Consider the following 56993-nt stretch of genomic DNA (forward strand, 5'->3'; position numbering starts at 1 on the left):
GCGGTGCTATAGGCGTGACACCGGATGGCCCCAAAGGCCCTCGAATGCGTGCGAAAACCGGTGCGATAAAAGCAGCACAAATGACTGGGCGCCCCATACTTCCTGTTACAGGTGGCGTTTCTAACCGCAAAGTTTTTAACTCCTGGGATCGTTTTTTTCTACCGCTGCCTTTTTCTCGCGGAATAATTCTTTGGGGTACGCCGATCATCGTCGAACGTGATGCCTCTAAAGAAGAGCTAGAACTTTATCGGGAGCAACTTGAAAATCAGCTTAACGAATTGACCGCCGAAGCTGATCTCACTTTTGGGCATCCCGTTATTTATCCAGAAAAAACAGAAAAGCCGGCCAATGCGAGCGCCTGATTTTTGGAACAATCGCGGTCTTATCAGTACGCTCTTACTCCCGGCGTCCCTTTTTTATAAGGCAGGTGGGTTCCTCAGACAAAAGCTAACAAAACCCGTGAAGGTCAAAGTTCCTGTTATCTGTATTGGCAACCTCAGTGCTGGTGGTACCGGGAAAACACCAATTACCCGTTCCATAGCAGATATCCTCACAAACAAAGGTTATACTCCTCATATCGTCACACGGGGGTACGGTGGTACCGAACGGGGCCCAATACAAGTCCAGTATGAAAAACATAAGCCTACGGAAGTTGGCGATGAACCTCTTATGTTATCAAGCTCCCTTCCTACTTGGGTCAGTCGTGACAGAGTATTAGGAGCGGAAGCAGCCATAGCTGCAGGAGCAGATATTTTACTGTTAGACGATGGCTTTCAAAATCCAAAACTTTTCAAAGATCTCTCCTTCATAATCGTTGATGCTAATCTTGGATTTGCAAATGGCCGGGTCATTCCTGCAGGACCACTAAGAGAGACGATTCCCAGTGGTGCCAATCGTGCTGATGCAGTTGTTTTAATGAACTCCAATAGCCATCTGTCCAACCAGGAAATTTCCTCCCATTTAGCTGAGATACCTGTCCTTCACGCACAAGTGGAACCAGTAGACGCCTCGATAGCAATAAAGGGGAAGTCAGTATTTGCTTTTGCTGCCATCGGCTATCCGCAAAAATTCTATTCCACTCTTGAGCAACAAAGAGCGGTTCTTTCCGGCACTAAGGATTTTCCCGATCACCATCAATACACCCGATCTGAGCTTCATGAAATTATAAAAACGGCTGAAAATCTTGGTGCAGAACTGATATTAACAACCGAAAAAGATTATACCAAAATCCCCGAAGATTTCAGAAACCAGATCCACTGCTTGCCCATCCGGGCGGTTTGGGATAATCCCAATAACCTAATGGATGTTATCAACAAGCTGCCCGGAATAAAATGACCCCTACACCAACCCTTCGCCATAAAATTGAAGCTCTGGGATTTCGCTTCTTGATCGGTCTGGTTGGATTATTTCCAGTTAAATCCTGTTCAAATTTTGGTGGCTTTTTAGGCCGAACGATAGGGCCACGTCTTGGAATAACCAGAAAAGCCGATTTAAATTTGAGATTAGCCTTACCAGAGCTTTCTTCCCAAGAACGAAAAAACATTATTCGAGATATGTGGGATAATCTTGGGCGTGTTATTTTTGAATACCCTCACCTGAAGGAAATTGTGCAACTCGACAAAGGGTACATAACCGTAGAAGGCATTGAGAAATTTGAAGCACCCGACGTAAAAGACAAGGCTAAAATATTTGTTGGTGCTCACATTGGAAACTGGGAAGTAATGCCAATGACAGCAGCACTGCGTGGTTACCCACAAACCATCATTGTCCGCCAGCCCAATAATCCCTTAGTCGCACAAGAAATTGACGACATAAGAACCTCAACTGGAAACATATCTGCGTCGAAAGGCGTGGAAGGGGCTCGCGCGTCCCTAAAGGCGATTAGAAATGGGTCTGCTGTTGGGATTTTGGCTGACCAAAAAATGAACGATGGTATCGAAGCGCCCTTTTTTGATATTCCTGCAATGACTCCTGCAGCTCCTGCCCTATTAGGGGCCAAGAAAAATGCCGTTGTTTTTCCCATTCAATGTCGACGAACGGGACCAGCATCATTTCATTTAATCTGTCATTCTGCAGTAGATTTTCCTAATACCTTAAATCGGGAACAAGCGGGCCTAGAGGGCATGACCGAGTTGAATAAGATTATTGAGGGATGGATCAGAGAAAAACCAGGGGATTGGTTGTGGCTCCACCGCCGTTGGCCAAAAGAAGCCTATAACAAGCTCAAAGAAACGGCACTTCTCCGCTTTGTTGAGTAGATTTAGGATTTCAAATAGAGCATAGATTGATTATCTGGAATGGATGATTGTCTAATTTTGAGTTTGAAGTATTCGGTATCCTTGATGCCTCTGGCTCGCTTACGGATCATTCCTATACTGACATTACCAGCCTCTATCCTGGCGCTTGTGAGCTTGTGTTTGGCGTAGTTGCAGATGCCCACACAATGTTTCCGTAGGGATTTCGCGAACTTTTTTAGATAGAGCATCTGTGACTGATCTGCTATCAGGCACCAACGTTCCAGTTGCTCCGCCATCGCCTCAAATGAAGCGGCACTCCACAGCAGCTGAAGCTGTTCTTTCAAGACGTAAAGTGCATTCAGGTTGCTATTGCTCTCCAGCAACCTTTGCAGCTTGTCACTTTGTTTTTCACTCAACTTATCCGCATTTTTGAGCAACAGATAATGTGTCCCTTTCATCAACTCTTTACCACTTGGATCGGCCTTTCTGAACTCAAGTCGACGCTGATTATGGATAGCTTTGCTGTAGTTTTTCATGACGTGGAAACGGTCAAATACTATGTCGGCCAACGGCAAGGACTCTCTGACAGCCTTTTGGTAGGCAGGCCCCATATCCATCGCTACGGCCTTTATTTTGCAGGCTGTATCTGGTTGCAGTTGTTTCAAAAACCTTGAAAAAACCTCGGCAGTTCGGCCTGCTTCAACCCAGATCAGATGACCGCCAACCATATCGTAGACCACCGTCATGTAGTCATGACCTTTCGCCCGGGCAACTTCATCTACACCAATATATTCCAAGCCAGTTAGCTCTGCAGGATCAAGCGTAGGGAGAGTTTCAATAAGGTATGCCCTGTCGATATTCTTGACCGTTTCCCATCGTATATCCAAATGTCTGGAAACCGCTTGAATAGACATATGCCGACATAATCCACTGATCAGTCGGCAAAATCGGTGAGTGAAACGGCACCCTTTATCAACAAAATCACACCCCTCAATGCGGCGTTCGCCCTTGTTAATATAAACCTGCGCCAGCTCAATCTCGACCACACAAGGATACCCAAAAAGGGGGATGTCGTTTACTTGTCGGCGGACATGCTGGTTGATGCTTCCCTTCTGGCCTGTAGCAGGGTCTATAGCCCTCCTACGCGCGTCTCGGCTGCAGTGAATGACAATCTTAACACCGCCGTCATCCAGTTTAATTTCATTTACACGTTGCCCTTTGAGGCCTAAAATATGCTGCGAGATGTTGATTGTCATATACCTGCTCTATGTAAAGTTATCAGAAACCATACATATCAACAGGTTACTTGGCGGTCGGCATCTTTTTCTACTCAACAAAGCGGAGAAGAGCCGAATTTATCAAAGGATTATGAACCGGCCCCTCGCCTTGAAGCCAATCGCTGCTGGGAACTTCTGTCATCCCCCCGAGAAGCCCCTTTTCTGGTCGACGACGCAGAAGCACACGCCCCATTTCATCCTTCATTATATAAGCATATGTTTTCCGGGTCGGCTTGGCCTTCTTAGGCGCTTTTTTCGGCAACAACGCCGCAGTCCCGTCTTGTCGCCCCAAACAATTTTCTTGAATTGGGCAAATGACACAAGCGGGCGATCGAGGCGTACAGATCGTCGCCCCAAGATCCATCATCGCCTGCGCGTAATCTCCAGAACGCTTATCAGGTGTTTGTTTTGCCGCACATTCTTTCATTGCCCCCTTCACACCCGGCAAAGGGTCCTGCAGCGAATAAAACCGTGCGATCACCCGCTCCACATTTCCATCAACTACAGTCGAAGGTTGATCGAACGCAATCGCGGATATCGCTGCAGCCGTATAAGGCCCCACACCCGGCAAGGTTAACAGAGCCTCTTCAGTATCAGGAAACACACCCGCAAAATCCTCAGAGATCACCTTGGCACAACGATGAAGATTTCTAGCCCGTGCGTAATACCCTAGCCCCGCCCAGGCACTCAAAATTTTATCGAGCTCCTCTGCAGCAAGGTCATGGATCGTCGGCCACAAAGTCAAAAATTTCAGATAATAGGATTTTACGGTTACAACAGTGGTTTGTTGCAACATAATTTCGCTTAACCAGACATGATAAGGATCTGCAAACTGATGGTCTGGTGCGGCCAAACGCTGCTTGGGAGATAATCTCCAGGGGAGATCGCGTGCGTGTTTATCATACCACGGCAATAAATTCTCAGCGATCATCCTCAACTCTTTCCCAACACACAGTGAAGCCCTATTTAGCTTTTTATATATCAACGCGTAAATGACGCGAATCGCAACTGTCAATTGGACAGGACTGGACTATACTGCTTTTCATTCAGGTCGGGATCAAATGAACTCCGCTGATTGGTGAGAGAAAGAACACGAACGAATAATGGCAAAAGCTCCCTCAAAGAAAAAAAGCTCGGTTACAAAGAAAAAAAGCTCGGTTACAAAGAAAAAAAGCTCGGTTACAAAGAAAAAATCCGGTGCAACACAAAAGCCGGATAACGATGCTCCTATTCGCCGCCAGAAAACCATGCGCCCAATCGCGGCCTCCCTTCCACGCCTGACAAAGCAGCTCACAGGTAAAAGGGGATTTGCCGAAGCAGGATTAATAGAAGACTGGAGCGCCATTGTCGGTAAAGAACTTTCCACCCAATGCCTTCCAATCAAATTACGCTATCCCAGCCAGGGCGTCCGAAACGATGGCACCCTCCTTATAAAAGCTGACCCCGCCTTCGCCCTCGTAATCCAGCAACAAGCCCCACAACTTATAGAGCGTGTTAACAGTCACTTTGGCTATCGGGCAATATCAAAACTCTCCATTCAGCAAGGCCCTTTATATAAAGTAGAGAGAAAGACTCCTCCCGAGCTGCCAAAACTCAACAAACAAGAACAAAAGACAATCCAAACCGAGTTTGCAGATGTCAAAAACGATTCCCTTAGAGCATCTCTGGAGCGGCTCGCCAGAACCTTGAAAGCAAAAAACAAGATCACTAAATAGTGATCAGGACACATTGCCCTATTGCCGCCATAGTTACCGCTAGACTAGGGTAAACAAAATGGCACTTCTCCGCTTTGTTGAGTAGATTTAGGATTTCAAATAGAGCATAGATTGATTATCTGGAATGGATGATTGTCTAATTTTGAGTTTGAAGTATTCGGTATCCTTGATGCCTCTGGCTCGCTTACGGATCATTCCTATACTGACATTACCAGCCTCTATCCTGGCGCTTGTGAGCTTGTGTTTGGCGTAGTTGCAGATGCCCACACAATGTTTCCGTAGGGATTTCGCGAACTTTTTTAGATAGAGCATCTGTGACTGATCTGCTATCAGGCACCAACGTTCCAGTTGCTCCGCCATCGCCTCAAATGAAGCGGCACTCCACAGCAGCTGAAGCTGTTCTTTCAAGACGTAAAGTGCATTCAGGTTGCTATTGCTCTCCAGCAACCTTTGCAGCTTGTCACTTTGTTTTTCACTCAACTTATCCGCATTTTTGAGCAACAGATAATGTGTCCCTTTCATCAACTCTTTACCACTTGGATCGGCCTTTCTGAACTCAAGTCGACGATGATTATGGATAGCTTTGCTGTAGTTTTTCATGACGTGGAAACGGTCAAATACTATGTCGGCCAACGGCAAGGACTCTCTGACAGCCTTTTGGTAGGCAGGCCCCATATCCATCGCTACGGCCTTTATTTTGCAGGCTGTATCTGGTTGCAGTTGTTTCAAAAACCTTGAAAAAACCTCGGCAGTTCGGCCTGCTTCAACCCAGATCAGATGACCGCCAACCATATCGTAGACCACCGTCATGTAGTCATGACCTTTCGCCCGGGCAACTTCATCTACACCAATATATTCCAAGCCAGTTAGCTCTGCAGGATCAAGCGTAGGGAGAGTTTCAATAAGGTATGCCCTGTCGATATTCTTGACCGTTTCCCATCGTATATCCAAATGTCTGGAAACCGCTTGAATAGACATATGCCGACATAATCCACTGATCAGTCGGCAAAATCGGTGAGTGAAACGGCACCCTTTATCAACAAAATCACACCCCTCAATGCGGCGTTCGCCCTTGTTAATATAAACCTGCGCCAGCTCAATCTCGACCACACAAGGATACCCAAAAAGGGGGATGTCGTTTACTTGTCGGCGGACATGCTGGTTGATGCTTCCCTTCTGGCCTGTAGCAGGGTCTATAGCCCTCCTACGCGCGTCTCGGCTGCAGTGAATGACAATCTTAACACCGCCGTCATCCAGTTTAATTTCATTTACACGTTGCCCTTTGAGGCCTAAAATATGCTGCGAGATGTTGATTGTCATATACCTGCTCTATGTAAAGTTATCAGAAACCATACATATCAACAGGTTACTTGGCGGTCGGCATCTTTTTCTACTCAACAAAGCGGAGAAGAGCCCTTTATTTAGATTTAGATAATTTCAAGTACGTCAATGATGCTTATGGGCATCAAGAAGGTGATAAATTGTTGCGGGATTTTGCCGAGGTGTTGAAGCAGAAAACACGGCGAAATGACTGGTTAGCTCGCCTCGGTGGAGATGAGTTTGCAATTTTTCTCCCTGTTGTTCCTGAAGAGGAGGCAACGGGTAAAGCCCAAGAACTTTTAGAGACGCTGATTCCAACCTTTTCCCGCGATGATGACCCAGAGTGGTCTCTTAGTGCATCAGTGGGAGGGTATCTCTTTACTGTTCGGGAAGAGCTTAAGCTCTCGGATTTGTTTTTGCATTCCGATGAGGCAATGTACCGGGTCAAGCGATCAGGTAAAAATGGTGTTTATGTCGTTAAAGAAAAGTTGGATGAGGCTGGTTTATGAGTGAGCCGTCTGATTCATCAAAGGATGGAAAGTCAATGCAAACAGCTTTTGCATACGAAGATGCAAAAAAAATGGCTGAAAGCGAGGATGACAAGGTACGCTTGTCGCTCGCTCAACGTGCAGATATTCAGCCAGAAATTTTATACTATCTTGCAGATGATGATAGCACTGAAATACGGCAGGCAATCGCATCAAACTCCAAAACACCCGTGCAAGCTGATTACCTGCTTGCCAAGGATAAAGATGCAAGAGTCCGAGAGGAACTTGCTGAAAAAATTTCAAAATTAGCTCCTGAGTTGGATCCGAAAACTCAACGCAAAGCACATGACTTTGTGATGAAGACCTTGAAGGTGTTGGTAGAGGATCAAGAGAGTAGGGTACGTGGTATTCTTTCAGATGCTCTCAAGGATCTGGATACGATCCCTATTTCTTTGGTAAAGCAACTGGCTGCGGATGAAGATGACGCTGTTGCATGCCCAATATTACAATACTCTCCCATTCTTACGGATGATGATCTTCTTAAGCTAATTTGGGATGGTGTGCGCGGCTGGCGCTTAAAAGCGATTTCCCGAAGGGCAAATATCGGAGAAACAATTACGGATGCAATTGTTGATACCGAAGATCAGGATGCGATTGCTTCTCTACTGGACAACCAAAGTGCACAAATTAGGGAAGAAACGCTCGATCGTTTGGTTGAACAGGCACCTGATATTGCGATTTGGCATAAGCCACTTGTGAAACGGCCTAAGCTTTCTCCTCTCTCTTTGAAGCGCTTAGCCGGGTTCGTTACAGAAAAGCTTCTCGATAGCCTATTAGATCGCCCAGGACTTGATCCTGAAGTTTCAACAGCAATTGGTCTTGAAATCCGAAAGCGGATGGCGACTGAAAATGTTCTCGATGATAAAAATTCTGAGGAGCAGGATGAAGAAGCGATCAAGGATGAAGTTGAACAGCTCAATCGGGCCGGGAAGTTAACCGAAGACCGTATTACCACGAGACTACACTGCGGTGATCGTGAGTTTGCTATTCAGGCCCTGGCCTTAAAGGCTGATTTGCCAGCAAAAATCGTGAGAAGAATGATTTTGTCACGTGCCTCAAAAACGGTTGTTGCCCTTGTTTGCAAGGCTGGATTCTCTATGGAGCTCGCAAGTCTTGTTCAGTTAAGACTTGCAGGAATACCGCCACAACAATCTATTAAGGCTGATGAAAATGGGAATATACCAATCCCCGAAAAAGAACTGGATTGGCAAATAACCCTCTATCTTGACGATAATGAGTTGTGATTACTAAAAATCAGAAAGTTTTTAAGGGCTGAGATTACTCAGCCCTTTTTTATGAGCGTACCAATACCGCAGTCTGTGAAAATCTCAAGTAGCATTGAATGAGCTACGCGACCATCTAGAATAACCGCAGCATCAACTCCGCCATTGACGGTATTAATACAAGTCTCAAGCTTGGGAATCATACCGCCACTTATGGTTCCGTCTTTCCTCAAGTCATGTGCTTTTTGTACGGTGATATCAGAAATAAGGGTACCCTCTTTATCCAAAACACCTGCGACATCTGTCATAAGGAGTAATCGCGAAGCACCAACAGCTGCGGCAATAGCCCCCGCAGCGGTATCTGCATTGATATTGTAGGTTTCTCCGTTAGGACCAAAACCGATTGGAGCAATTACCGGGATCATACCAGATTTGTCGAGTTCTTCGAGGAAACTGGGGTTAATAACATCTGGCTCACCAACAAAGCCAAGGTCCAAGACCTTCTCAATATTAGAATCTTCGTCTTTCACTGTTCGCTGCAGTTTTCGGGCTTTGATCAGGCTGCCATCTTTACCGGAAATCCCAACGGCTGTACCGCCAGCCTTGTTAATCGCAGCGGTGATACCTTTATTTATTTTGCCCGAGAGAACCATTTCGACGATCTCAACAGTCTCGGAATCTGTAACCCGAAGACCATCGACAAATTCGCTATTTACAGCGAGCCGTTTAAGCATTTCACCAATCTGGGGACCGCCGCCATGGACAACAATTGGGCTGATTCCCACTTGTTTTAGCAAGACAATGTCGTGGGCAAACTTGTCAGCAAGTTCCGCATTGCCCATAGCGTGTCCACCGTATTTGATGACAACTTTACGCCCAGAATAGCGGCGCATAAATGGTAAGGCCTCGGAAATGGTCTGGGCTGTCCGCAGCCACTTTCTTGGGTCCTTAGCATGCTTTGTTGTCATCGTCGGCGACCTTTAAGTTTTTCGATTTGTGGGGTTCTAATGTTGCTGAGGATATCAGCTCTATAGGATCTACCCGTTATATCTCAAGCTTATAGCGAAATCTATCCAGAGTGAAAACCTGGATAGTGCTAAGCTTTTTATTCTGTTAGCGCGGCAATACTTGCTCTTAGTTCCGTAATGCCGTGAGATTTAACAGATGAAGTTTTGATAATTTGAGGATGCGCAGCTGGACGTTTGGAGAGCTCAGTGACCAGCTTTTCCTCGACTTTAGCTAACTCGGTTGGTTTGATCTTGTCTGTTTTGGTCATGATGACCTGATAAGATACTGCGCAAGTGTCTAATTCATCCATGATTTCTCGGTCGCTGTCTTTTGCGCCGTGTCGAGAATCGATGAGTAAGAAGATGCGTTTGAGCTCTGCGCGTCCCCGTAAATAATTGCGGGTAAGGTTGGTCCAGTAGGCAATATCAGATTTGGAGGCCTGTGCGTAACCATATCCAGGCAGGTCAACAAGCATCAGCCTCTTACCCAAATCAAAAAAGTTAAGCTGACGGGTGCGTCCAGGAGTGTTGGATGTTCTTGCGAGTGTCTTCTGTCCCGTTAGGGCGTTAACCAAACTGGATTTCCCAACATTTGAGCGCCCTGCAAAGGCAATTTCAGGGAGGCCAAAATTGCCGATATGTTCATCTTTGGTCGCGCCGAGAATAAAATCACAGGATTGGGTGAAAAGTAGGCGACCGGCTTCGACCAGTAAGGGATCGTCTCCTGGGTTGTCGAATGTGATGCCTGTAGTTGGGGCGTCGTCAGTCACTTTTCTCTCCTATAGTCCCAAGGACTTTGTGGCGTGTCGATTTTCCAATCGGGGGCATGAATAATCCTTGCGATAGCACACAGCAAGAAATAAAGCAAAAGGCCCCAATAGTTAACTATCAGGGCCTTTCGTATTGGTCTTGGAAGTATTTCTAAAGCTTAAGTGTTACTTGCTGTAGGCTGACGCCCAAGCGAAACACCGGCTTTTTTCATAATCACTGCCTGCTGAATAAGGGAAAGCAGGTTGTTCCATGTCCAGTAAATCACCAAACCAGCAGGGAAGGTTCCAAGCAGGAAGGTAAAGAACAGAGGCATAAAGAGGAATACTTTAGCCTGTATAGGATCGGCAGGTTGAGGGTTCAGCTGCTGCTGCAAGAACATTGAGATCCCCATCAACACAGGCCAGATGCCAATGTTGAGGAACGCAATCAATGTATCTGCTTCGGGGATGCCCCAAGGGAGTAGGCCAAAGCCATTTACCAAGGATGTCGGATCTGGAACGGAAAGATCGTTAATCCAGCCATAGAATGGAGCCTGTCGCATCTCAAGAGTTACAAATAGAACTTTGTAGAGTGAGAAGAATATCGGAATTTGAACAATGATCGGCAGACACCCAGCCATCGGGTTGACCTTCTCTTGCTTGTAGAGGGTCATCATTTCCTGGTTGAGCTTTTGACGATCCTCGCCAAATTTTTCTTTCAACTGAACGATCTTAGGCTGAAGTTTCCGCATTTTGGCCATGGAAACATAAGATTTGTTCGCCAGTGGGAAGAGGAACAGTTTGATTACAACTGTTACTGCGAGAATAGATAGGCCAACATTACCTACGATCCCTGTCATCCAGTGCAAAGCATAGAAGAAAGGCTTCGTGATGTAGTAGAACCAACCGAAATCAACTGCAAGATCAAGATCTTGTATGCCAAGTTTTTCATTGTATGCGTCGATGAGAGGCACTTCCTTCGCGCCCGCAAAGAAGTTACTGGTGAATTCTGCAGTCTGACCGGATCCGATGATTTCTGCATCGTAGAAATAATCTGTTTGATACCGGTCGGGGCCGTTTTTACCGCTATAATAAAATCTGGTATTTGCTGATTTGCTTTGATCTGGAATGAGAGCCGTCAGCCAGTATTTATCGGTAATGCCAATCCATCCGCCAGTCGTGGGGATTTTGATTTCTTTATCATCTTGAAGATCAGAGTAATCAACCTCGGTAAGGCTACCACCTAGAACGCCAATTGGTCCTTCGTGAAGGATATAATAGCCAAGAGTTTCAGGGGTGCCTATGCGGGACACGCGGCTATAAGGAGCAAGATCAACAGCATTACCAGATGAATTCACCACATTCTGGGTGACGTTAATCATGTAGCCGTCATCAATTTTCAGAGTACGTTCGAACGAAAGGCCCTGACCATTGTTCCATGTTAAGGTAACTGGGCTGTCAGGTGTTAGGTTTGTACTTGTTGTTTCCCAAACAGTTTTATGGTTCGGGAGAGACAAATTTCGATCATTAGAGATCCAGCCGAAATCAGCGTAATATGGATCTTTGGTTCCGGCAGGAGAAAGAAGGACAACGTTGTCGCTATCTTCTTCAATTGTCTCTTGGTAATTCTTCAGAACCAGATCATCTACACGGCCACCTACGAGTGAGATACTTCCCTGAACTGTTGGAGTATCAATGGTAATGCGCGTTCCGTTGGCGAGAACTTCATCTCTTGGGGCACCTTCGATTAGACTAAGCAGATTATCTGTACCGCCGGGTAAGTCTGGGATGCTGCCATCAGAACCGGCAGATGCCTGAGTCTGTGCTTGTTGTTGAGCCGCTTCTCTTGCTGCAATTTGCTCAGGTGATGGCGGGAAAAAATATTCCTGCGCAAAGGTCCACCCAAAGAGAATGACTGCTGAGAGTATAACAGCAATTACAATATTACGTTGATCTTCGTTTTGCATCAGTGATCGGCTCAACGGTTGTTCGTGGCTTGGCAATCGTGACAATGATCGCCGCCAGATGGTTCTGGTACAGGGTCATATCCGTAGCCACCCCATGGATGACAGCGGGAAAGACGTTTTATAGCTAACCAACCACCCCTTAGTGCGCCGTGCGTGACAATAGCCTCGCTAGCGTATTGGGAGCATGTGGGGTGATACCGGCAGCTTGCGGGAGTATAGGGAGAGATTCCATATTGGTACAGCTTTACGAAACCAAGTAGGAGTGCACTTAATATTTTCAATATCGTGTCCTCCCTTTTTGTTGGTTTTATGTTTGAGGCTTTTGTTTGCCTGAAGCCTTTTTACGATCTGTTTTAACCCGTTGGAGAGCAAAAATCAGATCTTTTTTTAGGTCTTCATAAGGACGAAAAATTGTTGTCTTCCGTCCTATCAATACATAATCGTGTCCAGCTTTCCCATATTCGGAAAGTAATTCGGCTGCAACGGCGCGTAATCGGCGCTTAACCCGGTTTCTAATCACGGCATTACCAACTTTTTTGGTTACCGTGAAACCAATGCAAATGGCGCCAGACCTATAAAGTTCCTCTGAGTTAGAGGAACTTTCAGGTTGACGCCGCATGGCTTGAAGAATCAAGCCGGGTGTGACCCATTTATTATGCGTCGCTGCTACCCGAAGAAACTCGGATCGCTTTTTGAGCTTTCCGATCTCGGGTATCATAGTCTTAAGCGGATAGACGCTTACGACCTCTTGAGCGGCGGTTAGCTAGGATGCGGCGACCGCCGACTGTAGCTTTACGGGCGCGAAAGCCATGGCGGCGTTTACGTACCAATACGCTCGGCTGAAAAGTGCGCTTCACTGTAATTCTCCGTTGTCCGGAAGGTTGTCGAAATTAGTGGTCGGTGTATAAGCGGGCACCGGGCATCTGTCAACGCCTGTAAATAAAATTCCATGGATTCCTTTAAAATTCAGAAGATTTTTTTCTGAAGAAACAAAGGAATCCTTATTGCTGGGGATTCTTTACAACCACGGTTGCGCCCTTCTTATCAATGTTCCGTCGCAAACAACAGGGCTATTTATGTTTTTTATCCTGAAATCCTTATATATTAGGATAATTAGTGCGGTAAGTTGCTCTCAATCGATCACATCACTGTGTGAACTACTTGATAGACTTGTTTTTTTGGTCATTCCGACAAAACTATATGCTCATGACAGATACAGAAAATACCATGACGACACCGAGTGGCGACAATAAGGCCCAGGCACCAAAGTTTAAGCGCATGCTTCCACTCCTTCTGTTAGGGGCAGGGCTGGCTGTGGTTTATTCTATGGGGTGGCATCGATTTCTCAGCTTTGAAGCTTTGCAAGAAAATAGGGACGTCTTAGACGGATTCGTGCAGGAAAGAGGCTTTATTGCGATATTGACTTTCCTTGGGCTCTATACCGTTGCGATCGCCTTTTCGATACCGGGTGGTTCTTTCCTGACAATAGCAGGAGGTTTTTTGTTCGGGACCTGGTTCGGAGGGAGCTATGCAGTTCTTGCTGCGACTGTTGGGTCTACCCTAGTATTCCTTGCAGCCAAGTTCGCTTTTAGAGATTTCTTCCACGAGAGGGCTAAAGGTTATCTCAAAAAAATGGAAGCCGGCTTCCATGAAAATGAACTGAGCTATCTTCTTGTTTTGCGGCTGGTCCCATTATTTCCTTTTTGGTTGGTTAACCTGGTACCTGCATTCGTTGGTGTGTCTTTGCGAAATTATATGATTGCGACTTTCATTGGAATTATTCCTGGGACATTTGTGTATGCCAGTGTTGGTAATGGGCTGGATGCAATATTTAGATCTGGTGAAACACCGGATCTTGGAATTATTCTTAAGCCAGAGATTCTAATGCCCATTATGGGATTGGCCCTTCTGTCCCTTATTCCCGTTCTCTACAAAAGAATCTGCAAAAATAAGCAGCTTTAATTGATAGTTCGGGCTCGAATACTTGAGCGATGGGGGCTCATGGTGTTCGGTAAACTTATGTACACAAATATGAAATAAGCCGGGGTTGGGGCATGATTAAGACTGATATCTGCATAATAGGGGCTGGTTCGGCTGGTTTGTCGATCGCAGCGGGTGCGGTTCAGATGGGTGCTGATACCGTTCTTGTTGAGTCCGGAAAGATGGGGGGTGACTGTCTTAATTACGGCTGTGTCCCATCGAAAGCGCTTCTAACAGCAGGTAAAGCTGCTCGCCAATGGGTCAAAGCCAAAGATTTCGGGGTGAATTACCAAGCTCCGAAGGTAGATTTTCAGGCGGTACATGATCATGTGAAAGATGTTATCGCTGAGATTGAACCTCATGATTCCGTAGAAAGGTTCGAATCTCTCGGTGTCAAAGTTGTTCAGGCTCGGGGAGAGTTCATAGACACTAAAACCCTGCAGGCTGGTGATCAGACAATTCAAGCTAGGCGATTTGTGATTGCGACAGGGTCAAGGGCTATGGTTCCTCCTATTCAGGGACTAGAGGATATTGATTATCTCACGAACGAATCCATATTTGATTTAACGGATTTACCCAAAGAATTAATTGTCGTCGGTGGTGGACCCATTGGATGTGAACTGGGGCAAGCCTTTCATAATTTAGGCAGTAAGGTCACCATAGTTGAAATGGCCACCATTATGCCCAAAGATGATCCCGATTTAGTCGCTGTGGTTAAAGGTCGTCTGATTGATGATGGTCTGGCGATCATGGAAAATACAAAGGTTCTTTCTGCAAAGAAATCAATAAGCGGTATCTCCCTAACGGTTGAAAAGGACGGGCAAGAGAAGGAGCTTAATGGTAGTCACCTTTTGTTAGCCGCAGGAAGAACACCAAATATCGAAGGTCTTAACCTTGAAGCCGCGGGCATTGATTATGAGCGCAGCGGTATTACCGTTGACCAGAGATTGCGTACATCTAACAAGAAGATATTTGCCGCTGGCGACGTAACCGGCGGGTTCCAATTTACGCATATGGCTGCTTATGACGCCGGTATTATTATCCGGAATGCATTGTTCCGGTTACCCGCTAAAGTTAGCTATACCTCAGTGCCCTGGGTTACCTATACCGATCCAGAGTTGGCACAGGTTGGTCTTTCCGAGGTTGATGCTAAGAAATCGGGTCGTGAACACCGTATCCTTACCTGGTCGTATGCTGACAATGATCGAGCCCGCGCTGAAAGAAGAACAGAGGGTTTGATAAAGGTCGTTGTGGGCAAAAAGGGTAAGATAATGGGGGCATCTATCGTTGGTTTACAGGCGGGAGAACTAATTCTGCCCTGGGGCTTGGCGATCTCAAAGGGTTTGAGAATCGGAGACATGGCAAATGTGATTGCGCCTTATCCGACTCTTTCGGAGGTGAGCAAGAGGGTTGCAGGAAGTTACTACACCGAATCCCTTTTCAGTGATCGTGTGAAGATGATCGTTCGATTTCTTGCTAAATTCGGTTGATACCTTACGAAACAATCACCCAAGCTTTGTGAATTATACCTTTGTGATATAGTTGAAAAATGCCAGCCAAACTTCAATTGCCCCCTTTTGTCACCAGCCTTTCAGCAAAACTCCTCATTTTGACGGCAATTTTTGTATTGCTCGCTGAGATTTTGATATTTGCGCCCTCTATTGGCCGTTTTCGTTTGGTTTATCTTCAAGAGCATTTGGCAGATGCACACTTGGCGATACTTGCTCTTGATGCCACGGATGACATGATGGTTGGTGAGGATCTGGAAAAGGAACTCTTAAGCCATGTAAATGCGCTTACGGTTGTTTTAACGAGGCCTGGACAGGGCAAATTGATGCTTATGAACGGTGCCGACGTTGAAGTGGACGCAACTTATGATCTTCGGGAAGAAAGCTTCTTTGGGTTAATAAAAGATGCCTTTGTTGTTTTAGCCCAATCTCGCCATCGTGTCCTGCGGGTAATCGGTCCTTCACCGAAGAACAAGGATGTTCTTGTTGAAGTGGTTATGAGCGAAGCTCCGCTACGCATGGACATGTTCGATTATTCGTGGCGGATTCTAGCTTTGTCTCTGGGGATCGCTTTGATGACGGCTGCGCTTGTGTTTGTCAGTCTGCACAGACTTCTTGTGCAACCGTTAAGGCGCATTACGCGAAATATGATTACCTTTAGGGATGCACCTGAAGATGTAACTCGCGTGATTGAACCATCAAGCCGTACCGACGAAGTCGGTGTTGCAGAGAGAGAGCTGTCATCCATGCAGGGGTCCTTACAGGAATCTTTAGGGCAAAAGACCCGGCTGGCAGCAATTGGGACGGCAGCTGCTAAGATTAATCATGATTTACGAAATGGCCTAGCCACTGCCAGATTGATATCTGATCGCCTAAACCGCAGTGATGATCCCGAAGTACGTGAAGTTGCGCCTGTCTTGCTCTCTGCGATCGACCGTGCCGTTCATATCTGCGGTCAAATGTTGAATTTCTCCAAAGAGGGAAAGCCTCAGTTGGACGTGATGGAGTTTGATCTGCACGAGCTTACAGGGGAAGTTGCTGATACTATCGATGTTGCTGAGAGTGTCGATTTAAACGTGATAAATCATATACCACCAGGAACCTTCGTGTCCGGGGATTGGGAGCAATTGTATAGGGTGTTTGAAAACTTGGCACGTAACGCAGAACAAGCTGGTGCCTCTACTGTCGATATCCGTCTTCAACAGGAACCGGATTGCTTGATTGTATCTATCGCGGATGATGGGCCGGGGATTCCAGTAGAAATTAGAAATAACCTGTTCAAACCCTTCAAGGGATCTACGCGCAAGGACGGGTCAGGGTTGGGCTTGGCAATTACGAGAGATCTGATGCGTGCACATGGTGGTGATATCTGGTTGGATGTCTCGGAGTTGGGAGGGGCATGTTTTTGTCTTGAGCTTCCGCTTGGCGACAGTATTACTAATAGAAACGAACATCTTTTTGGTTAGGCTGAAGGTTTAATAAGATTAGTATCCATAAGTGAGTATTGAGTGTTGTTCTCCATAAATACTTCAACTAAATTCCAGCCCATAGCCTTGTATATTTTAGGTGTTTTTGTATAGAGAAACAGCCTGGCTTCGCCACGTTTTCGGGCAAAATCTTTAACTGTATTTACCAGATTTCTGGCAATTCTTTGGCCTCTATGATTGGGATCAACATAGAGAGCAGCCAACCAGGGGCGGTAATGTTTGTAACTCTCATGATCGTTTTCGATTAGGAGTGCCGTCCCCAGTAGCTTACCTTCTGATAATGCAACGAAGCCTTGTTCGAGCTTATTATTGGATGCCAGATCTCTGTAGCCAGAAATAGTTTGTTTTAATGTCCAGCCTGAATTTTTACTCCAAGCGTTGTAATTCCAATGAGCGCAAGCTTCTATAAACTCGGGATGATTTTCAAGAAGGTCCGTTTTGACTTCCATTGATATCAGTCGAGCGTATAGAGCTGAAGCTTCAGGTACTCTGATTCCGGCAGAAATGGGTGAACGGGATGGTCTGGTCCTGCGCCGCGGGTAAAGAGCAAGCGTGACTTTCTGTTCGCATCGAGAAGCCCTTTGCGCATTTGTTCCGCAAAGTTATCAATATCCATGTGGTGCGAGCAAGAAGCCGCCACTAAATACCCACCGGGTTTTACAAGTTTTGCGGCAAGGCGCGCAAGTTTTCGGTACCCTTTTGAGCCTTGTTGGAGATCCTTTTTACTTTTGACAAAAGCAGGAGGATCAACGATCACAAGGTCAAATGTAACATTGTCATTTGCAAGCTTGGCGAGGTGATTGAAAACTTCTGCCTTAACAAAAGTACATTTGTCAGCGACGCCATTTTCCTTTGCAGCCATGGCTGCAAGATCCAACGCTGTTTGGCTGCGATCTACCGTCATCACGGAATTCGCCCCGGCCAAGGCAGATTGCACAGTGAAGCCGCCTGCAAAGGAATAGCAATCGAGAACATTGGCATCTTTAGCAAAACTCGCAGCGAGCTTTCGGTTGTCGCGTTGGTCAAAGAACCATCCGGTTTTCTGGCCCTCTTGCAGTTCTGCAAAGAAAGTCGCACCGTGTTCGATAACCTTGATCGGGCCGTTCAGCTCACCCTTAACAACTTTGTCGTAGCATTCGAGACCCTCAAGTAACCTGGACGGAGTATCATTACGCAAAACAACAGTTGTGGGGTCGAGAACTTTGTCGAGGGCCGATAACAGCGCGGGCAGAAGATTTTCAATTCCTGCGGTGTTAACCTGAAGCACGAGGGTGTCTCCATAACGATCGATGATCGTACCGGGAATGCCATCAGCCTCTGCGTGGATCAGACGGTAATATGGTGCATCAAATAATGTTTCTCGAAGAGTTAATGCCCTGTTCAAAAGAGAAGCAAAAAAATCTTCATCTATTATTGTTTTGGCGCTTGAACTCAGCATGCGGGCGGAAATCAAAGGCTGACGATTGTAGATAGCAGTCCCGAGTGGCTGTCCATCGTGGGCCTCGATCCGGACCACAATTCCAGCTGGGAGTTGTTTTGTTTCGGCGTTGACTTCGATCTCGTTTGAAAAGACCCATGGGTAACCATTGAGAAGTCGTTTTTGCGCTTTTGGCTTCAAGCGAATGGTGGGTCGTTGCTTAAGATCGAGAGCGGAGCTCATGGTCGTACCTTTTTTTTTCGTCAGGGTGTAAGTTTTGCCGCAGTCTAGCTATATCGGCGCAAGCTGCAAGCGTGACCTTTTTAACACTTTGAGATTAAAGACAAGGTAACCCTGTAAACAGAGCTGTAGCAACATGGAGCCACTGTTTTAGAGGCGGGTTTTGCCTTTAAAATCTGACGATTCGTTTACTAACAAATAAATGCGGATTGTTGCGGTGCAATATGGTCTTTGTTAACCTGCACCCCTAAACCAATTGTCTGCTGGCTTGGCATTGTCTATAAGGTCGGCCTCTAAGGCGTGAGCTCTTTCAATAAGCTCAAAAGGGACAGGTAATGATTATCGTTAAATCTAAACGGGATCTGAGATCTCTTGTTGGTGGTTGGAAAGCCAATAATGAAGAGCTTGGCGTCGTCATGACAATGGGTGCGCTTCACCGCGGGCATTTGGCTCTTGTTGAGGCTGCGACCAAAGATAATGATCGGGTGATCGCGACGATTTTCATTAATCCCAAGCAGTTCGATAATAAAGCTGATCTTGATACCTATCCGATAGATACAGAGGAAGATCTCAAAAAGCTTAAAGAATTTGGGGTGGATGCCGTTTATTTACCACAAGTCGAAGAAATTTATCCCCAAGGTTACAGTACAACCGTTTCAGTTTCAGATATGCAGGATTGTCTGTGTGGGGCGACCCGCCCAGGTCATATGGATGGCGTAACCACAGTGGTATCTAAGCTATTGATACAGGTAAATCCTGATCGCGCTTATTTTGGCCAGAAGGACTTTCAGCAATTTCTCTTAATTCAGCGTGTTGCCAAGGATCTTGATCTACAGGTTGATGTCATTGGTGTGCCAACGGTCAGAGAAGAAGATAATCTCGCATTGTCATCGCGTAATCGTCGGTTAACGGAGCAACAGCGACAAGTTGCGCCAACTCTTTTCAAAGTTGAAAGCGCGATTGCGGACCTTATTATTCAAGGCGAAGCAATAGATCACGTCCTTGAGTGGGGTCGAAAATTTATTATCGATGCTGGTTTTGAAAAGATCGACTACCTTGAGGTGAGGTCCGAGGATGATCTTACGCTACTGACTGAAAATAGTTCAGAAGAAGATCGTTTATCCGGTCGTATCTTTGTCGCAGCCTGGATGGGCAATACCCGACTGATCGATAACTTTCCAATCAGCCGGTAGAGCCGGTATTTTCGAAACGAAGACTTAGTCGTATTTGCCTTGCACAAGTGGTGCAACGGTTTGCAATTCTAGATCCCAAGGGAAATAGATCCAGGTATCCTGGCTGACTTCAGTGATATAGCTATCAACGATATCTTTGCCTGCAGGTTTTGCATAAAGAGTGGCAAAGTGAGCGTCTGGCATCATTTCGCGTACGGCGCGGGCTGTTTTGCCTGTATCAACGAGATCGTCAACAATGAGCCAGCCTTCGCTCTCTTTTGGAGCTTCTTTTAGGACCTGCAACTCGCCCTGTTTGTTGTCGCTTGAGTAGCTAACAATGCAAACGGTATCGATCAGGCGAATATCAAGTTCACGGGCAATGATTGCAGCAGGAACAAGACCACCACGAGTAACGGCAAGAATTCCTTTAAAAGGACCCTGGCTCATGAGGCGCCAAGAAAGGGCCTTTGCATCACGGTGAAGTTGTTCCCAGGAAACGGGAAAAGTTTTTTGTTGTTCGGACACGATACGCGACTCCAGTTTTGGATGATGCGGGAATAAAGCAGAACTGGCAGAAAATCTCAACCTTTAGAAAAGGTATTGTTCTTCTGGGTCATAATTCCTTGAATTACGTTTAGTGTAACAGAGGGGCGCTTATAGAAGAAAGAGAGCTTAAAGCCAGTATGAAAAAGGCTATTGTTCTTAGTCTGGCAGGCGAGAAAGCGTGCCCAAGTTTAACGCCAAGGTGAGATCCAAAGGCAATCAGAGGAGAAAAGGCTAATCCATAAAGCATGGGAGTGAAAATGCTGTCGCCAAGAACTAAATAAAGTACGATTGCGTTAATTGGAGCGCTGGCGAGGAAGCTGGCAAAAAGAAAACTGCGAATTTGTCCATTGGTCCATTTGTGTGCCATGACCCATAGCACGATAGGCGGTCCTCCGACGGCGATTAAACCTGCGCAATAACCGCTTGTTGCAAAAGCGATGAAGGACCAGAAGGGATGAAGTTTGTCTTTTGGCGAAGGGCGTATCGCAATTTGGATGATGACAATTGCTAGAATTAAGACGCCAACCAGCTGCTCAATCGCAGATTTTTCTATAGTAGTGCTTATGTAGCCGAGGGTTACGATTCCAAGGGGGAGCGTCACGTATCGAATAATGGATCCCTTGATAAGGGGTTCATATTGAATGTGATTGCGCAGCTTGATAACCCCAACGAGAAGTTGAGCCAGACCTGATGTTAACAAAAGCGGCACAGTTACTGTTAATTCTATTCCAAGCAAAGTCAGGAATGTCAGGGCAAAGAGACCAAATGCGAATCCGACTGCGCCCTGAATAAGGCTCGCTAAAAAAAGAATAATGGCGATATAGGGCAGTAGTTCTAGTGGCACAACTTTGCTTTCAATCTGTAATCAAAGAATAAATCGTCATCAGTAACTTTGGTGTTCCCAACCTTTGATTGGTTGGACCAATATATGTATGCTGATTTTTTCGCCGAATATACGGTTCAGATAAGTAGTAAGGTCTCGATAGATGAGGGTGCTCTGAAGCATTTTGTCGATCGGGTCAACTAATCTTGACCTTTATCGCTAAATGAACGGGACCACTTTATGCTCAATTCTCCACAAAGTTACCGAGGGATGGTCACATCACCACACCATCTAGCATCTCAAACGGGCCTCTCTGTCCTAAGAGAAGGCGGCAATGCAATTGAGGCCGCAGTGGCAATGGCAGCAACAATAGCGGTTGTCTATCCGCACATGAACGGAATAGGCGGGGATGCATTTTGGTTGATACATGAGCCGGGAAAAGAACCCGTAGCCATTGAAGCTTGTGGCCGTGCGGGGGCGAAAGCAACACCTGAATTTTTCCGAGACCGTGGACATGTTGAGACGCCACAGAACGGACCTCTTTCTGCAAATACCGTTGCCGGAACTGTTGGGGGCTGGGATCTGGCGCTCTCTAAGTCAGAGGAATGGGGACGAAAATTATCTTTGGAACGATTGCTGGAGGAGGCTGTTCATTACGCAGAAAAAGGATTCGCCCTTACAGAAGGTCATGAGGCTTCTCTCGCAAAAAGAAAAGCAATCGTTTCGAACCAGCCAGGTTTTGCCGAAGTTTATTTAAGCCGAGACGGGGGCGTGCCAAAGGCAGGTTCTCGACAGTTACAGCCTGCTCTTGCCAAAACATTGAGGAGGATGGGCAAGGTTGGTTTAGGGGATTATTACAGGGGAGATATCGCCAATAGCATATGCGCTGATTTGGCAAAATTAGATTCTTCCGTTGTCCTGGATGATTACAATGCCAATGCGGCAAAAGAAGTTAAGCCACTGAGTAGTCAACTTTCATGTGGAACGATTTATAATCTACCGCCGCCAACACAAGGTTTAACCACTCTGATGATTCTATCCATGTTTGATCGTATGGGTATTTCTAAGGCTGATGGATTCGAATACTTGCATGCAATGGTCGAGATTACCAAGCAGGCCCACATTGTCAGAGAACAGGAAATTGCCGCGCCTGAACGGATGGCTAAGAGAGCCGAGTCTTATTTAACTGAGGATGATTTGCGAGCTCGATTAAATAATATTGATGCGAACAAAGCTTTGCCTTGGCCTGTTGATCGACAGGAAGGGGATACTATTTGGTTGGGCGTTATGGATGGGCAAGGACGGTCCGTTAGTCTCATCCAAAGTACCTACAAACCTTTTGGATCGGGGGTTGTTCTGCCCGGGACGGGAATTGTTCAGCAAAACAGGGGGAGTAGCTTTTCGCTAAACCCGTCGGCTCCAAGGGCAATCGCGCCCGGACGGCAACCATTCCACACCCTTAACCCTGCAATGGCAGTTTTCAATGATGGCCGTGTCATGACGTTTGGTTGTATGGGAGGGGATGGTCAGCCGCAGACGTTGTCAGCTCTTTTTAGCCGTTATGCTCTCTTCTCTCAGGGATTGCAGGCGTCTATTACCGCGCCCCGCTGGTTTGTTGGTCGATGTGAGAAGGCTGATTTCACTGATGTTCAAGTCGAAGGGCGGTTTGACGACGCTGTCATAGCAAAGATGCAACAAGCTGGGCATGAACTTAGGGTGCTTGAAGGATTCTCCGAAGAAATGGGACATGCAGGAGCTATCGTTCGACATCCAGACGGCCGCCTTGAGGGTGCGACTGATCCCCGAAGCGACGGTGCGGTTGTTGGGTATTGATCGCTCGGGTTATAGAATTGGGCGTATTCTTATATTGTTGGTTTTAGGCATAAAAAAAGCGGCGCAATCTGCGCCGCTTTTTCTGTTCGTTTTCTGATTTTATCTCAGGTAAACGTGAACCTCAGGTACTTGCGCACCTGGATTGTTTGTCGATGACAATGAGACATGCGAAGCAGGGAGGCCGAGCTTTGTAAGTGAGCGCATGACATCCTCGCCATATTTACGAGACTTGCTGGTCGCAAGAGCAACTTCTGCCGAATTACCACGTGCAGGGGCCACTGTTACGAGATCAAAAGCTGAGCTCGGACGACGATCAAGAGCGCGGCTGACCGCAGTAAAGAGTGCCTGCTCGTAATTTACGTTTGGTTGATCGAAGCGAATGATTGCCAAAGGAGGCTGACGTCCGACCAGACCAGCTGGTCCTCCAGGTGGTGGAGGAACCGGAATACCAAATGTACGGTTGCCCAGATTACCGCCAATGAACTCACCATTATCAACGGCAACTTGAAGCGCTGTCAGATTTGTACGCTCAGCAGAGAAGTAATTCTGTGTCCGCGCGATGTCTTCTGTTAGCTCATTCATGAGGCGATCAAGAATAACAACGGTCTGATTGGCTTCATCTTCCAGAACAGAAAGCTGCCTGTGGTCCTCATCAAGAGCACCGCGCAATTCATAAGTTGCGCCAGCTGAATCAAGCACAAAAGCTGCTAGAGCAGAAGTAGCGGCTGATTCGTTAGACAAACTGTTCAGGTTGGTGATGCTTGCGCCAACCAATTCAAGTTCTTGTTGAGCCTTATTCCAGCCATTTACCATCTGGGGGTTACCCGGAGTGGTACCAACTTGAAGTCGGGTATTCATCGCTGCAATGATAGAGTGGTAGGTGCCCGCACTGCTGCGTGCATTATTACGCTGTGTTTGCAGGTTGTTATTGTGATGGATCAAACGTGCCTGAAGGCGAGATAAATCGCCTCTCAGTTCTTCAACCTTTTTGCCGACATGAGTTCCTGTCGGCTGCCCCGGTGTTACGCCAGGTGATTCGAAGATAGTTGATCCAAGTAGCGGTAAACCAGATGACACTTCAGACGAAGTCGTGATTGTGTCGGGCACGACTGGTGCTGCCGCAGTTGCAGCAGTCGCCGTTGCCTCTTCTGGCGTGTCTTCACCGACAATAGAAGGCCATAGGGCTTCTTCGGTGAAAGAGCAGCCGCTCAAGAACATAACCGTCGCTAAGACAGAAACGGTGTTACGCAAAACAGAGGATTTCATGGATCCCATAGAAAAGTCCGCACTGTTGATTGTGGCCAGCCAAGAAAACCTTATAAAATATCTACTTAAAGATTCGGGAAAAACGCCCCATAAGGTAGAAAAGTTGACCAACCCCCCAAAATACTAAGGCCAGATACTACTTGAACGGAGTCCGAGGGACAAGAGTTTTCCAACCATTGAATTGATAGATTGAGGCTGGAATAAAAAAAAATCAAAATATTCGATTTTGTGCTTGCGTACTTCAATAACCCGGAGTAAGTTCCGCCTCGTTTTCAGGGATCACCCTGGAGACACTTTGGAATGCACCCGTAGCTCAATTGGATAGAGCACTTGACTACGAATCAAGAGGTTTCAGGTTCGAGTCCTGACGGGTGCACCAATCCTCCCCCTATATATCAATGCATTAAGTGCTATAAGCGACGCCATTATTGATTTTGGCGTAAGACATTTTTGCACTGTTTTTGACTAGATTCTAGCTATTCAGTGGCTAACAGCATTGATTTTATTGGAAAAGTCTTTGATTTCGAATCAAGAGCTTATTAGAGCTTGATTGCTGTTTAAGAGGGGGATTAGTTTATATTTCAACTCTTCTTGGTGTCCATACGGCAGATAGATTATCCCATCTTGATCGGTGATCCTGATCTGGCAATGCTTTAAATTCTGGGAGAAACGTATTTTCCAGAGGTTTTAATTTCCTAAAAGCATCATCGAGCAATCTTCGGATTCTATTGTATTCAGTGTTTTTATCGCCATAGTTCGGGTGAGTTTTTAATGTTGTATGCTCATTGTGAAACTCTTTTTTCCACTTTTGAAATGTTTCCATATTTATTTGTGCGAGTTTCAAAAAATCATCACTTACAGGGTAAAGCTCAAACAAATCAGGGTAATCGTCTATTGCTTCATCAAATTCGCATGTAAAGTAGTGCGGCGCCCCCTTATACAAGGTGATACCTGTTAAAGGCCCATCATGGACATCCCAGACCATCAAAACTCGTTCGAACATTAGAGCTCCTAGAATATAATTTTTATCGAATCAGTGCGCAGAATCAGTGCCCCGTGGTGATCAAGGATACTAAGCTCTTTATTTAGTAAGTATAGTTTAAGGGGGATTTTCTGCTGTATTGAGAACTTTGAACTGGTGGGTATAAAGTTGTTAAATCAGCGGCACCCATTGATTAAACACATGGGGATGAAATTGGAAAAGTAAATTGAATGGTATAGTGCGTTCAAAGAAACTGCTGCGAGAAGACTGTATCCAACAACTCCGCCAATTTTAAATTCAATACATTCTTTTGATAAAAAGATAACTGCTATTGCGCTGCTCCAAGAACACCAAAATAACGCAGTATAAGTTATCGTAGTTACGTTCCATTGATATGCGTGAGTGGTTGGTCGTCCTGCACTTGTATAATAGCCACTGAGTTGTCCAAACAAAAAGAACCACTCTAATAGATACAGTATGGTGAGTAGAGTCGTGAGAAAATCACCATGTGGCTTTAAGCCGCTAAATTTAATCAGAACCATTTATGGCTACTTTTACAAAACATTTATTGCCCACTAAATTGAAAAGATATTGATATAACAACAGCGAAGATAGTGAGTGTTTTATCAGGCTTGGGAATGATGTCTAATGTGAGTTGCATAAGACAGAGGTTCGATCTTAAGGGCAAATTTATAGGCGACCGCGTCTCGTATTAATAAAGTGCGTAACTTCTGTTTAATATTTCACGCCTTTTAAGATCTTATTTGGGATGATTTTTTTTCAGTACGTAATACGCATGTTTTGAATTAAAGAGTACCCAGAAAGGAATTTATATCTTTTTCCTTATTTTATAAATTATGTGTCGTCGTGACCCTTGGTTCTAGGCGTTATCCACTTTAACTGGAAATCCCATTTATTTAGCGTAAAAATTATCCCTTTGGTTATTAAGCCTTTTTGTTTAATTGAGTGTTGGGTTATAAAAAGATGGTTAATGTGGGGTAGGTTAATCGATATTGATTTTCTTAAAATGAACCTGAGCGTTGCGGGGATGAGTTGTCAGCTTACGATCTTTCATCATTAGATATTATGGTCATCGATGATAATGTGCATATGTTGCGTATTATCAAGACGATCTTCATTTCCATGGGTATCTCACGGGTTCATTATCTCAGTAGCGTTAAAGAAGCAAAAGCCGAGCTATTCCATATTCAGCCTGATATTATCATTACCGACTGGGAAATGAGGCCAATTGACGGGCTAAGTTTTACGCGAGAGCTTCGCCGAGAGGGAGGGTATTTTAGCAGAGTTCCTATTATTCTTCTGACGGGCCACACTGAATATGAAAGAGTTATGGAGGCGATCCAATCTGGTGTGAGCTATGTTCTTGCGAAACCTGTCTCTATTGAAATTCTACACCGTAGGCTTTGCAGAATCGTTGATATCTCTTCAATGTCTGTCAGTGAATTCGATACTGCTGATGAAGAGTACCTTGAAATAGGTTGAGCTCCCCCAGATAAATCCCCTTATTGCTTTATTTATACCCAATAGCTGTAAATAGTTATAAAGGTCATAGTGGTGAATTGGCTGAAATTTTTGATTATTTGTAGGGTCGCATGACTGGAGTTTCCAATTTCTGGCGAGATAGAAGTGTTTTAATTACTGGTGGTGCTGGATTCATCGGCTCTGAAATTGTTCGTTCTCTCGCAAAATTAAAGCCGTCTCGAATAGTGATCTTGGACAAGATGACTTACGCTGCTGATACGAGGCGACTTGAGGGATTAGGTAATTCTGTTCAACTTGAAAAGGTTGCTCTTGAAGATTTGGAAGCGGTTCAAGCTGCCGTCTTCAAGGCAAAGCCTGATTGTATTATTCATTGTGCTGCAGAAAGTCATGTTGATCGATCTATTGATGGGCCGGCTTGTTTTGTTCAAAGTAACGTTGTTGGAACCTTTAATATTTTACAGGCTTCTCTCGACTACTGGGCAGAGCGTGGGAAGGATGATGGCTTTCGTTTTCTTCACATCTCTACGGATGAGGTTTATGGCTCGCTTGGGCAAGAGGGGCTTTTTACCGAGGAGAGCGCTTATAGCCCGAGGTCTCCATATTCGGCAACTAAAGCGGCTTCGGACCACCTTGTCAGAGCCTGGGTTCATACTTACGGATTTCCTGGGATCATTACAAATTGTGGAAACAATTATGGGCCTTGGCAGTTTCCAGAAAAACTAATCCCTTTAATGATCCTAGCCGCGAGAGATCAAAGACCTCTACCTATATATGGTAACGGCGATCAAGTCCGGGAATGGATTCACGTTAGTGACCACGTTCGAGGCCTATTGGCTGTTATTGAAAAAGGAACCGTTGGAGACACTTATCTAATAGGGTCTGGAGAAGAAAAGACCAATAGGGAAGTCGTTGAGACTATTTGTCAGCTTATGGATCGGCGCTTTCCAGATAGCCCTTTCCACGATCTCTTGATCGCGAATGTAGAAGATAGGCCAGGGCATGATCAAAGGTATGCCCTGGATACATCCAAAATAAAAAGGGAAACCGGGTGGTGTTCGCAGATATCTTTTGAGGAGGGCCTTTCTCGGACCCTTGATTGGTACCTTGATATGGAGCCATGGTGGCGAACCTTACAACCCAAATTAAATACAGGTGAACGTTTGGGGAGCCTAAAGAGATAATCAGCAGAAAAAATCTTTAGGCTGTATAGGTAAGTAAGGTCCCGGATGAGTTTTGTCGACGTTTATTAGGCGGGATCTGCCTCTTTCTCAGCCTTGTCTGAGAGCACGCGGCACAACATGCTTAATGCGTCTTGATACTTCTCATTTTTAATCCGGGAAAAGTTTCGCGCGATATCAAGGCACATTCTTTGCCTTTCTGTCATCTCATCCTCAGCTTTATCCAAACCTTCGTAGAAAAAATTAATCTCCACGCCAAGCACTTGAGATATTTCATATAATCTTCCCGCAGACACGCGATTGATGCCTCGTTCATATTTATGAGCTTGTTGGTAGGTTACGCCAATAAGGTCGGCAAGTTGCTGTTGGGTAAGACCCAGCATAGTTCTGCGTTCACGTATTCTTTGGCCGACGTGGCTTTCAATACGGTGTGTCTCTGATGTCAATTTACTCAACTTTACCACCATTGCTTAGCGTTGAACCGAGGAAGGATCGGTTTACAGTGTTTTTTGTGTGAAATACCGGGTTTTTAAGTTTTGTTCAATAGAGATTTAGAAAATTATTTTAATAATTCAATTAATATTTTAAATAATTTAAATTAACGTTTTGTTTACTAATTTTAATTGAAGTTAATTTTTGGTTAACACTAGCCAATATTAACTGGAGTCTTGGTGTCTACTTTCGCCATATGAGTTATTTTTAATCATTAACCTGTATTTAAATAGGTTTATTACTGTGTTGTTTTGTATTGCTTTCTTCATCACTTACATCAATAGGGTTTGTTGAGGGCGAAATAAGCGGCCATTTAAATTTTTGTTCTGTCTTGAGCCAAGTAAAGGATGAATATTGTTGGGAGATTCAGTATTCGTTAATGACTCAACGCCTATTCTTGGAACTGAATTTTTAAGATGAAATGTGACTCATTTTAATGTTGCCCAATCTTCAGGTAGGAGTTTGAAAGACCGTGCTCCGGTCCGCTCGAAATAACATAGATCTTTCTCAGCTAGACCAGATGACAACCGCATTGGAAGCATCTGGGGATGTCATGTACGAATGGGACTTGGCAACCGATAGCTTGATGTGGCTTGGTCGAGTATCCACGCTTTTGGGCTTGGAAAATAATCTCGTACCTTCATCAGGGGAGAACTTTCACAACCGCATTAATCCCGAAGACCTGCCGTCACGGATGCGTAACCTGACGGATCATTTCGCTGGTGAAGCCTATTATGATTGTGAGTATCGAGTCCGTGATGGCTCGGGAAACTTTCAGTGGGTTCATGATCGAGGGGCTGTAGAAGTTTCTTCCAGTGGCTCTCCTACCCGATTAACAGGGGTTTTGCGTCCCGTTACGATTAGAAAGCAGGCAGAGGCTAGATTGGAATACCTCGCCAGCTATGACGAGCTTTCGGGTCATTTCAATAAGTTGCGGCTTCGGGAATCTCTAGACTTCGCACTTGAACAAGCAATTCGTTATGACAACGAAGGTGCGTTTCTTGCTGTTGGTGTTGATCATCTTGGTATGATTAACACTGCATATGGCTTTGAGGCCGGGGACGCTGTTCTGGTCGAAGTTGGTGAACGTCTCGATAAGAGCATTCGTGGAGCAGATATTGTCGGCAGGCTCGGCGGCGACCGATTTGGCGTTATCATGAGCGTGGCGACCGTTGAAGAAGCTGATGCAATTTCAGATCGGATTCTACAAACGGTTAGGGAAACACCTTTCGAGGTAAATGGTGAGCGAATCTATGTAACGGTTTCTGTTGGTTTCGTTTTGTTTCCAGAGCAAACCAAAACGAGTTTCGATGCTTTTGCAAAAGCCGAAAGTGCGTTGCTTGATGCGAAATCAAATGGTCGCGACTGTGTGAAGCCTTATAAGCTGACAAGCGAGCAGTGCGAAAATTACCGTACTTCTATGGTCATTGGCGAAGAAGTGAAACTGGCACTAAAAGAAAGCAGGATTGCCTTAGCGTATCAGCCGATTGTTGACGCGCAGAGCAATGAGCTGGTTCTGGTTGAAGCACTTCTACGGATGTATGATCGGGACGGCGAAATTGTACCGGCAGGTAAGTTTATTCCTGTTGTCGAACAACTTGGGATGATGCGCGTTATTGATCGACGTGTTCTCGAATTGGCACTCGAGGATCTGGTGCGTTATCCGCACATTACGATGGCCTTGAATATATCTGGTTTGACTGCTTCTGATCGAAGTTGGCTCCGGGCACTGACATCAAAAGTAAAATCTCGTCCTGATCTTGCTGAAAGGCTGATTGTGGAAATTACGGAAACAGCGGCACTGCACGATTTAGAAGAGTCTGCACGCTTTGTTTCTGCGGTACGACAATTAGGTTGTAAGGTCGCGATTGATGACTTTGGTGCGGGTTATACAACGTTCCGTCATTTAAAAACCCTGACGGTGGATATAATTAAAATTGATGGCTCCTTCATTGCAGGAATACTTGATAATGAGGAAAACCAGATTTTTGTGCGGAATCTATTGGGCCTTGCTAAGGCGCTTAACCACACAACGATCGCCGAATTTGTCGAGACAGCTGAAGAAGCTGAATTCCTTGCAAATGAAGGTATAGATTTACTCCAAGGCTTCCATTTTGGAAAACCTGAGATTTCACCGGATTGGATCGTTGAGAAAAATCAAGAAGACAATACTGTTTTGTTTCCACAGCCCAAGGTTATTGCCTGTGAGTAGGTGGGACGTGTGAATGAACTGGAAAATAAAAAAGAGGCTTTCATTATTTGGAAAGCCTCTTTTTTTTACTTACTGGATTTTTTACTTAGTGCGTCTAGTTGCTTTTGCAGCTGCTCAACTTGTGTCTTGAGATCGCCTAGCCCCCCGCCTTCGGGTGGCGGTGTTTCGTTTGAAGATTTCTCAGGCTGTTTATCCGGGGCAGCAGGAGTGTCGCCAGCTTGAAAAGGAGATAGCATGCGCATTGCGTTTTCAAACAGAGCGAGGTTCTGTTTGTTCATCTCGTCCAAATTACCAAAGGGAAATATCCCGCCAAATGTTTCCTGTACGGACTGACGCATTTTGTCCTGATTTTCAGAAAATCCATCCATCATGTGTTCCAGGTATTTAGGAACGACCCATTGCATGGAATCGCCGTAAAGGCTGATTAGTTGCCTTAGAAAGGAGATCGGTAAGAGGTTTTGTCCCTTGCCTTCTTCTTCTACAATTATTTGGGTCAGAACAGAACGGGTGATATCATTACCTGATTTTGCATCATAGACGACAAAGTCAACATCGTCCTTTACCATCTGACATAGATGATCAAGTGTGACGTAACTACTTGTCGCAGTATTATAAAGCCGTCTGTTTGCGTATTTTTTTATGACGATTGCTTCGTCATTAGTCCCTGATTTTGAGGTCGCCAAGATCCTCGCCTCCAATGCTTATTATATATTGCCTGCTATTGCTGCCGGCTGAGTGATGTTTGTGCACTGCTTCTTAAATATTGCTGCGCTGCGATGGGGTATGTCAATGTAGAGTAGGTAAAACCTTCGAAAAAAGGGTGTTTTTTATCCAAAAATGCCTTTGCTTGTGCGAATATGGCATTTGGCGGTGCGATATTGGGCGAAATGAAATCGGGAACACACGCGTTGGAAGAAGAAAAGAAACTCGAAATGTTGGCCGAAGAATATCTGGATTTATGGATTTCGCATGTTTCAAAGCAAAACCTGATGCCATGGGATGGAGAGAATATTACGAGTCCTGAACTTCAGGGGCTGTACAGGCAATGGGAAGATTTTTATCATAAGCTAATCGATCCAAGTCAATTTTCCCCAAATCAATTGTCCCCAGATCGAATTTTTGGGGGTTTGGCTCCAACTGCTTCTCAAGAGGGCAAGGTTAAGTATGATGAAGAGGGTCGACCGCAAAATCAGTCCAGTTCCTCTCCCGTTTCACATGATGTCAGCTCTGATGAGCTTGCAGAGCTCAAAGCTCGGCTTGGGGCTCTTGCAAAACAAATTTCCGAACTCGAAGCAAAAAATCGAGATTCCGGAAAAAATGATGCTGGAGATATCAGAAAAACTAAGCGGTGAGGGGCAACTTGATTTTGCTCTGGCTCTTGAGCGATCCATCCAAAAAAAGTTCCGTTTATTCCAAAGTGGCATAGAGCGATACCAGCAATCTTCCTATCATCGCGTGGTGTGCGAAACGCCGGTAGTCTGGTCTCAAGGGACAGCTAGTTTGAGGGATTACTCCATTGAAGGGAATGGGTATCCCGTCTTTGTAATTCCTTCTTTGGTTAATCGTTATTACATTCTTGATTTAGGGGAAGAGAATAGTTTTCTCAGGTGGCTCGGACATGAAGGCTGGCGACCGTTTGTAATGGATTGGGGCGCACCTGGTGAGGCCGAAAAAGATTTCGGTTTGGAAGATTATATCTGTAAATATTTGAAACCTGCATTGAAACTCGTAAAAGAAAAAACGGGGCAGCCACCAATCGTGGTGGGTTATTGCATGGGGGGGACGCTTTCCGTCGCGCTTGCCCGTCTCTGTGAAAAAGATATTCGCTCTCTTGTATTAATGGCCAGCCCTTGGGATTTTCACGAAGGGCAAGATCGTAAGCAAGGAGCCTGGCTATCAAGTTTGTTACCCTTAATTGAGGCGCAAGGTGAGATGCCTCACGAACTCCTGCAAACTCTTTTTGCATCTTTAGATCTAACCTTGTCCCTAAGGAAGTTTACAGCCTTCACGCGCTTAAAAGAGGATAGCGCAGAAGCGAAAAATTTTGTGGCTTTGGAGGACTGGCTTAATGATGGGGTTGCTTTGACTGCGAATGTTGCCAAAGAATGTTTTGCAGGTTGGTATGGGGAAAACTCTCCCGGACAGAATAAGTGGGTTGTTGGGGGAGAAGTCATAAACCCAAAGGATTTAGATCTTCCGGCACTGTCTGTAATTTCAAGCCGAGATCGTATTGTTCCCTCAAAATCTTCCAACTCCTTAGCAAAAAAACTATCAAATGGCGCAATCTTCGAAACGCCTTTGGGGCATATCGGTATGATTGCTAGTCGCGGTGCACAATCAAAAATTTGGATACCAGTATCTGATTGGATGAAACAAATAGTTACATAAAATTGCAACATAATTTCAATTAACAAGGTTGCTTGTGATTTTATATGTCAAAAATTTGTAATATTCCCTTGATTTTTTCTCTCTAAGGTCGTTATGGTTCATTATTGATTTTTGCAGTGCAGCATAATGTTGTGCTGATTGAGTTGGGGCTCTCATGATCGAACTTGAATATCGGTTGCTTCAAGCTTTTGATCTGATCGACCTAATAGATAGGTAATTGAGATACAGCTTTTTGAAAGGTATCTGTAATGTCTGGTGTTGTAATTGTTGGGGCTGCCCGTACCCCCGTTGGCGCTTTTGGTGGCGGTCTTTCGACTGTGCCAGCTGCTGAACTTGGTACGGTAGCTATTCGTGAAGCGCTTACACGTGCAGGGGTCGCACCCGAAGACGTTGATGAAGTCATTCTTGGTCAAATTCTATCCGCTGGTGAAGGGCAAAACCCTGCGAGACAGGCCGCACTTGGCGCTGGGATCCCAAATGATAAAACTGCTTATCTTATAAATCAGATCTGTGGATCTGGCTTAAGAACCGTAGCCCTTGGGTATCAGTCGATAGCCCTTGGCGACGCAGACGTGGTTGTTGCTGGCGGTCAAGAGAACATGAGTTTGGCCCCACATGTGTCACACATGCGTAACGGAACTAAAATGGGTGATGTGAAGTTTGTTGATACCATGATCAAAGACGGTCTTTGGTGTGCAATGAACGATTACCATATGGGAAAAACAGCGGAAAATATTGCTGAACAGTTTGGTATTTCCCGCGAAGATCAAGATGCCTTTGCTGCAGCTTCACAGCAAAAGGCAGCAATTGCTCAAGAATCTGGAAATTTCAAAAACGAGATTGTTCCAGTAACTGTCAAAAGTCGTCGCAGTGAAACAGTTGTCGATGTCGATGAGCACCCCAAGCCCGGCACTACAGCAGAGGGCCTTGGTAAACTTCGCGCAGCATTCGATCGCGAGGGAACAGTTACCGCAGGCAATGCCTCTGGAATCAATGACGGTGCAGCAGCGGTCGTTATGATGTCCGAAGAAAAAGCCAAGGAAAAAGGCGTAAAGCCTTTGGCCAAAATCGTTTCCTGGGCCACTGCGGGTGTGGACCCGGCCATTATGGGGACTGGTCCTATTCCGGCTTCTCGCAAAGCGCTAAAAAAAGCGGGTTGGGAAATTGGTGATCTCGATCTGGTTGAAGCAAACGAAGCTTTTGCCGCGCAGGCAGTCGCGGTAAACCGCGAGCTTGGTTGGGATACGGATATCGTGAACGTAAATGGTGGCGCGATTGCTTTGGGGCATCCAATCGGGGCTTCTGGAGCGCGTGTGTTGGTTACGTTGCTTTATGAAATGGAGCGCCGGGATGCCAAAAAAGGTTTGGCAACTCTTTGCATTGGTGGCGGACAGGGCATCGCCCTGTGTGTCGAGCGCGATTAAGAAGATAGGGAGGCGGTCGATGAAAAAAGATAAAACAATCATCATTGACCGAAGCCTTTATAAACGGGTTGCCTTCGTCCGGGGGGCAGCCCTTTTTTGTGCGTTTGATTCTGTTCATCGTCCCTGACGTACGGAATCAAGTCACATACACGTTTGGGTTAAACCCTGAGAGACAACAAATAATGAAGGGAAACTATAATGTCTCGTGTAGCTCTTGTGACTGGGGGTACCAGAGGAATTGGTGCGGCCATTTCTATTGCCTTGAAAGAGGCCGGGTACAAAGTGGCGGCTAGTTATGCTGGGAATGACGAAGCCGCACAAAAATTTCGTGACGAAAACGAAATTGCCGTTTTCAAATGGGATGTTGCTGATTTTGATGAATGTCAGGCTGGCATTGATCGGGTTGAAAAGGAAATCGGCCCTGTTGATATCTTGGTGAACAATGCTGGTATCACACGCGATACGACATTGCACAAAATGGATCAGGCTAAGTGGCAGGCTGTGATCAATACCAACTTGGATTCTCTATTCAATATGACCCGTGGGGTTATTGACGGCATGAGAGAGCGTAAGTTTGGCCGGATTGTCAGTATTTCCTCTATCAATGGCCAAAAAGGACAGTTTGGTCAGGCAAACTATGCTGCTGCCAAGGCTGGAGTGATCGGTTTCACCAAATCGGTTGCACTGGAAAATGCCCGCAAGGGGATTACGGCCAATGTCGTTGCTCCTGGTTATATTGGCACCGAAATGGTCCGTGCGGTGCCAGAGGAAATTCTTAATACCAAGATCATTTCTCAAATTCCGGTGGGGCGTTTAGGCGAGCCGGAAGAGGTTGCTGATTGTGTTGCCTTCTTGGTCTCAGATAAGTCTGGTTTTGTTACCGGGTCGACGCTTACCGTAAATGGTGGTCAGTATATGGACTAAGTAACGCTAGTTTATATCAAGTTTATAAATACCCGCTGTGTCAGCCCTCTACTGATGCAGCGGGTATTTTTATGGAGAGAGCCATGTTTATGCCATAAACCAGGGATAGACACATCGCAATCTGGTTTATCCCCTTTTTGAGGAGTTTCAAAAGCGATGATTTCCTTCCCCGACTTAGTTATTTTTGACTGTGATGGTGTTTTGGTCGACAGCGAAGTTTTAGCGTCGCGGGTGGTGTCGGAAACCCTAGGTAAATATGGTGTTAATCTTAGTGCGCGGGAAGTGGCTGATAAGTTTGCGGGTTATACGGATGAAGCCATAAGAAATCATTTTTGTTCTAACTCTGAACATAAGTTGCCGGACAATTTTGCTCAGATTGTAGAAGAAACAACCATTTCATATATTCCCGAGCAGTTGAAGACTCTGCCCTATATTAAAGAGACACTCGCTAACATTCGGTATGACTTTTGTGTTGCTTCGAATAGTCGGACAAATCGACTTAACAGTGCAATTGATGCCACAGGTTTGAGCGAATTTTTTCCAAGTGAGAGGCGATTTAGTTCTTCATTGGTTCAGCACCCAAAGCCCGCTCCGGACCTTCATCTTCTCGCTTGCTCTCAAATGGGAGTTTCTCCCGATCAAGCTTTGGTAATTGAAGATACTTTTACAGGGGTGTCTGCGGCAGTTGCTGCGGGGATATCTGTGTTCGGCTTTGTTGGGGCGGAACATATAACAGATACGAAAGCACAATCGTCAAAATTGATAGACGCTGGCGCTATCGCCGTATTTGACGATATGCGCCAGCTTAATATCATGCTGCGTGATTATTCAGCAGCTTGAATCACCTGGGGCCCACCCTGGAGCGGCGAGTTCAAAACCCTCAAACTCAAATGCCGGTGCAACGGTACAACCAACGAGTGCCCACCCGTTTTCAGCGATAGCGGCTTGCCAGTATCCCTTAGGAATCACAAATTGTGGTGTTTGCCCGGCAAGTACATCTGGTCCCAAAGTAACGACCTGTTCTTGCTCTCCGCTGTGGCTTTTAAGAACCAAAGGGCTACCTGCGTACCAATGCCACATCTCTACCGCATCAATACGGTGCCAGTGAGAGCTCTGTCCCTCTTCCAACAGGAAGAAAATAGCGGTTTGGTCCCCCCGACCACCGTCATCTGAATTGTGGCGGTAGGTTTCTTTGTACCACCCACCTTCCGGGTGGGGTTGAAGCTGCAGTTTTTGGATGATTTCTTTGGCTGTTTGGTTCATTAAATTTAGCTTTTTCTGAAAGTTACGAGCTTATTCTTCAAGCGCCTTCTGGCGGAGATGTTTTAATGAAAGAAGCGCGCTGAGAGATTTCTTCAAACCATTTTGCCAAAGCAGGGCAATCTTTGCGCCAGTTCTCATCAGCATAACGGAAATCTAAATAACCCAACGCACATGCCAGGGTGATTTCCCCGATTCCAAAGGTTTTCGCAAATTTACCAGCAGTTAGAGCAGCTTCAAAGACCTGTAGTGTCTTATCTATTTTCAGACTTTGACGGGTGTGCCATTCCTCCCACTGCATATCAGCAGGACGCTGACGGATCTCGACTGTACGCTGAATGCTAGCATCCATAATGCCATCTGCGAGGGCATGAAAATTGCTGGCCTGCCAGCGACCTTCGCCAGAACGGGGTACTAATGGAGTTTCTTCTGAAAGACTGTCCAGGTACTCACAGATTATTGGAGAATCGCAAAGAATGGTACCTTCTCGGGTAGAGAGAACAGGAACTTTGCCGAGAGGATTTTGATTCCAAATATCTGATTCAGTTGTGAAAGTTGCCATTGGGGTGATTTTGATTTCACTTTCCAGGCCTTTTTCCATTGCGACCATAAGGACTTTACGGGCGTAAGGTGATGTTGCTGAAAAGCAGAGTTGCATAGTCATTTTTAAATGAGCTCCGGAAGAAATAAAAAGTGATTAATGTGGCCGTAAAATCTGGGGTTAAAAGTTATCTTTGCGTAAGCGAATTTCCCTGAAAACCTCTGCGTCTGTGGCTGAAGTCATTTCGAGTTGCTTTCTTATGCCCAGATCGTCTGGGCGGAGAAAGGGATTGGTCTTGAATTCCTCGCCCAAAGTGCTTGGCACCGTCGGTTTCCCTTGGCTGCGGAGTTTCTTAATCTTAGTAACACGCTGGGTTAAATTGTTATTTTTCGGATCAATTGTTAAGGCAAATTCAGCATTTGAAAGTGTGTATTCATGGGCACAATAAACCACGGTTTGTGCTGGTAACAAAAGGTATTGTTGTAACGACTGCCACATCATTTCTGGCGTGCCCTCGAAAAGCCTCCCGCATCCTAGCGCAAAAAGACTATCGCCGGGAAACAGGACATTTGATTCTTCAAACCAGTAAGCGATATGACCAAGAGTATGGCCGGGAACAAAAAATACTTTGGCTGTTTGTGACCCGAAAGTAAGAGTATCTCCACCATCCACCGTTTTGTCCAGGTGGTCGATTCTATGCGTATCTTTAGCTGGACCTGTTACTGTTGCCCCGGTTTGGGCTTTGATTTCAGCGACGCCATCTACGTGGTCGTAATGGTGATGGGTTAAAATAATATCTGTGATCTGCCAATTCAAACGTTTGGCCTCGTCCAAAATGGGAGTGGCAACTCCTGGGTCAATGACGGCAACAGCCCCAGTCTTTTCATCACGCAACAGATAACAATAGTTGTCACTAAGTATTGGGATTTGTTTGACGTCGATCATGATCTTGTTCGTTCCATTCAACAGGCATTATGTCAGTGTTTTGATTATTGCCTTGGGCTTTTCATTTGTTTACGCGATATTAGCGTCCTATGTTTTAAAGATCGACTGCCGTTTTTATTTTTCAAGTGAATTGATAAAAAATGGTCCCAAATAGAGACAGAGAGCCGTATGTGGACTGACGTTGTTAATCTTCAGGGATTCTACAGCACCCGTTTAGGTGAAACTGCTGCACAGGTAATCCGTGGCAATATTCGAGATCACTGGAGCGATGTGCGTGGGAAATCGATCCTTGGGTTGGGATACACGACGCCTTATTTATCCCAGTTCGAAGATGAAGCCGAACGTGTTTTGGCATTTATGCCTGCTTCACAGGGAGTTTGCCATTGGCCGAAAGGTGGGCCGGGTAAGGTCTCCCTGGTCGATGAAACGATGCTTCCCCTACCGGATTACTCTATTGATCGCGTATTATTGGTGCACGGGCTGGAAAGTAGTGAATATCTTAGAGATATGATGCGTGAAATCTGGAGGGTTTTAACAAGTGATGGCAGGCTGCTGATTGTCACGCCGAACCGACGCGGTATCTGGGCGCGGGTGGATAAAACACCTTTCGGCTGGGGGCACCCCTTTAGTCGCTCTCAGATCTCACAGTTATTAAACGATACCTTGTTTGTCCCGATAAGCACCAATCGGTCTCTTTATGTTCCGCCCAGCCAACGGCTAACTATTCTGCAAGCGGCCTCGGCGTGGGAGCGTATGGGGAAACGATTTTTCCCAACCTTTGCCGGTGTTCTGACGGTTGAAGCTGGAAAGCAATTATACGTTCCCGGCACGCCTAAAAAAGTGCAGGGACTAAGACGACCAAGCTTGGCCAATGTACCGCAAGCATTTCAAAAACACTCTCGATTAGGCGATGCTGAGGGGGAATAACGAGACTTAAATTGGAGGGTTTCTACCTCTGAGAGTGGGGCATCAGTAGCTCATTTAATGAACTACTGATGATGAATATTACTTCCGATCAAGCAAGAAAATCGCTTGTTGCCCGGTTAAGTTAGGAAATATGAGATTTTTCTGTTGGCCCTTTTGATCAAGAAAAAGGGTTTGGGCAATCTTAATGTTCATATCCTGACACAGGGCAAAAAAATCATTGATGGTACAAAAATGAATGTTCGGTGTTTCGTACCACTGAAAAGCCAATGATTTTGTCACGGGCATTCTTCCAGCTAAAGACAAGCTCGCACGTACACGCCAGTGCCCGAAGTTTGGAAAAGAGACAATCGCACGTCGACCAATCCGAAGGAGTTCTTCTAGAACATGTTTGGGATCATGGGTGGCCTGAATAGTCTGGCTGAGAATAGCATAGTCCACTGCGTCGTCCGGGTAGTATTGCAAATCGGTGTCCGCGTTACCTTGAATAACGGACAAGCCTCTTCCAACGCACTGGTTTACGCCTTTTTGGGAAAGCTCTATTCCACGGCCAGATACGGCTTTGTTGTGGGTGAGGTAATCGAGTAAGGCACCATCCCCGCATCCGATGTCGAGTACACGACAATCTGATTCGATAATATCAGCGATTAGCTTTAGGTCGGTCCGCAGGGTAATATCTCTATGTTTCATAATCTTAGTTTTCACCCTGGTTTGTGGCCTGATCCCCGACTTGTTTCCTGGCCTGGCCGTTAAACCAGCGTTCAGCACAGCCCTTGATGAAACCATCGACTGTTTCATGAAATCCTGGCTCTTCCAGTAAGAAGGCATCGTGGCCTGCATCGCTCTGCACTTCGACAAAAGAGACGTCGGCGGCTACGGCATTGAGGGCGTGAACAATCTCGCGGTTGGCTGATGTTGGGAAAAGCCAGTCGCTTGAAAATGAGATCACACAGAACCGGACGGGAGAATCTTTGAAAGCGTTTGCCAGCATACCGTTATGTTCTTCGGCAAGATCAAAATAATCCATGGCACGGGTTATGTAGAGATATGAGTTGGCGTCAAATCTCTCCACGAAGGTGAAACCCTGGTGTCGTAAATAACTTTCGACCTGGAAATCAGCGTCAAACCCATAAGTTAAATTTTTACGGTCCTGAAGGCGTCGTCCAAACTTTCTGTGCAATGCGGGCTCGGAAAGATAGGTGACATGTGCGGTCATCCTTGCAACAGAAAGCCCAGCTCTGGGAACTTTATTTTCCTCCAGGTATGCGCCATGGCACCAATTGGGATCGGCCATGATGGCTTGCCTTCCCACTTCGTGAAAAGCGATGTTCTGCGCTGTATGACGTGGAGCTGTTGCAATGGGGATCGCGGCAAAGACCATCTCAGGATAGCTGACCGCCCATTGCAGAACCTGCATGCCGCCCATAGAGCCACCAATAACACAAAACAGTTTCTTTATGCCAAGGCTCTCGACGAGGCGTTTTTGAGCCCGGACCATATCTCCAATGGTAATAACTGGAAAGTTCAGGCCATAGGGTTTACCCGTTTTGGGATCCTCAGAAACCGGGCCAGTTGAACCCATGCATCCGCCGATGACGCTACTGCAAATAATAAAATATTTATCCGTATCGACCGGTTTTCCTGGCCCCACCATCATTGACCACCATCCCGGTTTCTGGGTGATGGGATGGGTTTCAGATACAAACTGGTCACCTGTGAGGGCGTGACAAATCACGATGGCATTGCTCTTGTCATCGTTCAAAGTACCATAGGTTTGGTAGGAAACTTCTATGGGGCCGAATTCAATACCGCTATCCAAGGGCATGGGCTCGTCAAAAACGGCACGCTTACCTGGGATAGTTACTGATTTATCTTGAATTTGAATTTCAAGAGTATTGTCATCGGTCATGGTACTTGAGTAGCCTCAATCATAAATTTCTGAATTTGCATTAATCTTGACTGCAAAAGACAGGCGTTCCCGTTCAATTCGTTGTCAGAACAGATTTAGAGCCCATTGTTATTCCCTTTTTCATAAAAGGGTTATGAACAAGTCTCTGTTTTGACATTGAAGATTGTTTTTATCCCTGAGGCAGCTTTCAATCAAGAAAGAACGAAATGGGAAGTTATAATGGAATCTTTCCTTTTACTTTTCAATCTGGCTATGTCTATCTCTTCACTGGATTTGAGGAACACAGGCTAGGCACCATGTCTGATATGGACAAACTTTCCGATCTTCGAAAACAGATCGATGAGATTGATATACAGCTTCACGACTTGTTGATGAAACGAGCCGAGGTCGTACAGGCTATTGGTACCCAAAAAGGTGATGCTGCTGGAAAATTGAGTGCTGGACGCGAAGCGCAAGTTTTACGGCACATGGTCGAACGCCACAAAGGAGCTTTACCGAAGTCCGCCATTGTCAGATTCTGGCGCGAAATTTTTGCCAGTGCAGCTCAGTTAGAGGGGGAAATATCTGTAACTGTTCATGCCCCAGAAAATGACAACCGATTCTATGACTTGTCGCGTGAACACTTTGGCATGGAGACTCCCATATCTAGTCGTCAAACGGTAATGAGTGTTCTCCGGGAAATAACAGATGGCCAGGCAAGTGTCGGTGTCTTACCTATACCACAAGGCGAGGCAAACCCTTGGTGGTTATCCCTTGCACAGGGTGAAGGCGCGACTAAGACACGCATAATTGCACGGCTCCCGTTCTTTAATGCCGCGGGTTCAGACGGCACCGAAGCTGTTATTGTTGCATCAAGCGCCCAAGAAGAAACCGGGCATGATCGCAGTTATGTTGTGGTTGAATCCTCTGAGCCGCTCTCCCGCTCAACCCTCATTGATCTTCTTGAGAAATCAAGTTTAAAACCGATAAATATTCATATCCACACACCAGATCCTTCAGTTTGTTTACAGCTGATAGAGGTGGATGATTATGTAGCACCAGGCGATGAGCGCTTGGTTCAACTAGCCGATTTGTCTGACCAGCGTATAACGCATGCTTGGACAATTGGTGGTTATGCCATTCCTTTGACGGACGCATAACAAGTCGACAAATAGGTCGATGTAATTTCAGTAAATAAGAGAGTTTTTAAAATGGCTTTAAAACCGCAACCCGGAATTATGGATGTTTCACCTTACATTGGTGGAGAATCTAAAGTTGAAGGTGTCGATCGGATTTGCCGCTTGGCTTCGAATGAAAACCCCCTTGGTGCTTCAGACGCAGCTAAAAAAGCTTATCACGTAATCGTCGACGATCTTCATCGATATCCGGACGGCGGCTCTTATTTACTACGTCAGGGAATTGCAGAAGCAGAAGGCCTTGATGCAGATAAAATCGTGTGCGGTGCCGGGTCAGATGAATTACTTGGACTTCTGATTCGAGCCTACGTTGGTATCGGCGATGAGATCGTCTACAACGAGCACGGATTTCTGATGTATCCGATTGGTGCAAAAACAGCTGGTGCTATACCGGTGAAAGCACCTGAGAAAGACCTACGTATCGACGTGGATGCTATGCTTGCTGCAGTAACGGATAAAACAAAAATCGTATTTTTGGCTAATCCAAACAACCCAACGGGCAGCTATGTCTCCGAACAGGAATTACGTAAGCTTCGGGCTGAATTAAACCAGGACGTCCTTTTGGTGATCGACGCAGCTTATTGCGAATATGTCGATAGCCCGGATTACATCAGTGGCGCGGCTTTGGTCGAAGAATACGACAACGTAGCCATGACAAGAACCTTCTCGAAGATTCACGGCTTGGCCGCGTTACGTTTGGGATGGGCCTATTGTTCCGCAGAAGTTGCCGATGTCTTGAACCGTGTCCGTGGTCCTTTCAATGTGAGCCTTGCAGCACAGGCTGCGGGTGTCGCGGCAATCAAAGATAAAGCCCATATTGAAAAATCAAGAGATCTGAATACGCGTTTGTTAAGCTGGTTCCGTGAGGAAATGACAAAGCTCGGTTTGCAAACGCATGATTCAGTTGGGAACTTTGTCTTAGTTAACTTCGCCTCTGATACAAAAGCGAACTCTGCGCTTGAGTTCCTGAAAAACAAAGGTGTTCTTGTCCGCGGAATGCCAGCCTATGGCTTGCCAGCACATCTGCGCATAAGTATTGGAACCGAAGACGAGATGAGGGTGGTGGTCGATAGTATCACCATGTTTACAAATGAGTGATGGCACAGAACCACTATTTCAAAAGATTGCCCTGATCGGTATAGGATTGATTGGATCTTCACTTGCCAGAGCAACAAGGCAACGTGGCTTGTCCCATGAGATTGTTGCTTGTGCGCGGAGCAAGTCTACCCGTGACAAGGTCATGGAACTAGGCATCGCAGATGCCGTTTATGAAACGCCGGCTGAGGCGGTACAGGATGCTGATTTAGTTATTCTTTGCACGCCTGTAAGTACTTACGATGATCTTGCTTTAGCCATGGCTCCGGCTTTAAAGCCGGGGACGATTATCAGTGATGTTGGTTCGGTTAAAGAATCTGTCATCAGAGATGTTGGGCAACACTTACCGGATGGGGTTCACTTTGTTCCAGGGCACCCTATTGCGGGTACGGAACATTCCGGTCCTGAAGCGGGGTTTGCTGAACTTTTTGACGGGCGCTGGTGTATTCTCACTCCACCTGCAGGGACGAATGCTGATGCACTTGAGAAGATAAAGGCTTATTGGGCTGCATTAGGGAGCATGGTTGAAATCATGACCCCTCACCATCACGATAAAGTCTTGGCCATTACTTCTCACCTTCCACACCTGATTGCCTATACCATTGTGGGGACGGCAACCGATTTGGAAGAGAGCCAGCAGGCAGATGTTGTGAAATTCTCAGCCGGTGGTTTCAGGGATTTTACCCGTATTGCCGCTTCAGATCCTATCATGTGGCGCGATGTTTTTTTGAACAACCGTGAAGCTGTATTGGAAATGTTACAGCGATTTTCTGAGGATCTATCTGTACTTCAACGTGCCGTTCGTTGGGGCGAAGGAGATGTCCTGGAAGAGCGGTTCAGGAAAACAAGGGATATTCGGCGGGGCATTGTTGACGCGCATCAGGCGGGTACTTTTGATGCCAGAGAACCGGATAGTGAAGACAGCTGACTCTTTTTGTGAAGTAATAAATATGAAAAAGGCTCTTCCAATTGGGAGAGCCTTTTTTTAGGACGTAATAATTTGAAAAGTTAATTAACCACTGAAGGTAACTTGAGAAGACTAATTGGCCCAACAGAGAGCCATCCATCTTTCATAATAAGGGGGGCCTCAATTTCATGCCGGCCTCGACTGTTGGTTTTACCCAAGGCGGCAAGGGACAGCTTTATCCCAAAACTCTGGCCTTTGTTTATTAAGCCATTTTTTTCGAGTTGTTTGACGACTTCATCTGCACCTTCAATCCTACTTTCGAGTTTTCCAGCCGGACGCAGTCGGTTGTCCAGGGCAAGTTTCCCTCGTGCATCAATGAGCATAGGTCCCCACCTGAGGCTGGCGTCATGAAGGGCTAAAAATCCCCCTGTATCACGCCAAATGTGCAGTGCCTTACGGATTTTATCCTTGGGAATTTTCCCATATAGGGTTCCGTCTATATTCAGTTGTGAAATTGGCCCCCCAAGAGGTGTTTTCCTGAGCTCAGGATGATTAATATCCTGCGCTTTAACCAGGATGTTAAACTCCTGTAGTGGATTTTCAGCAGTAGATGGCCGTAGCGGGCCCAAGGTGGTGTCTAGCGTTGCAATTGATAGCGGGTGGTGTTTTTCTCGGGTAATGATCAAACCATCTGCCTGTAATCGTGCATTGAGAAGTTCGCCCTCGAGAGAAATTTGTGCGGTCGATTTTGCAAAAGTACTGACAACATTTATCGAAGGTTGACTATGAGGAAGGCCATCAATCAAGTGATCCTGTGAGAGATCAATTTGCATGCTAAGAGGAGACCACGGTGTGGCCTCTGCGATGAGATTCTGTGTTTGCCACCACCATCCATCAGGAGAAATTACTTTGGGCGTATCCAGTGTTGCTCGTACAATAAAAGGAAACCCACCAAGAGAGAGTTGGCCGTGTGTAATCTCGAAGCCGCGAGAACGTTGTTTTTCGACCCACTTGGTTAGGCCTGTTTCCATTTGATGGGCCGCCCAAAACCAATAGGCAACAGAGAAGGCTATCAAGATACCCAAAGAGCTAATGCCTAAGATCAGAAGCTTCTGTCCAAGAGAGCGAGATGCTGGCTCGGTTGAGGCGTTTTCTTCTGGCATTGTTCTTCATCCTGGATATTTTGTTGTATTTACGACGATCGCTTTATGTCGCTGAATACAATCGATAAACTCATGAGTTCATACGCATAGCCGATTCGGAGTAACAGAGCAATGTCGACCCCAGAGTTGAGGGCCTTTTATGATTCAAGATTACCCCTGGAAGAAGGGAAGGATTTTTGGGTCTTTGGTTATGGCTCGCTGATGTGGAATCCTGGGTTTCCACACGTGGAAGTTCAACCCGCCAAGCTGCAAGGGTTTCATCGACATTTTTGTATTTATTCTTTTTTCTACCGCGGCACACCGGAATGTCCTGGGCTGGTTCTCGGCCTTGATGTCGGAGGCTCATGCGTCGGAATGGCCTATCGGGTTCCAGCAGCCGAACGCGATGTGGTGATGGACTACCTCTTTGAGCGGGAAATGATATCAGGTGTATATCATCCTGGCTGGTATGACATCACTCTCGAAACAGGTGAAACTGTTCGATCAGCTACATTTGTAGCAGATACAAACCATGAGCAATATGCAGGTCGCCTGGGGAGCGAAGAACTTATTTCTCATCTATTACAGGGTGTGGGGAGCAGTGGCCGGTGCATTGAGTATCTTGAAAATACCGTCACTCATCTAAAAGCATTGGGTATTGAGGATCAGGGGCTCGAAAATTTATTAAGAGAAGCTCATGAAGCTCAAAAAATCATTCCCTAGTGCCCCAAACTAAACCTAATTTAGATGTTGTGTGACGTATTCAATTACGGCGTCAAAGTCGGTTAGTAACCAGAACAATCCAACTACGATAACTCCGCCTAATGGTAAAGTATACCATGGGTGGGAGAGTGGGACATTCTCCCCGCAGGCGTAGCAGATATCATCATCAATACCGATTTCAGTCGAACACTTTGGGCATTTTCTTGGTTTGGCCATTGTTACTTACTTTCAGCCTGCTGGGCTTCTTCCATTAGCTTATTACTAGCGTCTTCTATCGTATCTTGTACGGTTTTCATAAAAACCCTTGGTTTTAGGCCTGATGGAATAACAGGTAAATATTCGAGAACAATCGTCCCAGGCTTCTTAACAAAAGCATCCTTACCCCAGAACATTCCTGAATTTAATGCCGCAGGACAAACTGGTGCTCCAAGCCCACCGTACAAAGCTGCTATTCCTGTTTGATATTCGGGAACCTGTCCTGGAGTTGAGCGTGTTCCTTCTGGGAAGATAACAATAGGCCGTCCGTTTTCCAGAGCTTCTTTGGATTCTGAAATCATTTGCCGTAATGCTTTTGTCCCAGCATTTCTGTCAATTGCGACCACACCACTTTTCCATAGGTACCAGCCAAAAAAAGGAATTCTTAGAAGTTGTTTTTTGAGAATTATGCAGGGATTATCCAAAAAGGCCATCAATGCAATGGTTTCCCATGCAGATTGATGTTTACTGACAAGTAGGAACTTTCCGTCTTTTGGAAGATTTTCCAGACCTCGAATTTCGTATGTTGTTCCACAGATAACTTTCAAAAGCCAGAATATGACTACGGCCCAATAGTGGCCTGCGATCAGCATAAAGCGTTGTGGAAAAACCATCAGAAGCAAGCAGGGAGTAAAGAAGATCGCACACCAAATCAGAAAGAAGATGTTGAAAATCAGGGATCTTAGAAAAATCATTGGGTGTTATCCGATCAGCATTGCTTGCATTACTTCGGCCCAGTTCCTGACCTGAGCCAACAGGTATTTAACATATTCAGAAAGAAGAAGCGTCGTGCTTCCAGGCCAAAGCCACCAATCCTTTTGTTTTACATGCTCTGGAAAAACAGGATGAGGATAAATTGTGATGTTTGGCATTGCATGACGATATTCCAAAAGGCTTCTTGGCATATGATAGGATGCGGTGACAAGTCGTAAAGAGGAATAGCCCTGTTCTTGAACCCAGGTTTTACTTTCCAGGGCATTACCCCGGGTGTCGTCAGCTTGGTATCCAAGTTTTACACAGCACTCTAAGTTTTGAGGAGCACGTTGTGATAACCGTAAGAGCTCTTGAACTTCGACGCCCTGGTAAACACCTGAAATAAAAAGTTTTTTACCTTGTCCTTGAGTTAATAAATCCAGCCCGGTGTTAATTCGATCACTTCCCCCTGTTAAGACAACGATTGCGTCTGCAACCTGTGCGTCTTCGCTTACATCATCCGGTAAATTTGCGGCAAACCAAAAGAACCCGATTACCCAGAGCAATAGAACGGCCACTGCTAGAAATGAACCCAATTTAAGGGTTAGAAAAGTCCTTCGATTAGTACGGTGAAACAAGGATGTCATCTTCCTCAACTTTTACGGCATTAGGGCTAGGCTGCGTAGAACGGTCAACCGAGCTGTCATCATCGCGATTAGCGAAGCGCCTATAGGCATAAGCAATAATAAGCCCCACTCTACAACAGAGAACGTAAGGCTTGGTAAGATTGAGCTATTCGCTTGTCCAAGAAGTGAACTAAAAGAGGCGATAGTAAGGCCGGCAAGTAAGAGGCCGGAAAAGCCTCCCGCAGTACTTAACTTTAAAGCATGAAATTGAAACCGTGTCGCAATATATGAATCTGCGGCGCCCATATGATGGAAGAGTTCGACAACCTGTCGGTGGATAGCCAGCCCCATCCGGGTAACGAGAATAACCATTAGCCCCGCGGCACCGCCGACGAGCATTACGACCAATAGGGAAACTATTTGTATTACTTTTGCTAAGCCAAGCAGGTTACCAAGCCAGCGTTGGTGATCATCAATACTTGCCTCTGGGAACTGTTGGGCAATGAGCGTGTTTATCGCATCTATGGTTTTTATATCAGACTGTTCCAATTCCACAGATACAAGAAATGGGATTGGTAAATCTTGTAGTAACACATCCTTACCGAGCCATGGTTCCATCAGCTTGTTGAGTTCAGCATCATTGAGAATTTCAACTTTCGCAACATTCTCAATTTTACTAAGTTCAATCTTTATTATTTTGAGATCTTTTTCTGTAGCTTGACGGCTGGCGAGTGTTTGCCCTGGGGGAACTTGTATCGTCAGACTGTTGGATAACCCCTGATCCCAACGATTGGCGAGTTTATTCATTGTAATCGCAACAACGAGGGACATTGTCGCAAGATAAACCATGACGGCAATCAACCAGGGTAGAAAACGACTGGATGCATCCCGATCCAAAGGGACATCATTACGAGCGCCAAACATCTAGCTGGCTCCTGAATGATGTTGAACAGGGGGGGACTGGACGTCTTTTATTAACCGGACTTCCCCGTTAACGATTTTGAATACTGGATGATTGAACCTGTTCACGAGAGCCTCATTGTGGGAGGCAACAACAATGGTTGTTCCACGCTTGTTTAGTTCTTCGAACAAAAACAATAGTCTCTCGGCAATTTTGTCATCCAAATTTCCGGTAGGCTCATCTGCAAGCAACAAGCTTGGACGCGCGATGACAGCCCGGGCAATTGCTACGCGTTGCTGCTGTCCGCCCGATAACGTCGGCGGTTTTGCATCCAGGTAGTCAGCAAGACCTACCCAGGCTAACAATTCACTTACATTGCGTCGTACTTTTTCAATTGGGCTGCCAGTGATTGTGAGCGGCAGTGCAACATTTTCAAGAGCAGTTAAGTGATCAAGTAGTCGAAAATCCTGAAAGATTATGCCAATGCGCCTGCGCAACATGGTGAGTTCAGTACGATCTTGTTGCGACACATCTCGGCCAAATATACTTAATCGCCCGGATGAGGGGCGATGGGCCAAATACATCAGGCGTAATAAGGATGACTTTCCAGCTCCACTGGGACCTACCATAAAATGGAAAGAGCCGGGTGCGAGTGTGAGATTAACCTGATGGAGCACATCTGGGCCTGTACCATAGCGCAAATGTACATCCTGAAAACGAACCAAAGGCTTGAAATCCGTAACAGTGAGCGGGGTGGGAACCATGACATATTTTAACTGTAAACGTAAAGACTTGTGCTCTTAATTATCTAGTCAATTTAGTTCATCTAAAGAGGATCGGGATGCCCCCGTGTTTTATAAGGGACTTTTATACAGGTCTTTTGTTCGGGCCTTGCGTTCAGATTTTCTGCGCCGTATAAAATAGTCATTGAGTTAAGTTTCTTCGCTGGTGATTAGCTGAATGATAGTTTCTTGTCCTGAATGTGATGGTAAGTTCCGCGTTGCCAACGATGCGTTGGGTGATTCCGGACGTAAGGTTCGTTGTAAGAGCTGTCGCCATATCTGGTTTCAAACTCCTGAAGCCGAAATTGAACTCGCTCCTGCTATTGTTGAACCAAGCGAAGAGCCCCAGGATATTCCTGAGAGTATTTCGCCGGCGGCTTTTGATGAGCAAGGGCCCCTTGATGATGACTTTGTCGAGCCGGGAAAGGTGCGCTCTCGGAGGCCCAGAGGATTTGCTCCAGAAAAAGTGAAGAAAAAAGGGAAAGGCCTCCTTGTAGGTTGGGTGTTGTTCTTTGTTCTTGCTGGGGGACTTGGTTATGGTTTCTGGAATGAGCGTGTGCTGATTGTACGTACATTACCTCAGGCCATGAACTTATATGATCTCCTGGGTCTGGATGTATTTCTTACTGGCGAAGGTTTGGAAATAGAAAACCAAAAAACGGAACGCGCAACCAAAGACGGAAAGAAATTAATCGTTCTTTCTGGAGACATCGCCAATATCACAGAAGATAAGATCGTTGTACCAAAAATTATTGGCTCTTTGAGGGCCAGTAATGGAGAAGCCCTCTCTCGCAAGACGATTACACCTTCTGTAGAGTATTTGGAGCCGAGCGAAAAATCTCATTTTTTGATCGAGTTAATTGCATCCCCCGATGCCATACTCGCAGATGTTCAATTTATATCTGATGAAGAAGCCCTTCAAACTCCGGACTTTGAACCCACAGAAAAATAACTTCTGCTATCAAGAGTTTTTATCAGGCATGGTAACATGCACGCGATCATGATATTCTGCATCTTAACGTAGTGTTAACCATGTGTATGACTCTAGTTAGGGTGGGCTTTTATGGCAAAAATCTTGATTGCTGAAGATGACAATGCTGTTCGGAGTTTTGTGGCGCGTGCCCTTACCCATAGAAAGCATGAGGTCAAGGCAGTCGGGGATGGCATGCAGGCCTTGGAGGCTTTGGGAGAAGATAAATACGATCTTCTTATCACAGATATTGTTATGCCTGGTCTTGATGGCATAGGGCTTTCGCTGAAGGTTGCTAAGGATGCCCCAGATATGCCCGTACTTTTAATGACGGGATATTCTGCTGAAAAACAACGAGCTCACAACCTGGAAGAACTCATTTTTAAAGTGGTAACAAAGCCCTTTAGTCTTCAAGAAATTTGCTCTGCTGCGGAAGAAGCTCTCGCTGTTAATTCAGGTTAATTTATTAAAATTATGAGTGAAAACTATACCCGACAACACCCCGTTTAACCGGGTAAACGTCGATAGCTTCCGTGGGGGGAGCGTTCTTTTAAAACCGATCTAGTAATCGCTGAATATATGTTCTTTCGTCTTTAGGGCGAGTTCTGTCATTTCTACGATCACGCAATTCGCGAAGAATTTTTCGACTTTCAAGAAAATCAGCTTCATCGGGAAGAGGAACGCCTTGTTTGGCTAGGCTTCTACCATTATCGCCGATGTTTCTACCAAAAGGATCTCTTCCTGAACCGTCTTTTCCTTTGACCCAACCACTCCCACTTTCGGGGCCTTGATTTAGCATTTTTAGATATTTTTCAGCAGCCTGCTCGGTCCCGTTTTGTAGCTTTCTTAAGCTTCTTGTTTGGGCCTGGACGACTTGTTCACTCTCTTTCCCATCCCCGTCCTGTCCTTGTAACGCATCGCGGGCGATGCCCATAGACTGCTCCGCATGTTCGAAGTCTTCAGGGGTATTCCCGAGTAGCTCTTGGATATTTTCCATTAATTGTTCAAGTTCTTGACGTAATCTTTCTTGACTACGTGCATCCTGGCTTTGTTGTTGCTGGCTTCCTTGCCCCTGGTCACCAGGCCGGCTGTCTCCAGGAATGGTACGTGAGGAGGGCCTATTTCCCTGATCCTCTCGTTGCTTTCCACCGTTTTGTTGATCTTGTTGCCTTTGGTAGCTGTTCTCTAGTAGCTCTTCTTGTCGTTTAATTAGGTCCTGTAGTTTTTCAAAAGTTTCTCTACCTTGATCCCCTGCGTTATCCTGAGATGGAGACCCTTTTTGAAAGGCAAGGTTTTCAAGCATGTTTTGCAGTTCTGAAAGAAGTTGTAGAGCCTCGTCCATGGACCCGTTTTCAGCCAGCATACGTGCCTGATCGATCATTTTTTGCAGGTCTTTGCTATCAAGTGATTGCGACCCGTCAGGGGGCGTTTGAGCTTGTTCTGGATCGTCTAGAAATTTCTCAAGCATCGTTGAGAGTAGAGAATCAACGGCTTGTTGGAGCTTGTCCATTAATTGGGATATTTCGTCTGGATCTGCTTGCGAAGAGAGTGCTTCTCGCAACTGTTGTTGGATATCTCTAAGTTCTCTTTGTACTGAAGTTAATCGGCCATCCTCAAGATGTAGAGCCGTTCGCCAAAGAATGTTCTGGCTCTGTTGAACCGCTTCTTTACTGCTATCAAATATAAGGTGTTTTCCAGCGATGGTCATAGTGAGAGAAACAAGACTATCATAGTCGTAATAATGCGGCCGCTTTACGAGACCAGCCAAGACAGCAATCACATTACCCTTATTGTTAGGTTCATTCAGGTCTTTACGGAGCTTTACAAGATGCTTTGCAAGTGGATGCGAGAAATATCTTTCAGGGATTGTAATTTGTATGGGCTCAATTTGCCCTTTTTGTTCCAAAGCATCGAGGACTGATAGTTGGAACCAGACCTGTTCTCCTGCCAGTAGGTGGTCAGTTAGATCTAAATAGTATTCGCTTTGATATAGTTTGATTTGGCTTGAAGGAAGTGGAAGCTTTATTACCTCGGCTTGAGCAATATCTTTTTGCCAAAAACTAATTTCGAGAGAGGTGGTGCCATAATCATCCCGTGTTTCAAAAGCGATTTTCAATAAGCCCTGATCACTTTCAATGGGGGCCTCAAGAAGGGTAATTTCAGGTTTTTGATCGGTGATAAGGTTGAGGTTGGTTTTTAGGATTGTCCTAAAAGAGTTCGTGATACTGAGCTCGCCGCTTTCCTCTACTAAAAAGTTTCCTTCATGACTCATTTCACCCGTTTTTTTTACCGCAATGTCAGTATTCGCAAGTTGGATGTCAGGAAGCCGGTCTAGGCCGTGGACTTGAACAATTGCCCGGCTGCCTTGAGGGAGGTCGACCTGTTCGGGTATTGAAAAGTTATGATCAAAGAAGAGGGGGGAATTTCCAGTGTAATCTGGTGGGGTGAGCCACATGCTATAGCTTACACCCGTTTCACTCTCTGCAGGTATGAGGCGGTCTAATTCAAAGGCTGAACTTATTCGAATTTCCCACTTATCAAATGAAAATACGGAAATGAATAACCCCACAACAATCAGTGACCTGAACCCGTAAGGATCCAGTTGAAACAATAGTGGCCGGGGAGGTGAAATACGGAGGGAAGATAATGAATTTGCGAGGCGTTTTTTGTTTTGCAGCCAGAGGAATAGGCCTTCCTTACTGGCCTTGAGAGGGCGGTCACTGATGCTACTAAGAGGACGATGTGACAAGTTATTAGTCTGTTCTAATCTCCTGTAAGCATCACGTCTGTTCGGTAACTGGAACTTTATTGCTGCCCATAAAGCGGAAGAAAATAAGGAAATCGCGGCTACAATTAGAAACGTAATATGTGCCCAAACGGGTAGTGAGGCGGGTATATCAAGAAGAATAAAGACAATGGAGGTGAAGGCAACGCCCCAAAATGCCCAAGACGCAGAAATAAAGGCTTCCCAAAAAAGTACAAGTCTCGTGATGAATGTCTTATAGCGAGTTTTCCATGGCAACGTCGGTTCTGGCCGACGGTCGCGGGTGTTTTTTACTGATCGTTTATGGGCGGTACTATCCATCGGTCCATATGTTCCTTTGGTAGGTTCACTTGGACATACCGCCCTTAAACTTAGAGGGCTTCTTATAAATTATTTTAAGAAAGCCAATCTGGCAGAACGTCCTGATTAATCAGTGTATCATAATCAATGCGTTTGCGCACAACAGCATACTGATCACCTTTGACCAAAATTTCGGGAGCATTCAATCGCGTGTTGTAACTTGATGCCATTACAGCACCGTAAGCGCCCGCAGATTCCATGGCCACAAACTCACCAGCTTGAATATTTGGGAGAGGTCTTTGTTTCGCAAAAGTGTCCCCTGATTCACAGATTGGACCGACGATATCACAAGGCGTAATTTCAGCTTCTGCTGCAGGTTGCTTCAAAGGGGTAATGTCGTGCCAGGCATCATATAACGAAGGCCTGATAAGATCGTTCATGGCAGCATCTACGATCAGAAAGCGACGATTGGTTCCTTCCTTGACATAAATGGTCTCCGTTACGAGAACCCCTGCATTACCGACAAGAAAACGGCCAGGCTCAAAAATGCATTCAGCATCCAGGTCTTCCAGGACATCGCTGACAGCTTTCGCGTATTCGCTAAGGTCTGGAGGAGTTTCATCGTTGTACTGGATGCCTAAGCCACCGCCAAAATCGATCCGTTTTAGAGGCAATCCTGCACTTTTTAGCTCTTTATATAACGTAGCTAAGCGCTGAAAGGCATCTTTGAACGGGCTTGCTTCTGTCAACTGAGAACCGATGTGTACGGCAAGACTTTCTATGGCAATATTTGGTAATGCTTCTGCTTGCTCAACAAAGCGACGGACGCTTGGTATATCAATCCCAAACTTGTTCTCGGCTTTACCTGTGGAAATCTTTGCATGCGTCTTGGCATCAACATCTGGATTGATGCGGAAAGCAACAGGGGCTGTTACGCCAAGTTGTTTTGCAACGCTAGATAAAGCCTCTAGTTCAGGTAAGGACTCGACGTTGAACTGCAGGATACCTGCTTTAAGTCCAACAGCCATTTCACTTGGTTTTTTACCGACACCAGCAAAAACAATCTTCTTAGGGTCGACCCCTGCCGCTAAAGCACGGCGGAGTTCACCTTCTGAGACCACATCCGCACCTGCACCTGCTTTGGCGAGTGTTTGGATAACGGATTGATTGGAGTTCGCCTTGAGTGCGTAACAAATCGTTCCCTTAACGCCAGCATCAGTAAGAGCGGTAGCAAAGGAATTATATGCATTAACCATGGATTGAGTGGAGTAACAGAAAAAAGGTGTTCCCACTTCACGGGCAATGTCTTCCAGCGGCAAGTTCTCTACGTGGAGCTTACCGTCACGATATTCAAAGGCACTCATATTTATTGTCCGTATGTCTTCGTCGTTGTCCTGGAGTTCTTACGTATACTAAGGCTCTCCGGGAGAGGATTTTCATCCGGTATAGCTTCCGCTGGCCCGGACGAGGAGTTTGGTGTCACTGCCGGTGGATAAGGATACTGTTGAGGATAATTCCAATCTCCCCCTGGACGATCCAGGCTTCCAACCTTTCCGCAGGCGACTACGAGAAAACTTGCGCCAATAAGAGTCACGGTTGCAAGAGATCTTTTCGTGAGGACTTGTTGTCTCAGTACAATCCGACCTTGCTCGATCCAACTCAGCTTCATGATAAGAGCCTTTCTCGGGCGGCTTTTGCCGCAGCTTTGACGTTTTCAGGAGCCGTACCGCCAAAACTAACCCGGCTTTGAGCTGACTGCTCAACTGTTAGAACCCTAAAGATGTCTTGAGTGATGCGTTGTTCAACGCTTTGCATTTCTGTCAAATCCAGATCACTGATATCACAATTTTTATCTTCAGCGAGTTTGACGATGGTTCCGGTGACGTGATGAGCATCTCTGAAAGGCAAACCAAGTTCTTTCACCAGCCAATCGGCCAGATCGGTGGCAGTTAGGAAGCCATCCGCGGTTGCAGCGTGAAGACGGTCGCGATTGGCGACCATGTCGGTCACCATACCGGTCATTGCTGTAACGCTGAGGATAAGAGTATCTGCAGCGTCGAAGACGGGTTCTTTATCTTCCTGCATATCTTTACCGTAAGTAAGGGGGAGGCCCTTCATGACGATGAAAAGGGTGTTTAGAGAACCAATGACGCGAGCGACTTTACCTCGGATGAGCTCAGCGGCATCCGGGTTTTTCTTTTGCGGCATGATAGAACTGCCGGTGGTGAAGGCGTCGGATAGGGTTACAAATCCAAACCCCTGAGAGCACCAGATCACCAACTCTTCAGCAAAACGGGACAGATGGGTAGCTAGGATTGCCCCGGCAGACATGAATTCGAGGGCATGATCACGGTCAGAAACGGAATCGAGTGAGTTTGCCGTTGGGCGATCGAAGCCAAGGGCTTCAGCGGTAGCATGGCGGTCGATCGGGAAAGATGTACCCGCGAGAGCTGCTGCACCTAGAGGACATTCATTTAAACGATTTCTGCAATCTTTCAGTCGGCTACGGTCACGGCCAAACATCTCGACATAAGCCAGCATGTGGTGACCAAATGTCACAGGTTGGGCTGCTTGAAGGTGGGTGTACCCTGGCATAATTGTATCGAAATTCTCTTCGGCCTGATTGATCAATGCCTCGATTAACAGACCTGTTTGCTTGTCGAGCTCGTCAATAGCACTCCGGACCCAAAGCTTGAAATCCGTTGCTACCTGGTCGTTTCGGGAGCGTGCGGTGTGCAAGCGACCGGCAGCGTCACCGATAAGTTCACGCAACCGGTTTTCAATATTCATGTGAATATCTTCGAGAGCTGCAGAGAAGACAAATTTGCCTTCTTCGATTTCTCGCGAAATTGTGTCTAGACCATCAAGGATTGCCTTGCCATCTTCAGGGCTGATAATACCTTGTTTAACCAACATGGCACAGTGAGCTTTTGATCCTGCAATATCTTGTGCGGACATACGCTTGTCGAAGTCGATAGAAGCATTAATCTTCTCCATAACTTCTGCAGGTCCAACAGAAAAACGTCCGCCCCACATTGCATTGGCTGTAGTATCACTGGCTGATTTTGGTTCTGACACAGTTTTCTCTTTCGTCTTCTCGGTCGTACGACTTTATGGACTATAAAATATGATCCAGGTTAATGCCCATCGGCTTTTCAGTTTAAGTACTCTCTTACTGCTGACAGTCATATCACTTTCGGCAATATCACTCGCAGCAAACAAGGCGAGTGCGGAAACTTCTGAAAAACCACCTCTTGAAGGGCGACTCGAAGGGAACTTTACTCTCTTCGATCCTCCTGTTCCAGTACCGATCGAAAGCTTTCAAGCAGAAGATGGTCAATTGATGTCTCTTAGAGACCTGGAGGGGCAGGTTCTCCTCGTTAATTTTTGGGCAACATGGTGCGCACCATGTGTAAAAGAGATGCCTGACCTTGATAAGCTACAAGCAGAAGCCGGGAGCGATTTGTTCCGAGTGATCACGTTATCAGAAGATAGAGCCGGACTGAAAAAGATCCTGCCTTTCTTTGAAAAGCAAAAACTGAAACATCTTCCGGCTTATGTCGACGTGAAAGGCCGTGTATCCAGAGCCTTTGGGTTAAGGGGGCTGCCCTCAACCTATCTTGTCGACAAACAGGGAATGATTGTCGGTGCCCTCATCGGACC

Annotated in this window: 58 protein-coding genes and 1 tRNA gene (2 of these 59 running past the window's edge); 29 read left to right on the top strand and 30 right to left on the bottom strand. The window is 45.9% G+C overall.

The genetic code is table 11. The features are described 5' to 3' along the window. The 3 genes in view from ACOGW3_RS14535 to ACOGW3_RS14545 are tightly spaced (each overlapping or abutting the next) and all read left to right on the top strand, a layout consistent with a single transcriptional unit that may run on beyond the window. Positions 1 to 362: the 3' portion of a lysophospholipid acyltransferase family protein gene (locus ACOGW3_RS14535; RefSeq protein WP_419903636.1), read on the top strand. The gene continues 256 nt to the left of window position 1, outside the view; 362 of the gene's 618 nt are visible here — the last part of the coding sequence; its start codon lies off the left edge, out of view; its stop codon occupies positions 360 to 362. Then, positions 349 to 1335, top strand: coding sequence for a tetraacyldisaccharide 4'-kinase (gene lpxK / locus ACOGW3_RS14540; protein WP_419903637.1), 987 nt, complete (start codon positions 349 to 351; stop codon positions 1333 to 1335). The genes ACOGW3_RS14535 and lpxK overlap by 14 nt, the downstream gene beginning before the upstream one ends. Continuing rightward, complete coding sequence (locus ACOGW3_RS14545; RefSeq protein ID WP_419903638.1) at positions 1332 to 2258, top strand: lysophospholipid acyltransferase family protein; 927 nt, start codon at positions 1332 to 1334, stop codon at positions 2256 to 2258. Before lpxK ends, ACOGW3_RS14545 begins: the two co-directional genes overlap by 4 nt. A 2-nt stretch (positions 2259 to 2260) precedes the next feature. On the opposite strand, the gene ACOGW3_RS14550 is transcribed toward ACOGW3_RS14545, so the two are convergent. Then, entirely contained in the window at positions 2261 to 3493 is a 1233-nt protein-coding gene (locus tag ACOGW3_RS14550; RefSeq protein WP_419901077.1) for an ISL3 family transposase, read from the bottom strand. A gap of 70 nt (positions 3494 to 3563) precedes the next feature. Continuing rightward, positions 3564 to 4445, bottom strand: coding sequence for an A/G-specific adenine glycosylase (gene mutY, locus ACOGW3_RS14555; protein ID WP_419903639.1), 882 nt, complete (start codon positions 4443 to 4445; stop codon positions 3564 to 3566). 172 nt (positions 4446 to 4617) lie between these two features. Here mutY and ACOGW3_RS14560 point away from each other — a divergent pair, with 172 nt between their 5' ends. Continuing rightward, complete coding sequence (locus ACOGW3_RS14560; RefSeq protein ID WP_419903640.1) at positions 4618 to 5229, top strand: DUF721 domain-containing protein; 612 nt, start codon at positions 4618 to 4620, stop codon at positions 5227 to 5229. Positions 5230 to 5316: 87 nt separating this feature from the next. Here the strand turns inward: ACOGW3_RS14560 and ACOGW3_RS14565 are convergent, their stop codons facing one another. Continuing rightward, on the bottom strand, positions 5317 to 6549 hold the full coding sequence (locus ACOGW3_RS14565) for an ISL3 family transposase (protein ID WP_419903641.1): 1233 nt from the start codon (positions 6547 to 6549) through the stop codon (positions 5317 to 5319). Between ACOGW3_RS14565 and ACOGW3_RS14570 the strand changes: the two genes are divergently transcribed. Genes ACOGW3_RS14570 through ACOGW3_RS14580 form a run of 3 tightly spaced genes read left to right on the top strand, consistent with a single transcriptional unit; the run spans position 6536 to position 8341 of the window. Continuing rightward, positions 6536 to 6664: a hypothetical protein gene (locus ACOGW3_RS14570; RefSeq protein ID WP_419903642.1), complete on the top strand. Its 129-nt coding sequence runs from the start codon at positions 6536 to 6538 to the stop codon at positions 6662 to 6664. The two genes, ACOGW3_RS14565 and ACOGW3_RS14570, sit on opposite strands and share 14 nt — an antisense overlap. Continuing rightward, positions 6612 to 7058: a GGDEF domain-containing protein gene (locus tag ACOGW3_RS14575; RefSeq protein ID WP_419904063.1), complete on the top strand. Its 447-nt coding sequence runs from the start codon at positions 6612 to 6614 to the stop codon at positions 7056 to 7058. Before ACOGW3_RS14570 ends, ACOGW3_RS14575 begins: the two co-directional genes overlap by 53 nt. Positions 7059 to 7093: 35 nt before the next feature. Continuing rightward, complete coding sequence (locus ACOGW3_RS14580) at positions 7094 to 8341, top strand: DUF2336 domain-containing protein (protein ID WP_419903643.1); 1248 nt, start codon at positions 7094 to 7096, stop codon at positions 8339 to 8341. Positions 8342 to 8379: 38 nt separating this feature from the next. Here ACOGW3_RS14580 and argB read toward each other — a convergent pair whose 3' ends face one another. From argB to rpmH, 6 genes are all read right to left on the bottom strand, one after another. Continuing rightward, positions 8380 to 9288, bottom strand: a complete 909-nt coding sequence (argB, locus tag ACOGW3_RS14585) for an acetylglutamate kinase (protein ID WP_419903644.1) — start codon at positions 9286 to 9288, stop codon at positions 8380 to 8382. 137 nt (positions 9289 to 9425) lie between these two features. Beyond that, complete coding sequence (gene yihA / locus ACOGW3_RS14590) at positions 9426 to 10097, bottom strand: ribosome biogenesis GTP-binding protein YihA/YsxC (RefSeq protein WP_419903645.1); 672 nt, start codon at positions 10095 to 10097, stop codon at positions 9426 to 9428. Positions 10098 to 10255: 158 nt separating this feature from the next. After that, positions 10256 to 12058 (bottom strand): membrane protein insertase YidC, encoded by a 1803-nt coding sequence (gene yidC / locus ACOGW3_RS14595; RefSeq protein WP_419903646.1) that lies wholly within the window; start codon positions 12056 to 12058, stop codon positions 10256 to 10258. Beyond that, a complete protein-coding gene (yidD, locus tag ACOGW3_RS14600) occupies positions 12055 to 12324 on the bottom strand; it encodes a membrane protein insertion efficiency factor YidD (protein WP_419903647.1) in 270 nt (89 codons plus the stop codon). The genes yidC and yidD overlap by 4 nt, the downstream gene beginning before the upstream one ends. Before the next feature lie 26 nt (positions 12325 to 12350). After that, complete coding sequence (gene rnpA / locus ACOGW3_RS14605; RefSeq protein ID WP_419903648.1) at positions 12351 to 12761, bottom strand: ribonuclease P protein component; 411 nt, start codon at positions 12759 to 12761, stop codon at positions 12351 to 12353. A gap of 4 nt (positions 12762 to 12765) precedes the next feature. Continuing rightward, positions 12766 to 12900, bottom strand: a complete 135-nt coding sequence (gene rpmH, locus ACOGW3_RS14610; RefSeq protein WP_419903649.1) for a 50S ribosomal protein L34 — start codon at positions 12898 to 12900, stop codon at positions 12766 to 12768. A 349-nt stretch (positions 12901 to 13249) separates the two neighbouring features. Between rpmH and ACOGW3_RS14615 the strand changes: the two genes are divergently transcribed. The 3 genes from ACOGW3_RS14615 to ACOGW3_RS14625 all read left to right on the top strand — a co-directional run bounded on the left by ACOGW3_RS14615 (position 13250) and on the right by ACOGW3_RS14625 (position 16997). Beyond that, positions 13250 to 14005, top strand: a complete 756-nt coding sequence (locus ACOGW3_RS14615; protein ID WP_419903650.1) for a TVP38/TMEM64 family protein — start codon at positions 13250 to 13252, stop codon at positions 14003 to 14005. 92 nt (positions 14006 to 14097) lie between these two features. Further along, entirely contained in the window at positions 14098 to 15513 is a 1416-nt protein-coding gene (locus ACOGW3_RS14620) for a dihydrolipoyl dehydrogenase family protein (RefSeq protein ID WP_419903651.1), read from the top strand. 59 nt (positions 15514 to 15572) lie between these two features. Further along, positions 15573 to 16997 (top strand): sensor histidine kinase, encoded by a 1425-nt coding sequence (locus tag ACOGW3_RS14625; RefSeq protein ID WP_419903652.1) that lies wholly within the window; start codon positions 15573 to 15575, stop codon positions 16995 to 16997. On the opposite strand, the gene ACOGW3_RS14630 is transcribed toward ACOGW3_RS14625, so the two are convergent. After that, positions 16994 to 17467, bottom strand: a complete 474-nt coding sequence (locus ACOGW3_RS14630; RefSeq protein ID WP_419903653.1) for a GNAT family N-acetyltransferase — start codon at positions 17465 to 17467, stop codon at positions 16994 to 16996. The two genes, ACOGW3_RS14625 and ACOGW3_RS14630, sit on opposite strands and share 4 nt — an antisense overlap. A 5-nt stretch (positions 17468 to 17472) precedes the next feature. After that, on the bottom strand, positions 17473 to 18678 hold the full coding sequence (locus ACOGW3_RS14635; protein WP_419903654.1) for a class I SAM-dependent rRNA methyltransferase: 1206 nt from the start codon (positions 18676 to 18678) through the stop codon (positions 17473 to 17475). Positions 18679 to 19010: 332 nt separating this feature from the next. Between ACOGW3_RS14635 and panC the strand changes: the two genes are divergently transcribed. Then, entirely contained in the window at positions 19011 to 19868 is an 858-nt protein-coding gene (gene panC / locus ACOGW3_RS14640; RefSeq protein WP_419903655.1) for a pantoate--beta-alanine ligase, read from the top strand. 24 nt (positions 19869 to 19892) lie between these two features. On the opposite strand, the gene gpt is transcribed toward panC, so the two are convergent. Together gpt and ACOGW3_RS14650 are read right to left on the bottom strand one after the other, a co-directional pair. Further along, positions 19893 to 20372 (bottom strand): xanthine phosphoribosyltransferase, encoded by a 480-nt coding sequence (gene gpt, locus ACOGW3_RS14645; RefSeq protein WP_419903656.1) that lies wholly within the window; start codon positions 20370 to 20372, stop codon positions 19893 to 19895. Between the two features lie 109 nt (positions 20373 to 20481). Continuing rightward, the gene (locus ACOGW3_RS14650) at positions 20482 to 21237 is read right to left on the bottom strand and encodes a TSUP family transporter (RefSeq protein WP_419903657.1); all 756 of its coding nucleotides are present in this window, start codon (positions 21235 to 21237) and stop codon (positions 20482 to 20484) included. Positions 21238 to 21456: 219 nt separating this feature from the next. Between ACOGW3_RS14650 and ACOGW3_RS14655 the strand changes: the two genes are divergently transcribed. After that, positions 21457 to 23049 (top strand): gamma-glutamyltransferase family protein, encoded by a 1593-nt coding sequence (locus tag ACOGW3_RS14655; protein WP_419903658.1) that lies wholly within the window; start codon positions 21457 to 21459, stop codon positions 23047 to 23049. Positions 23050 to 23148: 99 nt separating this feature from the next. Here ACOGW3_RS14655 and ACOGW3_RS14660 read toward each other — a convergent pair whose 3' ends face one another. Continuing rightward, on the bottom strand, positions 23149 to 24315 hold the full coding sequence (locus ACOGW3_RS14660) for a hypothetical protein (RefSeq protein ID WP_419903659.1): 1167 nt from the start codon (positions 24313 to 24315) through the stop codon (positions 23149 to 23151). Between the two features lie 302 nt (positions 24316 to 24617). Between ACOGW3_RS14660 and ACOGW3_RS14665 the strand changes: the two genes are divergently transcribed. Then, a tRNA-Arg gene (locus tag ACOGW3_RS14665) sits at positions 24618 to 24694 on the top strand. 195 nt (positions 24695 to 24889) lie between these two features. Here ACOGW3_RS14665 and ACOGW3_RS14670 read toward each other — a convergent pair. After that, positions 24890 to 25318 carry a hypothetical protein gene (locus ACOGW3_RS14670; protein ID WP_419903660.1) on the bottom strand — a complete coding sequence of 143 codons (429 nt, stop codon included), beginning with the start codon at positions 25316 to 25318 and terminating at the stop codon, positions 24890 to 24892. Positions 25319 to 26350: 1032 nt separating this feature from the next. Between ACOGW3_RS14670 and ACOGW3_RS14675 the strand changes: the two genes are divergently transcribed. Together ACOGW3_RS14675 and rfbB are read left to right on the top strand one after the other, a co-directional pair. Continuing rightward, positions 26351 to 26800: a response regulator gene (locus ACOGW3_RS14675; RefSeq protein WP_419903661.1), complete on the top strand. Its 450-nt coding sequence runs from the start codon at positions 26351 to 26353 to the stop codon at positions 26798 to 26800. A gap of 110 nt (positions 26801 to 26910) precedes the next feature. Further along, positions 26911 to 27981, top strand: coding sequence for a dTDP-glucose 4,6-dehydratase (gene rfbB / locus ACOGW3_RS14680; protein WP_419903662.1), 1071 nt, complete (start codon positions 26911 to 26913; stop codon positions 27979 to 27981). Between the two features lie 65 nt (positions 27982 to 28046). Here rfbB and ACOGW3_RS14685 read toward each other — a convergent pair whose 3' ends face one another. Beyond that, the gene (locus ACOGW3_RS14685) at positions 28047 to 28433 is read right to left on the bottom strand and encodes a helix-turn-helix domain-containing protein (RefSeq protein WP_419903663.1); all 387 of its coding nucleotides are present in this window, start codon (positions 28431 to 28433) and stop codon (positions 28047 to 28049) included. Between the two features lie 509 nt (positions 28434 to 28942). On the opposite strand from ACOGW3_RS14685, the gene ACOGW3_RS14690 reads away from it, so the two are divergent. Further along, complete coding sequence (locus ACOGW3_RS14690; RefSeq protein WP_419903664.1) at positions 28943 to 30682, top strand: putative bifunctional diguanylate cyclase/phosphodiesterase; 1740 nt, start codon at positions 28943 to 28945, stop codon at positions 30680 to 30682. Positions 30683 to 30747: 65 nt separating this feature from the next. Here the strand turns inward: ACOGW3_RS14690 and phaR are convergent, their stop codons facing one another. Continuing rightward, entirely contained in the window at positions 30748 to 31365 is a 618-nt protein-coding gene (gene phaR, locus ACOGW3_RS14695; protein ID WP_419903665.1) for a polyhydroxyalkanoate synthesis repressor PhaR, read from the bottom strand. 225 nt (positions 31366 to 31590) lie between these two features. Between phaR and ACOGW3_RS14700 the strand changes: the two genes are divergently transcribed. The 5 genes from ACOGW3_RS14700 (at position 31591) to ACOGW3_RS14720 (ending at position 36258) form a co-directional block, all read left to right on the top strand. Further along, a complete protein-coding gene (locus tag ACOGW3_RS14700; RefSeq protein WP_419903666.1) occupies positions 31591 to 32034 on the top strand; it encodes a hypothetical protein in 444 nt (147 codons plus the stop codon). Then, positions 31949 to 33070, top strand: a complete 1122-nt coding sequence (locus ACOGW3_RS14705) for an alpha/beta fold hydrolase (RefSeq protein WP_419903667.1) — start codon at positions 31949 to 31951, stop codon at positions 33068 to 33070. The genes ACOGW3_RS14700 and ACOGW3_RS14705 overlap by 86 nt, the downstream gene beginning before the upstream one ends. Before the next feature lie 248 nt (positions 33071 to 33318). Then, complete coding sequence (locus tag ACOGW3_RS14710; protein WP_419903668.1) at positions 33319 to 34494, top strand: acetyl-CoA C-acetyltransferase; 1176 nt, start codon at positions 33319 to 33321, stop codon at positions 34492 to 34494. A 198-nt stretch (positions 34495 to 34692) separates the two neighbouring features. After that, the gene (gene phbB / locus ACOGW3_RS14715; protein ID WP_419903669.1) at positions 34693 to 35418 is read left to right on the top strand and encodes an acetoacetyl-CoA reductase; all 726 of its coding nucleotides are present in this window, start codon (positions 34693 to 34695) and stop codon (positions 35416 to 35418) included. Positions 35419 to 35574: 156 nt separating this feature from the next. Then, positions 35575 to 36258 (top strand): HAD family hydrolase, encoded by a 684-nt coding sequence (locus tag ACOGW3_RS14720; RefSeq protein WP_419903670.1) that lies wholly within the window; start codon positions 35575 to 35577, stop codon positions 36256 to 36258. Here the strand turns inward: ACOGW3_RS14720 and ACOGW3_RS14725 are convergent. Genes ACOGW3_RS14725 through gloB form a run of 3 tightly spaced genes read right to left on the bottom strand, consistent with a single transcriptional unit; the run spans position 36247 to position 38164 of the window. Continuing rightward, on the bottom strand, positions 36247 to 36681 hold the full coding sequence (locus ACOGW3_RS14725) for a cupin domain-containing protein (RefSeq protein ID WP_419903671.1): 435 nt from the start codon (positions 36679 to 36681) through the stop codon (positions 36247 to 36249). The genes ACOGW3_RS14720 and ACOGW3_RS14725 overlap by 12 nt on opposite strands. 37 nt (positions 36682 to 36718) lie before the next feature. After that, entirely contained in the window at positions 36719 to 37342 is a 624-nt protein-coding gene (locus tag ACOGW3_RS14730) for a glutathione S-transferase N-terminal domain-containing protein (RefSeq protein WP_419903672.1), read from the bottom strand. A gap of 57 nt (positions 37343 to 37399) precedes the next feature. After that, the gene (gene gloB / locus ACOGW3_RS14735) at positions 37400 to 38164 is read right to left on the bottom strand and encodes a hydroxyacylglutathione hydrolase (RefSeq protein WP_419903673.1); all 765 of its coding nucleotides are present in this window, start codon (positions 38162 to 38164) and stop codon (positions 37400 to 37402) included. 168 nt (positions 38165 to 38332) lie between these two features. Between gloB and ACOGW3_RS14740 the strand changes: the two genes are divergently transcribed. Then, positions 38333 to 39091: a class I SAM-dependent methyltransferase gene (locus ACOGW3_RS14740; RefSeq protein WP_419903674.1), complete on the top strand. Its 759-nt coding sequence runs from the start codon at positions 38333 to 38335 to the stop codon at positions 39089 to 39091. 78 nt (positions 39092 to 39169) lie between these two features. On the opposite strand, the gene metW is transcribed toward ACOGW3_RS14740, so the two are convergent. Both metW and metX read right to left on the bottom strand, forming a co-directional pair. Beyond that, positions 39170 to 39778 carry a methionine biosynthesis protein MetW gene (metW, locus tag ACOGW3_RS14745; protein ID WP_419903675.1) on the bottom strand — a complete coding sequence of 203 codons (609 nt, stop codon included), beginning with the start codon at positions 39776 to 39778 and terminating at the stop codon, positions 39170 to 39172. A 4-nt stretch (positions 39779 to 39782) separates the two neighbouring features. After that, on the bottom strand, positions 39783 to 40997 hold the full coding sequence (metX, locus tag ACOGW3_RS14750; RefSeq protein WP_419903676.1) for a homoserine O-acetyltransferase MetX: 1215 nt from the start codon (positions 40995 to 40997) through the stop codon (positions 39783 to 39785). Positions 40998 to 41293: 296 nt separating this feature from the next. On the opposite strand from metX, the gene ACOGW3_RS14755 reads away from it, so the two are divergent. The 3 genes from ACOGW3_RS14755 to ACOGW3_RS14765 are packed head-to-tail and all read left to right on the top strand — an operon-like array spanning position 41294 to position 44195. Next, entirely contained in the window at positions 41294 to 42136 is an 843-nt protein-coding gene (locus tag ACOGW3_RS14755) for a chorismate mutase (protein ID WP_419903677.1), read from the top strand. 51 nt (positions 42137 to 42187) lie between these two features. Continuing rightward, entirely contained in the window at positions 42188 to 43270 is a 1083-nt protein-coding gene (hisC, locus tag ACOGW3_RS14760; RefSeq protein ID WP_419903678.1) for a histidinol-phosphate transaminase, read from the top strand. Next, on the top strand, positions 43263 to 44195 hold the full coding sequence (locus ACOGW3_RS14765) for a prephenate/arogenate dehydrogenase family protein (RefSeq protein WP_419903679.1): 933 nt from the start codon (positions 43263 to 43265) through the stop codon (positions 44193 to 44195). Before hisC ends, ACOGW3_RS14765 begins: the two co-directional genes overlap by 8 nt. A gap of 80 nt (positions 44196 to 44275) precedes the next feature. Here the strand turns inward: ACOGW3_RS14765 and ACOGW3_RS14770 are convergent, their stop codons facing one another. Further along, complete coding sequence (locus ACOGW3_RS14770; protein ID WP_419903680.1) at positions 44276 to 45337, bottom strand: DUF2125 domain-containing protein; 1062 nt, start codon at positions 45335 to 45337, stop codon at positions 44276 to 44278. A 111-nt stretch (positions 45338 to 45448) separates the two neighbouring features. Here ACOGW3_RS14770 and ACOGW3_RS14775 point away from each other — a divergent pair, with 111 nt between their 5' ends. After that, positions 45449 to 46039, top strand: coding sequence for a gamma-glutamylcyclotransferase (locus ACOGW3_RS14775; protein WP_419903681.1), 591 nt, complete (start codon positions 45449 to 45451; stop codon positions 46037 to 46039). A 218-nt stretch (positions 46040 to 46257) separates the two neighbouring features. Here ACOGW3_RS14775 and ACOGW3_RS14780 read toward each other — a convergent pair whose 3' ends face one another. The 4 genes from ACOGW3_RS14780 to ftsE form a co-directional block, all read right to left on the bottom strand. Then, positions 46258 to 46989 (bottom strand): lysophospholipid acyltransferase family protein, encoded by a 732-nt coding sequence (locus ACOGW3_RS14780; protein WP_419903682.1) that lies wholly within the window; start codon positions 46987 to 46989, stop codon positions 46258 to 46260. 6 nt (positions 46990 to 46995) lie between these two features. Further along, positions 46996 to 47565 carry a YdcF family protein gene (locus ACOGW3_RS14785; protein WP_419903683.1) on the bottom strand — a complete coding sequence of 190 codons (570 nt, stop codon included), beginning with the start codon at positions 47563 to 47565 and terminating at the stop codon, positions 46996 to 46998. 81 nt (positions 47566 to 47646) lie between these two features. Continuing rightward, complete coding sequence (locus ACOGW3_RS14790; protein WP_419903684.1) at positions 47647 to 48537, bottom strand: cell division protein FtsX; 891 nt, start codon at positions 48535 to 48537, stop codon at positions 47647 to 47649. Further along, positions 48538 to 49278 (bottom strand): cell division ATP-binding protein FtsE, encoded by a 741-nt coding sequence (gene ftsE, locus ACOGW3_RS14795; protein WP_419903685.1) that lies wholly within the window; start codon positions 49276 to 49278, stop codon positions 48538 to 48540. It abuts the gene before it with no gap. A 196-nt stretch (positions 49279 to 49474) separates the two neighbouring features. On the opposite strand from ftsE, the gene ACOGW3_RS14800 reads away from it, so the two are divergent. Then, entirely contained in the window at positions 49475 to 50248 is a 774-nt protein-coding gene (locus ACOGW3_RS14800; protein WP_419903686.1) for a zinc-ribbon domain-containing protein, read from the top strand. A 111-nt stretch (positions 50249 to 50359) separates the two neighbouring features. Beyond that, positions 50360 to 50728, top strand: coding sequence for a response regulator (locus tag ACOGW3_RS14805; protein ID WP_419903687.1), 369 nt, complete (start codon positions 50360 to 50362; stop codon positions 50726 to 50728). Between the two features lie 88 nt (positions 50729 to 50816). Here ACOGW3_RS14805 and ACOGW3_RS14810 read toward each other — a convergent pair whose 3' ends face one another. The 3 genes from ACOGW3_RS14810 to argH all read right to left on the bottom strand — a co-directional run bounded on the left by ACOGW3_RS14810 (position 50817) and on the right by argH (position 56408). Further along, positions 50817 to 53351, bottom strand: a complete 2535-nt coding sequence (locus ACOGW3_RS14810) for a DUF4175 domain-containing protein (RefSeq protein WP_419903688.1) — start codon at positions 53349 to 53351, stop codon at positions 50817 to 50819. Between the two features lie 74 nt (positions 53352 to 53425). Then, on the bottom strand, positions 53426 to 54694 hold the full coding sequence (lysA, locus tag ACOGW3_RS14815; protein WP_419903689.1) for a diaminopimelate decarboxylase: 1269 nt from the start codon (positions 54692 to 54694) through the stop codon (positions 53426 to 53428). Between the two features lie 301 nt (positions 54695 to 54995). Continuing rightward, a complete protein-coding gene (gene argH, locus ACOGW3_RS14820) occupies positions 54996 to 56408 on the bottom strand; it encodes an argininosuccinate lyase (protein WP_419903690.1) in 1413 nt (470 codons plus the stop codon). 49 nt (positions 56409 to 56457) lie between these two features. Between argH and ACOGW3_RS14825 the strand changes: the two genes are divergently transcribed. Beyond that, positions 56458 to 56993, top strand: the 5' portion of a protein-coding gene (locus ACOGW3_RS14825; protein WP_419903691.1) for a TlpA disulfide reductase family protein. The gene runs 58 nt beyond the window's last position; the window shows 536 of its 594 coding nt (coding positions 1-536); its start codon is at positions 56458 to 56460; its stop codon lies beyond the right edge, outside the window.

The organism is Kiloniella sp., assembly GCF_965205715.1.
Taxonomy (GTDB): domain Bacteria; phylum Pseudomonadota; class Alphaproteobacteria; order Kiloniellales; family Kiloniellaceae; genus Kiloniella.

Bases quoted from the DNA above. Each gene is read 5' to 3' on its own strand.
- ACOGW3_RS14570 (WP_419903642.1), top strand. From the start codon at position 6,536: ATGTTGATTGTCATATACCTGCTCTATGTAAAGTTATCAGAAACCATA.
- ACOGW3_RS14780 (WP_419903682.1), bottom strand. From the start codon at position 46,989: ATGATTTTTCTAAGATCCCTGATTTTCAACATCTTCTTTCTGATTTGG.
- ACOGW3_RS14565 (WP_419903641.1), bottom strand. From the start codon at position 6,549: ATGACAATCAACATCTCGCAGCATATTTTAGGCCTCAAAGGGCAACGT.
- ACOGW3_RS14655 (WP_419903658.1), top strand. From the start codon at position 21,457: ATGCTCAATTCTCCACAAAGTTACCGAGGGATGGTCACATCACCACAC.
- ACOGW3_RS14730 (WP_419903672.1), bottom strand. From the start codon at position 37,342: ATGACTATGCAACTCTGCTTTTCAGCAACATCACCTTACGCCCGTAAA.
- ACOGW3_RS14560 (WP_419903640.1), top strand. From the start codon at position 4,618: ATGGCAAAAGCTCCCTCAAAGAAAAAAAGCTCGGTTACAAAGAAAAAA.
- ftsE (WP_419903685.1), bottom strand. From the start codon at position 49,278: ATGGTTCCCACCCCGCTCACTGTTACGGATTTCAAGCCTTTGGTTCGT.
- ACOGW3_RS14630 (WP_419903653.1), bottom strand. From the start codon at position 17,467: ATGGAAGTCAAAACGGACCTTCTTGAAAATCATCCCGAGTTTATAGAA.
- lysA (WP_419903689.1), bottom strand. From the start codon at position 54,694: ATGAGTGCCTTTGAATATCGTGACGGTAAGCTCCACGTAGAGAACTTG.
- hisC (WP_419903678.1), top strand. From the start codon at position 42,188: ATGGCTTTAAAACCGCAACCCGGAATTATGGATGTTTCACCTTACATT.
- ACOGW3_RS14620 (WP_419903651.1), top strand. From the start codon at position 14,098: ATGATTAAGACTGATATCTGCATAATAGGGGCTGGTTCGGCTGGTTTG.
- metW (WP_419903675.1), bottom strand. From the start codon at position 39,778: ATGAAACATAGAGATATTACCCTGCGGACCGACCTAAAGCTAATCGCT.
- ACOGW3_RS14775 (WP_419903681.1), top strand. From the start codon at position 45,449: ATGTCGACCCCAGAGTTGAGGGCCTTTTATGATTCAAGATTACCCCTG.
- argB (WP_419903644.1), bottom strand. From the start codon at position 9,288: ATGACAACAAAGCATGCTAAGGACCCAAGAAAGTGGCTGCGGACAGCC.
- mutY (WP_419903639.1), bottom strand. From the start codon at position 4,445: ATGATCGCTGAGAATTTATTGCCGTGGTATGATAAACACGCACGCGAT.
- ACOGW3_RS14625 (WP_419903652.1), top strand. From the start codon at position 15,573: ATGCCAGCCAAACTTCAATTGCCCCCTTTTGTCACCAGCCTTTCAGCA.
- ACOGW3_RS14580 (WP_419903643.1), top strand. From the start codon at position 7,094: ATGCAAACAGCTTTTGCATACGAAGATGCAAAAAAAATGGCTGAAAGC.
- ACOGW3_RS14550 (WP_419901077.1), bottom strand. From the start codon at position 3,493: ATGACAATCAACATCTCGCAGCATATTTTAGGCCTCAAAGGGCAACGT.
- ACOGW3_RS14660 (WP_419903659.1), bottom strand. From the start codon at position 24,315: ATGAAATCCTCTGTTTTGCGTAACACCGTTTCTGTCTTAGCGACGGTT.
- ACOGW3_RS14800 (WP_419903686.1), top strand. From the start codon at position 49,475: ATGATAGTTTCTTGTCCTGAATGTGATGGTAAGTTCCGCGTTGCCAAC.
- ACOGW3_RS14545 (WP_419903638.1), top strand. From the start codon at position 1,332: ATGACCCCTACACCAACCCTTCGCCATAAAATTGAAGCTCTGGGATTT.
- ACOGW3_RS14670 (WP_419903660.1), bottom strand. From the start codon at position 25,318: ATGTTCGAACGAGTTTTGATGGTCTGGGATGTCCATGATGGGCCTTTA.
- ACOGW3_RS14770 (WP_419903680.1), bottom strand. From the start codon at position 45,337: ATGCCAGAAGAAAACGCCTCAACCGAGCCAGCATCTCGCTCTCTTGGA.
- phbB (WP_419903669.1), top strand. From the start codon at position 34,693: ATGTCTCGTGTAGCTCTTGTGACTGGGGGTACCAGAGGAATTGGTGCG.
- ACOGW3_RS14740 (WP_419903674.1), top strand. From the start codon at position 38,333: ATGTGGACTGACGTTGTTAATCTTCAGGGATTCTACAGCACCCGTTTA.
- rfbB (WP_419903662.1), top strand. From the start codon at position 26,911: ATGACTGGAGTTTCCAATTTCTGGCGAGATAGAAGTGTTTTAATTACT.
- ACOGW3_RS14635 (WP_419903654.1), bottom strand. From the start codon at position 18,678: ATGAGCTCCGCTCTCGATCTTAAGCAACGACCCACCATTCGCTTGAAG.
- ACOGW3_RS14755 (WP_419903677.1), top strand. From the start codon at position 41,294: ATGTCTGATATGGACAAACTTTCCGATCTTCGAAAACAGATCGATGAG.
- ACOGW3_RS14615 (WP_419903650.1), top strand. From the start codon at position 13,250: ATGACAGATACAGAAAATACCATGACGACACCGAGTGGCGACAATAAG.
- ACOGW3_RS14790 (WP_419903684.1), bottom strand. From the start codon at position 48,537: ATGTTTGGCGCTCGTAATGATGTCCCTTTGGATCGGGATGCATCCAGT.
- metX (WP_419903676.1), bottom strand. From the start codon at position 40,997: ATGACCGATGACAATACTCTTGAAATTCAAATTCAAGATAAATCAGTA.
- ACOGW3_RS14805 (WP_419903687.1), top strand. From the start codon at position 50,360: ATGGCAAAAATCTTGATTGCTGAAGATGACAATGCTGTTCGGAGTTTT.
- lpxK (WP_419903637.1), top strand. From the start codon at position 349: ATGCGAGCGCCTGATTTTTGGAACAATCGCGGTCTTATCAGTACGCTC.
- ACOGW3_RS14720 (WP_419903670.1), top strand. From the start codon at position 35,575: ATGATTTCCTTCCCCGACTTAGTTATTTTTGACTGTGATGGTGTTTTG.
- ACOGW3_RS14765 (WP_419903679.1), top strand. From the start codon at position 43,263: ATGAGTGATGGCACAGAACCACTATTTCAAAAGATTGCCCTGATCGGT.
- ACOGW3_RS14810 (WP_419903688.1), bottom strand. From the start codon at position 53,351: ATGGATAGTACCGCCCATAAACGATCAGTAAAAAACACCCGCGACCGT.
- panC (WP_419903655.1), top strand. From the start codon at position 19,011: ATGATTATCGTTAAATCTAAACGGGATCTGAGATCTCTTGTTGGTGGT.
- gloB (WP_419903673.1), bottom strand. From the start codon at position 38,164: ATGATCGACGTCAAACAAATCCCAATACTTAGTGACAACTATTGTTAT.
- rnpA (WP_419903648.1), bottom strand. From the start codon at position 12,761: ATGATACCCGAGATCGGAAAGCTCAAAAAGCGATCCGAGTTTCTTCGG.
- ACOGW3_RS14710 (WP_419903668.1), top strand. From the start codon at position 33,319: ATGTCTGGTGTTGTAATTGTTGGGGCTGCCCGTACCCCCGTTGGCGCT.
- ACOGW3_RS14725 (WP_419903671.1), bottom strand. From the start codon at position 36,681: ATGAACCAAACAGCCAAAGAAATCATCCAAAAACTGCAGCTTCAACCC.